The sequence below is a fragment of the Achromobacter sp. SIMBA_011 genome, assembly GCF_046535435.1.
Lineage (GTDB): Bacteria > Pseudomonadota > Gammaproteobacteria > Burkholderiales > Burkholderiaceae_B > Achromobacter > Achromobacter dolens.
Genome location: NZ_JAWRWN010000004.1, coordinates 338,717 through 394,981 on the forward strand (window position 1 = coordinate 338,717; position 56,265 = coordinate 394,981).

The following is a 56,265-nucleotide window of genomic DNA, read 5'->3' on the forward strand; positions in this document are numbered from 1 at the left end:
GCGCCGATCCGCAGGTGGCCGGACAGCGCCTGGCCGATCCCCGACAGCGTCTCGCGGGCGCTGTGCACCGTGCTTTCCATTTGCTCCGCGTGCACGAACAGGCGCTGGCCGTCCTCGGTCAACACGAAGCCGGCGCTGCGCGATTTCTCGAACAGCAGCGTGTCCAATTCGGCTTCCAGGGCGCGGATGCGCCGTGACACGGTGGTGTGCTCGACCCCGAGCTTGCGCGCCGCGGCGCTGACGCGCTGCGTCCGCGCGACCTCCAGGAAGTACCGCAGGCTGTCCCAATCCAGCACGTTATCCGCCCCTGATAAGGTTGTGCATTGATGCACAAGGAATGTGCATTTCTGGTGTTGCTTGTTGATTTTCACACATCTACACTGGGTCGGCAGCCCTGGGGGAATGCTCCGGGAGCCGCACGCCGCGAAGACGGCGCCATAACGCATAAAACTCAGGAGACAAATCCATGGAATTGCACGCACGCGGGCTGGCCGCAGGCTTGTGTCTGGGCGCAGCGCTGTTGGGGCAGGCGCACGCGGCGGATAAACCGCCGGTGAAGATCGGCATCCTGACCGATATGTCGGGCACCTACGCCGGCATGGGCGGGCCCGGTTCGGTGGCGGCGGCGCAATTGGCCATCGACGATTGCCTGGCCGCGGAATGCAAGGGCATGAAGATCGAGCTGGTGTCGGCCGACAACCAGAACAAGGCCGACGTGGGGGCGGCCAAGGCGCGCGAATGGTTCGACCGCGACGGCGTCACCGCCATCGCCGACCTGACCAATTCGGCCGTGGCGCTGGCGGTGCAGGGCATCGCGCGCGAAAAGAATAAGGTCGTGATGTTTTCCGGCCCGGCCACCACGGCGCTGACCAACAAGGAATGCTCGCCGGTCGGATTCCACTGGATGTTCGACACCTATTCGCAATCCGCCGGCGGCGCCAAGGCCACGGTCAGGGCGGGCGGCAAGTCCTGGTACTTCATCACCGTCGACTACGCCTTCGGCCATTCGCTCGAGGCCGACACGGCCAAGGCGGTCAAGGCGCTGGGCGGCACCGTTGCCGGCAGCGTGCGCCATCCGCTGAACGCGCCGGACTTCGCCTCCTACCTGCTGCAGGCGCAAAGCTCCAAGGCGCAGGTGGTGGCGCTGGCCAATGGCGGCCAGGACACCGTCAACGCCGTCAAGCAGGCGCGCGAGTTTGGCATCGTGGCCGGCGGCCAGCGCCTGGTGTCGCTGCTGATCTTCCTGTCCGACCTGCGCGCGCTGGGGCTGGAAAGCGCCCAGGGCCTGTCCTACGTGGACGGCTTCTACTGGGATTACGACGACGCCACGCGCCAGTGGTCGACCCGCTTCGAGAAGGCCTTCCGCGGCCTGAAACCGACCATGACGCAGGCCGGCGTGTATTCCAGCGTGCTGCACTACCTGCGTTCGGTGGCGGCCTCGGGCAGCACCGACGGCAAGGTGGTGGCCGACAAGATGCGCGCGTTGCCGATCAAGGATCCGATCATGCGCAACGCTTCGATCCGGCCCGACGGCCGCGTGATCCACGACATGTACCTGTACGAAGTGAAGAAACCGTCCGAGTCCAAGGGCGGCTGGGACTATTCCAAGCTGGTGGCCACCATCCCGGCGGCCGAGGCCTTCCAGCCGCTGGCCGATTCGGCCTGCCCGCTGGTGCAAAAGTAAGGCGTGGCGCGCCGTCCGGGCTCGCCCGGCGCGCGCGCGCGAGATCCAAGAACGCGGATTCCATCCGCATCGACAATGCAGTGTGAGGAGCATCAAATGAGTGAAGTCCCCCGCGTTCCGCTATTGATCGGCGGCAAGCTCGTGCAGTCCAAGACCACCGAATGGCGCGACGTGATCAACCCCGCCACCCAGGAAGTCGTGGCCAAGGTGCCGTTCGCCACGCGCGCGGAACTGGACGAGGCCATCGCCAATTCCAAGGAAGCCTTCAAGACCTGGCGCAACAGCGGCCAGGGCGCGCGTATGCGCGTCATGCTGAAGTTCCAGGAGCTGCTGCGCGCCAACACCGCCAAGCTGGCCGAGATGATCACCCGCGAGCATGGCAAGACGCTGCCCGACGCCGAGGGCGAAGTCGGCCGCGGCCTCGAAGTGGTCGAGCACGCCTGCTCGATCGCCAACCTGCAACTGGGCGAGTACGCCGAGAACGCCGCCTCGGGCATCGACGTCTACACGCTGATCCAGCCGCTGGGCGTGTGCGCGGGCATCACCGCATTCAACTTCCCGGTGATGCTGCCGTGCTTCATGTTCCCGATCGCGGTGGCCTGCGGCAATACCTTCGTGCTCAAGCCGTCCGAGCAGGACCCCAGCTCGTCGCTGTTCCTGGCGCAACTGGCGCTGGAAGCCGGCCTGCCGCCGGGCGTGCTGAACGTGGTGCATGGCGGTCCGGAAACGGCCAACGGGCTGTGCGAGCATCCCGACATCAAGGCCGTGTCGTTCATTGGTTCGACCCGCGTCGGCACCGAGATCTACAACCGTGCTTCGGCGGCCGGCAAGCGTTGCCAGTCGATGATGGGCGCCAAGAACCACTGCGTGATCCTGCCGGACGCCGATCCGGAAGTCGCGCTGAACCAATTGCTGGGTGCCGCGTTCGGCGCCGCCGGCCAGCGCTGCATGGCCTCGTCGGTGGCTGTGCTGGTGGGCGAGGCCCGCAACTGGCTGCCTGATTTCGTCGAGCGCGCCAAGAAGCTCAAGGTCAACTCGGGCATGGACCGCGCCGCCGACCTGGGCCCGCTGGTCTCGCCGAACGCCAAGAAGCGCGTCGAAAGCCTGATCCAGAAGGGCGTGGACGAAGGCGCCAAGCTGCTGCTGGACGGCCGCAACCTGAAGGTCTCCGGCTTCGAGCAGGGCAACTTCGTCGGCCCGACCGTGTTCGACGGCGTGACCGAGAACATGACCATCTACACCGAGGAAATCTTCGGCCCGGTGCTGTGCGTGGTCGGCGCGGAAACGCTGGAAGAGGCGGTGGAATTCATCAACCGCAATCCCAACGGCAACGGCGTTGCCCTGTTCACGCAGGACGGCGGCGCGGCGCGTTACTTCCAGAACAACATCGACGTCGGCCAGGTCGGCATCAACGTGCCGATCCCGGTGCCGGTGGCGTGGTTCAGCTTCACCGGTTCGCGCGGATCCAAGCTGGGCGACCTGGGCCCCAACGGCAAGCAGGCGGTGCAGTTCTGGACCCAGACCAAGACCGTCACGGCGCGCTGGTCGGCCCACGCCAAGACCGTGAACACCACGATCTCGATGCGCTGAAAAAGGGACGCCTTGTCCTAAGCTTATATTAATAAGTCATATGACAAGGCGTCCTTATTACTTATAATTGGCCCGTCTATCAGGGGCCAATTCATGAACCTGCAGCAATTTCGTTTTGTGCGCGAAACCATCCGGCGCGACTTCAACCTGACCGAAGCCGCCCGGATGCTCTATACCTCACAGCCGGGCGTGTCCAAGGCCATCATCGAGTTCGAGGATGAACTCGGGATCAAGATCTTCGAACGCCACGGCAAGCGCATCAAGGGGCTGACCAAGCCCGGCCTGGCCGTGTCGCAGGTGATCGACCGCATCATGCGCGAGGTCGACAATCTGAAGAAGGTCAGCGACGAATTCGCCCGCCGCGACGAAGGCGGCCTGGTGATCGCCTGCACCCACACCCAGGCGCGTTACCTGCTGCCGCGCGTGATTCCGGCGTTCCGCAAGCAGTTCCCCAAGGTGCACCTGTCGCTGGCCGAAGGCAGCCCGGCGCAGTTGGCCGAGATGGTGCTGCACGAGCAGGCCGACCTGGCGCTGGCGACCGAGTCGCTGGCCCTGACGCCGGGCCTGGCGACATTGCCCGTGTATGCCTGGGAGCACACCGTGGTGGTGCGGCCCGATCATCCGCTGGCCGAGCTGACGTCCAGCGCCGCCAAGCGCCTGTCGCTGGCGCAACTGGCGGAATACCCCATCGTGACCTATGACCGCGCCTTCACTGGCCGCAGCACGATCGACGAGGTCTTCGCCAACCAGGGGATCCATCCGGACATCGTCCTGGAAGCCATCGACGCCGACGTGATCAAGACCTACGTCGACGTCGGGCTGGGCATCGGCATCATCGCCGGCGTGGCCTATGACCCGCGGCGCGATTCCAGCCTGGTGGGCCTGCCGGTCGGCCACCTGTTCGGCACACACACCACCCGCGTCGGGGTAAAGGCCGGAGTGTTCCTGCGCGATTACGTCTATACCTTCCTGGAAATGCTGGCGCCTTCCCTGACGCGCGCGGTCGTGACCGAGGCCGTGCAGGGAACGCCGAAGTAGGCTGGGCCATGACGAGCGCCGTGGAAGTCGGACGAGAAGAAGCGGTTCCCTTGGTGGGGAGCCGCTTTTTTTTCATGGAAGCGGGGGCGGGGAAGGGCGCGGACAAGGTGTCTCGCTATCCCTTTTCATAAGCTCATAAAAAATATTAAATAAGAACCGATCTCATTTGGGTTGACTAAAAAATAGGAATCATTATCATTACATACAGTCTCAACGACCCAGTGAGGTTAAACATGACGGCAGGATTGAGTGCAGTGGTGGTGGGCGCCGACAGGCTCGGCAACATTCCGGATCTGCTCAAAGGACACAACATCTCGATCACGCACCACATCAGTGGTCGTGATCCCTCGCATCAGAAGAAGACGCTGCAATTGCCCTCGGGCACCCAACTGGTCATCTTGCTGACCGATTTCCTCGGCCACAACGTCATGAAGACCTTCCGCAATGCCGCGCAGCGTGGTGGCATCCGTGTCGTGGCTTGTCGCCGTTCGGTATGCAGCATGCAGCAGGCCTTGCAGCAATGCGGCCTGTGCAGCCGGGGCGCCGCGGTCCACTGACCCTGCCATGCCACGCCGCCGCCAACACTGAAAACTGGGGAGGCCGAAAAGGCCCGCGGCTCAAGGCCGCGAAGAGGAATGCAAAACGCCGCCAGACTGTAAAGTCCGGCGGCGTTTTGCTGTCTGTGTCGGATTGCGTCGGCCCATCGCGCCGTTTGGAGGATAGCCGCGTCGCGGCCGGCGCGTCACACTACAAGCGCGGTCAGTTGGCCGCGCGGGCGCTGGCCACCAGGCTGTTGTCCAGGCGACGGGCGCCGTTGTAGCGCTTGCTCCAATAGGCCATGGTCATGTTTTCGACCCGCACCACGCCGCCAGCGCTGGGCGAGTGCACGAAGCGGTCGTCGCCCAGGTAGATGCCGACGTGCGAGTAGCGGCGACCCAGGGTGTTGAAGAAGACCAGGTCGCCGGCCTTGAGCTCGTTCTTGGCGACCGAAATGCCTTGCTGTGCGATTTCGGCGGCGTTGCGGGGCAGCTTCAGGCCCAGCGAGCGTTCGGCGGTGTAAGCGACCAGGCCGCTGCAGTCGAAACCGGTATCGGGGGAGTTGCCGCCGAAGCGGTAGCGGATGCCCAGGTAGTTCAGGGCTTCGCTGACCATCGCGTTGTCGCTGTTGACTTCGCTGTGGTTGCGTTGGCGTTCGCGCTTGAACTTCTGCACCACCAGCATGCCGATGGGATCATCGGCGGTGGCGACCCATTCCGTCTCGTAGGGATCGATCTCGGACGTATAGGCGGTGGATTTTTGAGAGGTGTTTGCACAACCCGCCAGACCCGCGACGCACGCCGCCAGCGCCAGCAAACGCAGACCGCGGTTTGCCTGGCCAGAGGATGAATTCAGTCGCGCGCTTTTGGAGTGTCGATGCATTCGCCTGGGGAAGGTCGCCGCCTGTTTCGCAATTTTCGGGCAATAAAGCGTCAAAAACGCTAAAAAACACCTGAATAGCCGAAATCAAGCAGCCAACCAACAGATATGTTGTCTACAACTTCGCGGGGATTCTACCAAACTTTTAAGACTGGTTCGTTACTGTAACCAGCCCGGCGCCCGTGAGGCGTAGACGCGTGGCAGAATTTTTTGACCTGCGGCAAGCCTCGTGCAAGGTTTGCCCACCAGAATGACCAAAGGATTCGAAAAGAAAGCAATCAGCCATACGGCGTATGCACAATAACAGGAGACAAAAATGCAAAAAACCCGGGATTTCCATTACCGCTCGGTGCACGACCGCGACGCCTTCTGGCGCGAGCAGGCCGGCCGGGTGCACTGGGATACGCCGTTCGAGTCGGTCCTGGATTTTTCCCGGCCGCCTTTCGCCAAGTGGTTCGTGGGCGGGACGACCAACCTCTGTTACAACGCCGTGGACCGCTGGTTGCCGACCCAGGCCGACAAGCCGGCCCTGATCTGGGTCTCCACCGAAGTCGAGCGCGAGCGCATCTACACCCGCCAGGACGTCTATGACGAAGTGAACGCGGCCGCCGCGATGCTGCAGGATCTGGGCGTGGGACGCGGCGATCGCGTATTGCTCTATATGCCGATGGTGCCCGAGGCGGTCTTCACCATGCTCGCCTGCGCCCGCATCGGCGCGGTGCATTCGGTGGTGTTCGGCGGTTTCGCCTCGGTCAACCTGGCACAGCGTATCGACGATGCCGCGCCCAAGGTGGTGGTGTGCACCGACGGCGGCTCGCGCGGCGGCAAGGTGGTGCCCTACAAGCCGCTGCTGGACCGGGCGCTGGCGCTGTGCAAGACGCCGCCGGCCTCGGTGGTGGTGTTCGACCGTGGCCTGGCGCCGTTCGAGCCGGTCGCCGGCCGCGACCTGGACTACGCCACCCTGCGCGCTGCGCAGCGCGGCGTCCACGTGCCGGTGACCTGGCTGGAGTCGTCCGAACCCAGCTATATCCTGTACACGTCCGGCACCACCGGCAAGCCCAAGGGCGTGCAGCGCGACACCGGCGGCTATGCGGTGGCGCTGGCGTCGTCGATGGAATATCTGTTCGACGGCAAGGCCGGCGACACGTTCTTCTGCACCAGCGACATCGGCTGGGTGGTGGGGCATTCCTACATTGTGTATGGCCCGCTGATTGGCGGGCAGGCGACCGTGCTGTACGAAGGCACACCGGTGCGCCCCGACGGCGCCATCCTGTGGAAGCTGGTGGAGCAGTTCGGCGTCAACACGCTGTTTTCGGCGCCGACGGCGGTGCGGGTGCTCAAGCGCCAGGACCCGGCCTTGCTGCGCAAGCATGACCTGTCCTCGCTGCGGGCGGTGTACCTGGCGGGCGAGCCGCTCGATGAGCCCACCGCGCAATGGATTTCCGAGGGCCTGGGCAAGCCCATCATCGACAACTATTGGCAGACCGAGTCCGGCTGGCCCATTCTGTCGGCGCAGCCGGGCGTGGAAAAGGTGCCGACGCGCTTCGGCAGTCCATCGTTCCCGGTCTATGGTTTTGATGCGCGCATCGTCAGCGAGTCCAGCGGCGAGGACCTCGGACCCGACCAGAAGGGCGTGGTCGCCATTGTGCCGCCGTTGCCGCCGGGCGCCATGTCGACCATCTGGGGCGACGACGAGCGCTTCGTCCAGACCTATTTCACGTCGATCCCGGGGCGCCAGGTGTATTCGACCTTCGATTGGGGGCTGGTCGACGCGGATGGGTATTGGTTCATCCTGGGACGCACCGACGACGTGATCAACGTGGCCGGCCACCGCCTGGGCACGCGCGAGATCGAGGAGTCGGTCAACAGCCATAGCGGCATCGCCGAGTGCGCGGTGGTGGGCGTGGCGGACGCGCTCAAGGGGCAGGCGGCGATGGCCTTCGCCGTGCTGAAGAATCCCGCGGCGGCGGAGACGGCGGAGGGCGCAAAGCAACTGGAAGCGGATATCATGCGGCTGGTGGAAGATCAGCTGGGCGCGGTGGCGCGACCGGCCCGCATCCGGTTCGTGGGCGCGTTGCCCAAGACCCGCTCGGGCAAGGTGTTGCGCCGCGCCATTGTCGCGGTATGCGAAGGCCGTGATCCCGGCGACCTGACCACGATCGAAGATCCCACCGCCCTCGAACAGATCAAGGAGTCGCTGCAATGAATACCAAACCCGTGCTGACCGCCGAAGACGTCAAGAAGATCCTGGCCGCGGCCGAAGCACACGCCCAGCAGAACAAGTGGGCCGTCACCATCGCCGTATCCGACGACGGCGGTCACCTGCTCGGCATGCTGCGACTGGACGACGCCGCGCCCATTTCCTCGCACATTGCGCCGGCCAAGGCCAAGACCGCGGCCCTGGGCCGCCGTGAGTCGCGCGTCTACGAAGAGATCATCAACAACGGCCGCTATTCCTTCCTGTCGGCGCCGCTGATCGAAGGCATGCTGGAAGGCGGCGTGCCGATCGTGGCCAACGGCCAGGTGGTGGGCGCGGTCGGCGTGTCGGGCGTGAAGTCCACCGAAGACGCCCAGATCGCCCAGGCTGGCATCGCCGCGCTGGGTCTGTGAGCCAGGAAACGCCGCGGCAGGCGCCCGATGGCGCCGCCGTCTCCGCCGGCGGGGCGGCGGACAGGAGTCCGCTGAACCCCGGCGTGGCCAAGCGCGAAGTCTGGGCCTGGGCCATGTACGACTTCGCCAATTCCGGCTACACCACCGTGATCCTCACGGCGGTGTTCAGCACCTATTTCGTCGGCGTGGTCGGCGGCCGCGCGCCGTGGGCCACGCTGGCCTGGACCGCGGCGCTGTCGCTGTCCTATCTGCTCATCATGCTGACGATGCCCACGCTGGGCGCGCGCGCCGACGCGCGCGCCGGCAAGCGGCGCCTGCTGTACAGCAGCACGATCGGCTGCGTGGCCGCCACGCTGGTGCTGACCCAGGCGGGGCCGGGCGATGTATGGCTGGCGCTGGCCGCCATCGTCGTCTCCAACTATTGCTACTGCGTCGGCGAGTCCGTGGTGGCGGCATTCCTGCCCGAGTTGGCCAAGCCGTCGGCGCTGGGCCGGGTGTCGGGCTGGGGCTGGAGCTTCGGCTACTGCGGCGGCATGCTCACCCTGGGCCTGTCGCTGGTGGTGGTGAAACTGGCCGAGGCCGACGGCCTCGACGCCGAACACTTCGTGCCGCGCGTCATCCTGGTGACCTGCGCGGTGTTCGCGCTGGCGGCGCTGCCGTCGTTCTTCCTGTTGCGCGAGCGCGCGCGGCCTTCCGGCGAACCGCAAGCGGCGCTGGCGATGCTCAAGCGCCTGGCCTACGCCTGGCGCGAAACCGGCCAGCATTTTCCCGAGTTCCGCCGCCTGCTGATGTGCATCGCCTGCTATCAGGCCGGCATTTCGGTGGTGATCACGCTTGCCGCGGTGTATGCCTCGGAGGTCATGGGTTTCACCACGCCGCAGATCATGCTGTTGGTGTTCACCGTGAACATCGGCGCCGCGGCCGGCGCGTTCTCGTTCGGCTATGTGCAGGACCGCATCGGCCACAAGCCGGCGCTGGCGATCACGCTGTGCGGCTGGATCCTGATGGTGCTGGTGGCCTACGCCGCGGTGACGGCGCCGGTGTTCTGGGTGGCCGCGACGCTGGCCGGCCTGTGCATGGGCACGACGCAGAGCGCGGGCCGCGCCATGACCGGCGCGCTGGCGCCGGCCGGACGCCTGGCCGAATTCTTTTCGCTGTGGACGTTCGCGGTGCAACTGGCCGCGGTCATCGGCCCGCTGACCTACGGACTGGTGACCTGGGCCACGCATGGCAACCACCGCCTGGCCATCCTGGTCACCGGGCTGTTCTTTGTCGGCGGCCTGATCCTGCTGTCGCGCGTGGACATGGCGCGCGGCCTGGCGCGCCGCGCCGCATGACGGCGCGGGCGTTCGCCGCAACTGATATTCTTATGAAGTCCCGGACAATCGCTGCGCCTGATGGCGGCGCGATGTCCGGCGGGTTGCGTATTGCGCTGTCAGTTGTCGATGCCGTTGCCGCCATGTTTGGCGCGCGTTCCCGCGGGATACGGGCTTATGGCCCGTATTTTGCGTAAGGTGCCCGTAAGAGCGCGGCGATACGGTTGCGAGTGGGCAGTCAGATAAAAACGGCATCAACAACAGAATCACAGATTGGAGACAAGATCATGTCGAATGCTATTGAGTCCGTACTGGTGGAAACCCGGGTGTTCCCGCCGCCGGAGCGCGCGGCGCAGGGCGCCGCGATTCCCAGCATGGACGCCTACAACGCGTTGTGCGCGCAGGTCGAAAAGGATTTCGACGGTTTCTGGGCCGGCCAGGCCCGCGACAACCTGCAGTGGACCAAGCCGTTCACCGAGGTGCTGGACGAATCCAACGCGCCGTTCTACCGCTGGTTCGGCGACGGCGAACTGAACGTTTCGGCCAACTGCCTGGACGTGCACCTGACCAACGGCAACGCCGACAAGACCGCCATCATCTTCGAGTCCGATGACGGCAAGGTCGTCAAGGTCACCTACCGCGAACTGCTGGCGCGCGTGTGCCGCTTCGCCAACGGCATCGCCAAGCTGGGCTACAAGAAGGGCGACCGCGCCATCATCTACATGCCCATGTCGATCGAGGCCGTGGTGGCGATGCAGGCCTGCGCCCGCCTGGGCGTGACGCATTCGGTGGTGTTCGGCGGCTTCTCGGCCAAGAGCCTGCAGGAGCGCATCGTCGACGTCGGCGCCTCGCTGGTCATCACCGCCGACGAGCAGGTGCGCGGCGGCAAGACCATTCCGCTCAAGCCGGCGGTGGAAGACGCCATTGCCATGGGCGGCTGCGAAGCCGTCAAGCGCGTCATCGTCTATCGCCGCACCGGCGGCAAGGTGGCCTGGAACGAAGGCCGCGATCTCTGGATGCACGACGTCGAGGCCGGCCAGGCCGACACCTGCGAGCCGGTGCCGGTCAATGCCGAGCATCCGCTGTTCATCCTGTACACCTCCGGTTCCACCGGCAAGCCCAAGGGCGTGCAGCACTCGTCCGCCGGCTACCTGCTGTGGGCGCTGCTGACCGTCAAGTGGACCTTCGACGCGCGCAAGGACGACGTCTACTGGTGCACGGCCGACGTGGGCTGGGTCACCGGCCATACCTACATCACCTACGGTCCGCTGGCCGCGGGCCTGACGCAGGTGGTGTTCGAGGGCGTGCCGACGTTCCCCAACGCCGGCCGCTTCTGGGACATGATCGCGCGCCACAAGGTCACCACCTTCTACACCGCGCCGACCGCGATCCGTTCGCTGATCAAGGCCGCCGAGGCCGCGCCCGAGACCCATCCGTCCAAATACGACCTGGATAGCCTGCGCATCATCGGCACGGTGGGCGAGCCCATCAACCCCGAAGCCTGGATCTGGTATCACAAGAACGTCGGCCGCGAGCGCTGCCCCATCGTCGACACCTGGTGGCAGACCGAGACCGGCGGCCACATGATCACGCCGCTGCCGGGCGCCACGCCGACCAAGCCGGGCTCGTGCACCCTGCCGCTGCCGGGCATCGCCGCCGCCATCGTCGATGAGACCGGCGGCGACGTCGACCAGGGCAACGGTGGCTTCCTGGTGATCAAGCGTCCGTGGCCGGCGATGATCCGCAACATCTGGGGCGACCCGGAGCGCTTCAAGAAGAGCTACTTCCCGTCGGAACTGCGCGGTTATTACCTGGCCGGCGACGGCGCGCAGCGCGATGCGGACGGCTACTTCTGGATCATGGGCCGCATCGACGACGTGCTCAACGTGTCGGGCCACCGCCTGGGCACGATGGAAGTGGAATCCGCGCTGGTCGCGCACGAACTGGTGGCCGAGGCCGCCGTGGTCGGCCGTCCCGACGACACCACCGGCGAAGCCGTGGTGGCTTTCGTGGTGCTCAAGAGCGCCCGTCCCGAAGGCGCAGAGGCGCAGGCCATCGCCAAGACGCTGCGCGACTGGGTGGCCAAGGAAATCGGCCCGATCGCCAAGCCCAAGGACATCCGCTTCGGCGACAACCTGCCCAAGACCCGCTCCGGCAAGATCATGCGCCGCCTGCTGCGCGTGGTCGCCAAGGGCGAGGAAGTGACGCAGGACGTGTCGACGCTGGAAAACCCCGCCATCCTGGAACAACTGTCCAAGCCGCTGTGACGCGGCGCGCGCCGTCCGTCATGCGGACGGCGCGGACGGTTCCCCGCGCGACGGGAGCATAATGCGAGATGCCCATGCCGGTTTGCCGGCATGGGCATCGTCGTTTTTTCCTTCGCCACTTTCACTGGAGACGCCGCCGTGAGCCGCAGCAGTTTCGATCGCGCAGGGCTGGCCCTGATGTTCAGCACCATCCTCGTGTGGGCGGGGAGCTGGATCGCGATGAAGCTGATCGTGCCGTACATCGGTCCGTTCGATTTCGTGGCGCTGCGCTACGTGACCGGCGCGCTGGTGCTGTTTGCGCTGGCTGCCGCCACCCGGCGGCCGTTGGGCCTGCCGTCGTGGAAGCTGACCTTGCTGATCGGCCTGACCCAGACCGCCGGTTTCCAGGGCTTCGTGCAGACTGCGCTGGTATCCGGCGGCGTCGGCAAGGTGTCGTTGATGGCCTATACCATGCCGTTCTGGGTGGTGCTGTTCGCGTGGGGCCTGCTGGGCGAGCGGCCGACGGCCCGCCACGGCGTCGGCATCGGCCTGGCCGCGATCGGACTGGTGCTGTTCATCGAACCCTGGCACGGCGTGGGCGAAATGCGGCCGGTGCTGCTGGGGTTGGGCAGCGGCCTGTGCTGGGGCGTGGGCACGGTGCTGTCCAAGCGCATGTTCGAGCGTCACGCGCCCGACGTGATGACCTTCACGGCCTGGCAGATGCTGTTCGGCGGACTGGTGATGACGCCGGTGGCGTGGCTGGCGCCGCAGATCCCGGCGCAGTGGGGCTGGCAACTGTGGACCGGCATGGTCTATATCGTCCTGATCGCCACGGCCGCCGGCTGGCTGCTGTGGCTGCAGGTGGTGCGGCGGGTTCCGGCTTCGATTGCCGGCCTTTCCAGCCTGGGCGTGCCGGTGGTGGCGATGCTGATGGCGTGGGCGGTGCTGTCCGAGCGTCCGTCGCCGGTCGAGCTGGGCGGCATGGCCCTGATCCTTGCCGGCATTTTTGTCGTTAGTCGCGCGGCGCCTGCCGCGCGCGCGGGCTGATCGGCCCGTTAACCGGATTCCGTTTTCCTTCAAGGAAGCTTCATGATCGATTTGCGCAGTGATACCGTCACCCGGCCGTCTCCGGCCATGTTGCAGGCCATGGTCAGCGCGCCGCTGGGCGACGATGTGATGGGCGATGACCCCACGGTCATTCAGTTGCAGCAGGCAGTTGCCGAGCGCGCGGGCAAGGTCGCGGGCCTGTTCTTTCCGTCGGGCACGCAGAGCAATCTGGCCGGCCTGATGGCCCATTGCGAACGCGGCGACGAGTACCTGGTGGGCCAGCAGGCCCATACCTACAAGTACGAGGGCGGCGGCGCGGCGGTGCTGGCCAGCATCCAGCCCCAGCCCATCGAGCACGCCGAGGATGGCTCTCTGCCGCTGGAGAAGCTCGCTGCCGCGCTCAAGCCCGAAGGCGATCCGCACTTCGCCCGCACCCGGCTGCTGGCGTTGGAGAACACCTTCCATGGCAAGCTGATTCCGGCGGATTACGTGCGCGCGGCGACCGACTGGGCCCGCGGCCATGGCCTCGCCACACACCTGGACGGGGCCCGCGTGTTCAACGCCGCCGTCGCCAGCGGCAAGCCGCTGGCCGAGATGTGCCAGCCATTCGATTCTGTGTCGATCTGCTTTTCCAAGGGGCTGGGGGCGCCGGTCGGTTCGGTGCTGGTGGGCAGCGCCGAACTGATCGCCCGCGCGCGCCGCTGGCGCAAGGTGCTGGGCGGCGGCCTGCGCCAGTCGGGCGTGCTGGCTGCGGCCTGCCTGTACGCGCTGGAACATAACGTCGAACGCCTGGCGCAGGATCACGCCAACGCACGCCTGCTGGCCGACGGCCTGCGCGGCATCACCGGCGTGCGGGTCCTGAGCCAGGACACCAACATGGTGTTCGCGGAATTCGAGCCGGCGCGTTGCGATGCGCTGACCGCCGCGCTGGCTGCCGATGGCATCCTGATGCGCGCGGTCTACGGCGGGCCGACGCGCCTGGTGACGCATCTGGATGTGTCGAGCGCGGACGTGCGCCGGGTGATCGAGGCCGTCGCTCGCCATCTGCGATGACCGATAGCGTAAGGCGGGCTGGCCCGCAAGGGACCGCCCATGCCGGCATGCCTCCCGCCACGTCGGGTCAGTCGCCGGCGCGCAGCACCTGCGCCAGCACGGAGAACAGCTCGTCGATCTGCGCGAGCTCGATGACCAGCGGGGGCGACAGCAGCATGGTGTCGCCGGCCGCGCGGATCAGGCAGCCGCGTTCCAGGCAGGCCTGGTGCACGGCATAGCCGCGCTGGCCCGGCTTGCCCGCGAGCGGCGCCAGTTCGATCGCGGCCAGCAGGCCGATGTTGCGGATGTCCACCACGTGCGGCAGGCCCTTGAGGCCGTGGGCCGCATCCTCCCAATAGCGCCATAGGTCGCGGCTGCGCTGGAACAGGCCGTCGCGGCGGCAGATGTCCAGCATTGCCAGCCCGGCCGCGCAGGCCACCGGGTGGCCCGAGTAGGTGTAGCCGTGGGCCAGCTCGATGGCGTTCTCCGGGCCTTGCATGAAGGCGTCGTAGACATGCTGGCGCACCAGCGTCGCGCCCATCGGAATGGCGCCGTTGGTCAGCCCCTTGGCGCTGGTGATGAGGTCGGGCGTGACGCCGAAATGCGCCGAGGCGAAGGCGCCGTCGACGCGGCCGAAGGCGCAGATCACTTCGTCGAAGATCAACAGGATGCCGTGCCGGTCGCAGATCTCGCGCAGCTTCTGCAGGTAACCGCGCGGCGGCACCAGCACGCCGGTGGATCCGGCCACCGGTTCGACGATGACAGCGGCGATGGTGGAGGCGTCGTGCAGCGACACGATGCGCTCGAGCGCATCGGCCAGGTGCGCGCCCCAGTCCGGCTGGCCGCGGCTGTAGGCCATCCGCTCGCGGTCGTAGGTATGCGGCAGATGGTCCACATAGGGCAGCAGGTTGCCGAACGGCTTGCGATGGCCGCCGATGCCCGAGACCGACAGGCCGCCGAACCCCACGCCGTGATACGAGCGTTCGCGGCCGATCAGGCGCACGCGTTGGCCTTCGCCGCGCGCGCGGTGGTAGCCCAGCGCAATCTTGAGGGCGGTATCGACGGCCTCGGATCCGGAGTTGGAAAAAAACACGTTGGAGAAACCGGCGGGCGCCTCTACGCACAGCTTTTCGGCCAATTCGAACGCCAGCGGATGGCTCATCTGAAACGACGGCGCGTAGTCCAGCTCATAGGCGGTGCGGGCGATGGCCTCGACGATTTCGGGCCGGCGATGGCCGGCGTTGACGCACCACAGGCCCGCGATGCCGTCCAGCACGCGGCGGCCGTCGGGCCGGATGTAGTGCATGCCCTCGGCCGCGCTGAAAAGCACCGGATCGCGCTTGTAGCGACGGTTGGCGGTGAAGGGCATCCAATAGGCGTCGGCGTTGAGGGGAGAGGACAGATGAGGCGTGGGCGAGGGCATGGGCTTGCTGCTTCAAGGAAGTTCAGGTGCGACCATTTTGTATTAATAATAAGAAAAATACAATTTAGGGGGCAGAAAAGACGGAACGGCGGTTCGGGAATGCAGGTTCAGGATTGCCGCAGTGAGGTCGAAAGGTGTTCGCGCATGAGTTGCGAGGCCTTTTCCTGGTCGCCGGCTTCCAGCGCGGCGATGATGCGCAGGTGTTCGTTGCTGGAGTCCACGAAGCGCGCTTCGCGGTGGAACGCGGCGTGTTCTTCCAGGCGGCGCAATTGATTCTGCTGTTGTACGGCCTGCAGGATGTAGCGGTTGCCGGAGCAGCGCGCGAGCATTTCGTGGAACGCGGCGTTCAGGCCGAAGAACTCAGCGGCCGAGATCCCGGCGTCGTCGCGCTGGATCAGCGCCTCGTGCGCGGCGCGCATGCGCTCCAGGGCATTACGGTCGAGCCGGAACGTTGGCTCCAGCAGGCCGGCGCATTCGATCGTCATGCGGAAGCGGTAGCTTTCGTCGAGCGCCTCGCGGTTCTCCAGCGAGGGCGCGAATTGCCAGCCGTGGCCCTTGCGCTTTTCCAGCAGGCCGTCGGCCGACAACTGCAGCAGGGCCTTGGCCAGCACGCTGCGCGGCGCGGGATAGCGCTGCAGCAGCTCGCGCTCGGTGAACTGGTCGGGCAGCACGCGGGTGGCGCGGTCGGCGATCAGGCGGCGGTAGAGTTCGTCCTGGGTCGGACCCGCGCCGGCGATGGCGGGCGAGGCCTGGGCGACGTTTTCGGCCACGGTGTAGCCGCTGTTGGGACGATGCGTGATCAGCCCCTGGGTAGCCAGCAGCCGCAGCGCGCCGCGCACCGGGGTACGTGATACCTCATAGCTCGCCGCCAGCGCTTCCTCGGACAAGTGGGCGCCAGGCGCGTAGCGCCGCGCCACGATGTCCTGCGCGATCAGGCGCGCCAGGTCGACTTGCAGCGCAGTGGGGCGGGCGGGAGCGGCAGGAGGCATGGAGGAGCGCGGGAACGGCGGTGCTGCAATGGTAACGGACAGACGCGGCCTCAGCCATGATGCGCGCGACTGTCGCCCGGCGCCTGGTCGCGGTCCCGCATGCCATAGTCGCGCAGCACCTGCGCGACGCGCAGGCGATAGTTGGCGAACACGCCGCCCCGTCCCGCTTCCTGGGCGCGGCGATGCGATTCCAGCGAGCGCCAGCGCCTGACCGCGTCCTCGTCGCGCCAGAACGACAGCGACAGCAGTTTGCCTGGGGTCGTCAGGCTCTGGAAACGTTCGACCGAAAGGAAGCCGTCTATGGTCTTCAGTTCATCGATCAGGCCCGCGGCGATGTGCAGATAGGGCGCGGCATTGCCGTCGGCGGGCTCGACTTCGAATATCACGGCGATCATGGGGTGGGCTCCTCGGTGAAATCAAATTGGGGAATGCGCGCGTTGGGCAGGGGGCGGTAGCGAAAGCGCGCCGCCAGGGCGGCGCCATCGATGCCGGCCTTCAGCAGGTGAACGAGCGCGCCGGCCGCATCGCGCCGTGCCGCGTCGCGGCCCGGGCAGGCATGACTCTGTGCGCCGAAAGTCCAGTGCGCATCGGGTTGCGCCATGGCGGCCGCGGCCAGCACCAGCAGCACGGTCTCGTCGGCCTCGATGCGCTGGCCGTCCAGGTCAATCGGGCCGGCCAGGAAGCGGCGGGTGTTGTGGATGGGCGGGTCGTGCCGCAGCGTCGCATCGACCATTTCCCAGGCCTGCGCCCGCGTCAGGTCCGCGCCGGCTCCCAGGCGCGCGGCGCGCAGCAGCGCATTGCCGAGCAGGCCGGCGCCGGCTTCGCAGGCCTGGAACAGCAGGCCCGCCAGGTTGGCGGCCAGCAGCATCGGATCCAGGCCGGCCTCTGCGCCCAGGACGCGCAATTCGCGCAAGGCCGGGCTGGCGGCGGGGTCGTCCAAATGGGCGCGCAGGCGCGCCAGCAGGCGCTCGGCCGCCGCGTGTCCGGCCGCCGTCCGGTCCTCGGCGGCGGAGGGCGGCAGGGCTGCGAGGAACGCGCCGATATCGTGTGCGCATTCCGCGGCCACGGCGCCAGACAGGCCGATGGCACAGGCTTGCGCAAAAACCGGGGCGGCGTGCAGGCAGCGGTCGACGCCGCTGGCCGAGCGTGCGTCCAGGTCCAGCCGTTGCCAGTCGGGCGCGGGGGCCAGCGGCGCCTGTCGCGCCAGGAAGCCGCTGAACAATGTCTTGAGACGGCGCTGCCGCGGACCATCGTTCATCCGCAGGAAGCGGCCGAACAGCAGGCCGGCGGGACCCGCGGCGATTCCCTTGGGCACTGGCTCGGCGAGGGGGCGCACACGGGCGGCGGGATGGCGCATGATGTCGCGGATCAGCCTTGGATCGCTGGCCACCCATAGGCCCAGCCGAGTGTCCCGGTAGAGGGGGCGATCGCGGGCCAGCGCGGCGTAATAGGGATAGGGATCGACGTGCGTGACCGCCTGCAGCGGATCGGTAGGAAAGGGCGTGGACATGGGCGGCGCGGCTGGCTCGGGGACCGCCAGTATCACCGCGTCGCGCCAGCGACGATTCGGCCCGGGTCGAACTATGCCTGCGCGGTGTCCGCCAGCAGCGCGGCATAGCCGGCGCGCGAGTCCGGCCATTGCAGCGCCAGGCCGCTGGCCCGCAGACGGGCGTTGCTGAGCTTCTTGCTGCCGACCCCATTGGGCGCGGGGCCGTCGCCAGGCGCCGGGGCGCCGATCATCCGCGCCAGCTCGGCATAGAGTTCATGCAGCGGCAGGGGCGTGTCGTCGCAGCCGATGTAGACTGGCAACGCATCGGGCAGCAGCGCCACGTGCGCGATGGCGGCCGCGGCGTCGTCGATGTGGATGCGGTTGGCCCAGTGCGGCGGTTCGAGCGGCGCGCTGGCCTTGCCCGTCCGCAGCCGTTCGATCAGTTGCAGGCGGCCGGGGCCGTAGAGGCCGGCGAAGCGCAGGGTGGTGTGCGGGATCGCGCGCGCGGCCAGCGCCGCTTCCGCCTCGAGCAGGATGCGGCCGTTGAAGCCTTGCGGCGCGGGCGGCGTGTCTTCATCGACCCAGTCGCCGCGATGTTCGCCATACACCGCGCTGGACGATACGAACACGACGCGCTCGACCTGGCGCGTGTCGAGCGCATCCAGCACGTGGTTCAGGCCGTCGACGAACACGGCGCGATAGGCGGCGGGATCGCGCGCGCCGGCCGTGGCGACGTGGATCACGCGGGTGATGCCGGCCGGCAGCGCCGGCAGGCTATCCGGTTGGCTGATGTCGCCTGCCAGCCAGCGGATGCCGCTGGCGTCGTCGGCCGGCGGGTGGCGGCGCAATGCGTAGACCGTGTCGCCGCGCGCCAGCAGTCGGCGCGCGGCGCGTTGGCCGAGATCGCCGCAGCCGATGAAAAGCACGCGTTCAGCCATGGCCGCCGACGCCTGCTACATGCCGCTGTAGACCGGGCCCTCGCCGCCCTGCGGCGCCACCCAGACGATGTTCTGGGTCGGGTCCTTGATGTCGCAGGTCTTGCAGTGCACGCAGTTCTGCGCGTTGATCTGCAGGCGGTCCTCGCCATGGTCGTCCTTGACGAACTCGTAGACGCCAGCAGGGCAGTAGCGCGATTCCGGACCGCCGTACTTGGCGAGGTTGACCTGCACCGGCACCGAGGGATCCTTCAGCGTCAGGTGCACGGGCTCGTTCTCGTCGTGGTTGGTGTTGGAGATGAACACCGAGCTGAGCTTGTCGAAGGTCAGCTTGCCGTCGGGCTTGGGGTAATCGATGCGGGCGCACTGCGAGGCCGGCTGAAGGCAGGCGTGATCGGGCTTGCTGTGGCGCAGGGTCCACGGCATCTTGCCCTTGAACACCAGTTGCTCGATGCCGGTCATCAGCGTGGCCACCGTGCGGCCCTTCTTGAACCACTGCTTGAAGTTGCGCGCCTTGTTCAGCTCGGTGTGCAGCCACGAATTCTTGAAGGCCTCGGGATACGCGGCCAGTTCGTCGTGGCGGCGGTCGGCCACCAACGCGTCGAACGCGGCCTCGGCGGCCAGCTTGCCGGACTTGATGGCGGCATGGCTGCCCTTGATGCGCGAGGCGTTCAGGAAGCCGGCCTCACAGCCGACCAGCACGCCGCCGGGGAAGGTCAGCTTGGGCAGCGACAGCAGGCCGCCCGCCGTGATGGCGCGCGCGCCATAGGCGATGCGCTTGCCGCCTTCGAAGGTGCCGCGGATGGCGGGGTGGGTCTTGTAGCGCTGGAATTCGTCGAACGGCGACAGCCAGGGGTTGGCGTAGTCCAGGCCGACGATCATGCCCACCGCCACCAGGTTGTTGTCCAGGTGGTAGAGGAACGAGCCGCCGTAGGTGTCGGAATCCAGTGGCCAGCCGGCGGTGTGGATCACCAGGCCGGGCTTGGACTGAGCCGGATCGACTTCCCACATTTCCTTGATGCCGATGCCGTAGGCCTGCGGGTCGCGGCCATCGTCGAGCTTGTAGCGTTCGATCAATTGGCGGCCGAGCTGGCCGCGCGCGCCTTCGGCGAACACCGTGTAGCGCGCGTGCAGTTCCATGCCGGGCTGGTAGTGGGCGGTATGGCTGCCGTCGCGGGCCACGCCCATGTCGCCGGTGGCCACGCCGCGCACCGCGCCGTTCTCGTCGTACAGCACTTCGACCGCCGCGAAGCCGGGGAAGATCTCGACGCCCAGCGCCTCGGCCTGCTCGCCCAGCCACTTGACCACGTCGCCCAGGCGGACGATGTAGTTGCCTTCATTGTGGAAACAGGGCGGCAGCAGCCAATTGGGGGTGGCGCGCGCGCCGTTCTCGGACAGGAACAGGAATTTGTCCTGCGTCACGGGCACATTGAGCGGGGCGCCCTTGTCTTTCCAGTCGGGAATCAGTTCGGTCAGCGCCAGCGGATCCATCACCGCCCCGGAAAGGATGTGGGCGCCCAGTTCGGCGCCTTTTTCCAGGACGCAGACGCCGATTTCCTGATTCTTTTCAGCGGCTAGCTGCTTCAGACGGATAGCGGTGGCCAGGCCGGCGGGACCCCCGCCAACCACGACCACGTCATATTCCATCGACTCGCGTTCAGACATTGCAAAGCTCCCCGTATGTATTCCATATATGGCTGGAAGTATTATCGGCGATTGTATTGCAGGCGGAGACCTTGCACGTCTTCGCATTTCCATCAGACATCAGGAGCAATTGGTGAACCCGGACACTCTGTCTGCGCGGATTCTGGCGGTGGGCGACACCCACCAAGTGGATTTGCCTTTGCGTTGGGGCGATTCCGACGCCTTGAACCATCTCAACAACACGCTGTATTTCCGCCTCATGGAAGAGGCGCGCATGCAGATCCTCTATGACGCGGGCTTCGAATTGCCGGCCGATGACGGCGCCATCCTGGCGCATGCATCCTGTGATTTCCTGCGCCCGTTGACCTATCCGGCGACGGTGCGGGTGACGCACAAGGTGACGCGCATCGGTCGTTCCAGCGCGGAATTCGAGCTGCTGCTCGAGAAGGTCGGCGATGACGCGGGTCCCTATGCCCGCGGCCGCAACGTGCTGGTGTGGATGGATTACGTGGCCAATACGTCCGCTCCGTGGCCGCCCGAAGTGCTGGCGAAAATGGCCACGCAGTTCCAGCCGGCCGCCTAGGCGCGGGGGCGGTGGCGGTCCGACTTCGATGCGGCGTTTGAAACGACGCCCGCATTTGCCGGCCATGCCGTTAAAATCCAGGACAGAACCACAATACGAATGACAGGGCGCGCCACCCTCGGCGCCGCGAACCAGCAGGCATCGGGCCCGGCCGCGATGCCGCCGGACCGCGAAACCGGCAGCCGCGCCCCAAGTAAAAACAGGGTCCACCCAGGATCGCCGGCCTCCTTCTCGGGGCAAGCGGTCCGGCAAGGCGGGCGGATCCTCTTCAGTTCGACCTTAACTAGGAGTTGGAGCGATGGACAAGGTTTTTGCAAGCGCCCAGGAGGCGCTGGCAGGCATCGTCAAGGACGGCCAGATGATCGCCGTCGGCGGTTTCGGCCTTTGCGGCATTCCCGAGGCCCTGATCGCCGCGCTGCGCGATTCGGGCGTGAAGGATCTCACTTGCATCAGCAATAACGCGGGCGTCGACGGCTTCGGCCTGGGCCAGTTGCTCAACACGCGCCAGGTCCGCAAGATGATCGCGTCGTACGTGGGCGAGAACAAGGAATTCGAACGCCAGTTCCTGTCGGGCGAACTCGAGCTCGAATTCACGCCGCAGGGCACGCTGGCCGAGAAGCTGCGCGCCGGCGGCGCCGGCATTCCGGCGTTCTTCACCCGCACCGGCGTGGGCACCATCGTCGCCGATGGCAAGGAAATCCGCGAATTCGACGGCCAGCAATACGTGATGGAACGCTCGCTGGTGCCGGACGTGTCGCTGGTCAAGGCGCACATCGCCGACCGCAGCGGCAACCTGGTGTTCCGCAAGACGGCGCGCAATTTCAATCCGAACGTGGCGATGGCCGGCAAGTTCACGGTGGTCGAGGTCGAGCAGATCGTCGACACCGGCAGCCTGGACCCTGACCAGATCCACCTGCCCGGCATCTATGTGCACCGGATCGTGCTGAACGCCAATCCGGAAAAGCGCATCGAACAACGCACCACTCGCCCGGCCTAAGGAGAACACGACATGGCATGGTCCCGCGATGAAATGGCGGCGCGCGCCGCGCGCGAGCTGCAAGACGGTTTTTACGTGAACCTGGGTATCGGCCTGCCGACCCTGGTGGCCAATCACGTTCCCAAGGGCGTCGAGGTCTGGTTGCAATCCGAAAACGGGCTGCTGGGCATCGGCCCGTTCCCGACCGACGCCGAGGTCGATGCCGATCTCATCAACGCTGGCAAGCAGACCGTCACGACGCTGCCCGGCTCGTCGATCTTCTCGTCGGCCGACTCGTTCGCGATGATCCGCGGCGGCAAGATCAACCTGGCCATCCTGGGCGCGATGCAGGTGTCCGAAAAGGGCGACCTGGCCAACTGGATGATCCCGGGCAAGATGGTCAAGGGCATGGGCGGCGCGATGGACCTGGTGGCCGGTGTCGGCCGCGTGGTCGTGCTGATGGAACACGTGGCCAAGAAGAAGGACGGCACCGAGGACATCAAGCTGCTGCCCGAATGCAACCTGCCGCTGACGGGCGTGGGCGTGGTCGACCTGATCATCACCGACCTGGGCGTGATGGAAGTCACCGACCACGGCCTGAAGCTGCTGGAAACGGCGCCGGGCGTGACGGTGGACGAGATCCAGTCCAAGACGGCCGCCAAGATGGATGTGTCGGCGGTCAAGTAATCCGCCGCCAAGGCATCATGAATAACGCCCCGCAAGGGGCGTTATTCATTGAGGGCCACGCCAGGCGTGGCGGGCAGGGCGCCCCGGGGCGTGGCGTTCAGGCCGCTTCGCGCAGCAGCATGCCGACGTGCGGGATGCCATCCTCGATGTATTCCTCGGTCACCGGCACGAAGCCGTGCCCGCCGTAATAGCCGCGCAACCGGGCCTGCGCGCCCAGGTAGACCGGCTGGCCCGGCCACAGTCGCGCCACTTCGCCCTTGGCGCGGCGCATCAGTTCGTGGCCCAGGCCCGTGCCGCGCGCCGCTGGCGCCGTGATGACGCGGCCAATGATCGCCTGGCCGTCGTTCAGCGCGGGTTCGAGCAGGCGGCAATAGGCCAGCAGCGCGCCGTTTTCCCAGGCCATCAGGTGTTCCGTCTGTCCCTGCAGGTCCTTGCCGTCCATGTCCAGGAAGACGCAATCCTGTTCCACCACGAAGACCTCCGAGCGCAGGCGCAGGATCGCGTAGAGCTCGGCCAGGGTCAGTTCGGCGTGGGGCTTGCAGGTCCAGAGAGGCATTTGAAAAGTCCGAAATGCGGGGAAGAAGGGCTGGGATCAAGCGTACATCAAACCGGCCCCGTTTCTTTTGAAGCACTGTTACATAAATTCACGGGTATACCCTTAGTATGAAAATGAATTTTCTTATCTAAAATTTGCGTGTAAACAGATTTACACAAACCTTCGCTACGTTTCCCCCCTCTTTCTCGATGAACAAGGCCGCACTCACGATCGCTGATCGGATCGCCCGGGCCCAGCCCGCGCTGAGCCGCACGCAGCACAAGATGGCCGAGTACGTCCTGGCGCACCAGTTCCGCGTCGCCACGATGACCATCGACGAATTCGCGACGGCGGCGGGCGTGTCGGTCGCCACCGCCAACCGTTTCGCGCGCGCCCTGGACCTGCCCGGTTACCCGCAATTCCGCGCCGAACTGGCACGCGGTTTCGAGGCGGCGCTGGAGCCGGTCGAAAAATTGCGCACCGAACTCGCGCACTCGGCCAGCGCGGTGCAGATCTTTGCCGCGACCCTCGAAGAAGACATCCGCAACGCCCAGCGCAACCTGCAGAGCCTGGATGCCGCCGCCTGTGAGCAGGCGGTCGATGCCATCCTGGCCGCCGACCGCGTCTTCATCATCGGGTTTGGCGCCAGCGGCTTCCTGGCCGGCATGCTGCAGCGTGGCCTGTGCATGCACCTGCATTCGGTCGAATCGCTGGCCGGCCCGGGCGGCGTATCGCACGCGGCGCGTCAGATGTCGCGCATGACCAGCAAGGATCTGGTCATCGCCATCGGCTTTCCGCGCTATCTGGCAGACACCGTGACCCTGGCGGGCGCCGCCAAGCAGGCCGGCGTGCCGGTGCTGGTGCTGACCGACAAGCCCACCTCGCCGCTGGCGCCGACCGCGTCGGTGGTGCTGTACGCGGTGTCCACGCGCCAACTGATTCCCAATTCCGAAACCGCCGCGCTGGGCCTGATCGAAGCCCTTTCGGCGGCGGTGGCCTATCGGGCCAAGAATTCCGTCGCGGCCGCCGCTGGGGTGACCCAGTCCGTGATGCCGTGGCTCATCCATGGAGTAGGTAAACGATGATTCAACCCGTGATCGCGATTCACGGTGGCGCCGGCGCGATGTCCCGCGCGGCCATGTCGCCCGAGAAAGAGCAGGAATACCTGAGCGCCCTCGAATCCATCCTGACGGCCGGCCAGGCTGTGCTGGCCCGTGGCGGCAGCGCGCTGGACGCCGTCACCGAAGCCGTGCGCCTCCTGGAAGATTGCCCGCTGTTCAACGCCGGCCATGGCGCCGTGTTCACCAGCGCCGGTACCCATGAGCTGGACGCCGCCATCATGGACGGCGCCACGCTGCGTTCGGGCGCCATCGCCAATGTCAACTGCGTGCGCAACCCGGTGTTCGCCGCGCGCAAGGTCATGGAAACCAGCAAGCACGTGTTCTTCGTGGGCGAGGGCGCCGAAGCCTTCGCCAAGGACGCCGGCCTGGAAATCGTCGACCCCTCGTATTTCTCCACCGAGGCGCGCCGCGAGCAATTGCTGCGCGTGCAGCGCGAAACGCCGGAAGCGGCGGTGCTGGACCACGACGGCCAGGCCATGGTCGCGCGCGGCCAGCCGGCGCCGGCCGATCCGCTCGATTCCGACAAGAAGTTCGGCACCGTGGGCGCCGTGGCCGTGGACGCGCAGGGCAACCTGGCCGCGGCCACCTCCACCGGCGGCATCACCAACAAGCAGGTCGGCCGCGTCGGCGACGCGCCGCTGATCGGCGCCGGCACCTACGCCAGCAACAAGACCTGCGCCGTGTCCACCACGGGCACGGGCGAGATGTTCATCCGCATGGTCGCCGCCTATGACGTGGCGGCCCAGATGGAATATTGCGGCGCCTCGCTGGAAACGGCGGCGGACCGCGTCGTGATGGAAAAACTGCCCACCATCGGCGGCAAGGGCGGCCTGGTGGCCGTTGACGCCCAGGGCAATGTGGCCTTGCCGTTCAACACGGAAGGCATGTACCGCGGTTACGCCCGCGTCGGTGAGAAGCCGGTCACCGCCATCTATCGCTGAGCGGCGACGGGCTTCGTTTTTGTCAGTTTTAGGGATTACTAGAGATATGGTTGATCGCGCAAACAGCCTGGCGCTGCCGGATAACCGCGTGGTCCAGGTCGACGACCTGACGGTGCGCTTCGTGGGTTCGGAGCGCACGGTCGAAGCCGTGCGCAACCTGTCGTTCCATGTGGACCGGGGCGAGACCCTGGCCATCGTGGGCGAATCGGGGTCGGGCAAGTCGGTGACGTCGCTGGCGCTGATGCGCCTGGTGGAGCACGGCGGCGGCCGCATCGCCCAGGGCAGCATGGCCCTGCGCCGGCGCAACGGCTCCGTGATCGACCTGGTCAACGCCAATCAGCGCGCCATGCGCAACGTGCGCGGCGCCGACATGGCCATGATCTTCCAGGAGCCGATGACGTCACTGAACCCGGTGTTCACGGCCGGCGACCAGATCGCCGAGTCGATCCGCGAGCACCAGGGCATGGACGCCGCGGCCGCGCGCGCCGAAGCCCTGCGCATGCTGGAACAGGTGCGCATTCCGGAAGCCAAGTCGGTGCTGGACCGCTACCCGCACCAGTTGTCGGGCGGCATGCGCCAGCGCGTCATGATCGCCATGGCGCTGGCCTGCAAGCCGGCGCTGCTGATCGCCGACGAGCCCACCACCGCGCTGGACGTCACCATCCAGGCGCAGATCCTGCAACTGATCCGCCAGTTGCAGGAAGAAATGCACATGGGCGTGGTGTTCATCACCCACGACATGGGCGTGGTCGCCGAAGTGGCCGACCGCGTGCTGGTTATGTACCGCGGCGACAAGGTCGAGGAAGGCCCGTCGGCGTCGGTGTTCGCCACGCCCCAGCATGCCTATACCAAGGCGCTGCTGTCGGCCGTGCCGAAGCTGGGCGCGATGCAGGGCACCGACCTGCCGGCGCGTTTCCCGCTGCTGCAGGTGGACGGCAAGGCGCAGCCGGTGGCCGAACCCGGCGCCACCAGCACCCAGGAAGTGCCGGCCGCGCGCCGCGAGCCGATCCTGAGCGTGCGCGACCTGGTGACGCGCTTCGACCTGCGCGGCGGCATCCTGAGCCGCGTGCAGCGCCGCGTGCACGCCGTGGAGAAGGTCAGCTTCGACCTGTACCCCGGCGAGACGCTGTCGCTGGTGGGCGAATCCGGTTGCGGCAAATCCACCACCGGCCGCTCGCTGCTGCGCCTGGTGGACAGCCAGGGCGGCGAGATCCGCTTCGGCGGGCGCGACATCGTGCGCCTGAAGACTTCCGAACTGCAAGCCTTGCGCCGCGACATCCAGTTCGTGTTCCAGGATCCGTTCGCCTCGCTTGATCCGCGCGTCACCGTCGGTTTCTCGATCATGGAACCGCTGCTGGTGCACGGCGTGGCCAAGGGCAAAGAGGCCGAACAGCGCGTGGCAGAACTGCTCGAGCGCGTCGGCCTGCCGCCCGAAATGGCGCAGCGCTACCCGCATGAATTCTCCGGCGGCCAGCGCCAGCGCATCTGTATCGCGCGCGCCCTGGCCCTGAACCCCAAGGTCGTGATCGCGGACGAATCGGTGTCGGCGCTGGATGTGTCGATCCAGGCGCAGATCGTCAATCTGCTGATCGACCTGCAGCGCGACATGGGCATTTCGTTCCTGTTCATTTCTCACGACATGGCCGTGGTCGAGCGCGTCAGCCATCGCGTGGCGGTCATGTACCTGGGGCAGATTGTCGAGATCGGTCCGCGCCGGGCCATCTTTGAGAACCCGCAGCACCCCTATACCAAGAAGCTCATGGCCGCCGTGCCGATCGCCGATCCGGCGCGCCGCCACATGAAACGCACCTTGCTGTCCGATGAAATTCCCAGCCCGATCCGCAAGCTCGGCGACGAGCCGGTGGTGCAACCGCTGGTGCAGGTAGGAACCGATCACTTTGTCGCCCGCCACGCGGTCGGCGGAGCGTATTGAGTCAGTTGTCGTACTTGTTTTTCTTCCACCAAACCCCCTAATTCCGCACAGGAACCAGGAGTTGCAATGATGAAAGTTCTGCGCCCCACCAAGCTGATGGCCGCCGCCGCGGTGGCCTTCGGCGTGCTCACCTCGCCGCTGGCGCATGCTGCCAAAGACGTGACGTTTGCCGTCTCCATCGCGCTGGAAACGCTCGACCCGTACAACACCAACAGCACGCTGAACCAGGCGGCCGGCAAGGCCTACTACGAAGGCCTGTTCGAGTTCGACAAGGACCTGAAGGTCCAGAAGGTCCTGGCCACCGACTACACCGTCAGCGAAGACGGCCTGGTGTACACCTTCAAGCTGCGCGATGGCGTCAAGTTCCATGACGGCACCCCGTTCAACGCCGAAGCCGTCAAGATCAACTTCGACCGTCCGGCCAACCCGGAAAACCGCCTGTCGCGCTACATCCAGTTCAGCGTCATCGAGAAGACCGAAGTGGTCGATCCGCTGACCGTCAAGATCACCCTGAAGAAGCCGTTCTCGGCCTTCATCAACGCGCTGGCCCACCCGGCCGCCATGATGATCTCGCCGGCCGCCCTGGCCAAGTACGGCAAGGAAATCGGCTTCCACCCGGTCGGCACCGGCCCGTTCGAATTCGTCGAATGGAAGCCCGCCGAATACCTGAAGGTCAAGAAGTTCGACGGCTACTGGAAGAAGGGCTACCCGAAGGTCGACACCCTGACCTTCCGCACCGTGACCGACAACAACACCCGCGCCGCCGTGGTGCAGACGGGCGAAGCGCAATTCGCCTTCCCGGTGCCGTTCGAGCAGGCCGCCGTGCTGTCCAAGAACGACAAGCTGGACGTGGTTGACCACAAGAACTCGATCATGGCCCGCTACCTGTCGATGAACGTGCAGCAAAAGCCGTTCGACAACGTCAAGGTGCGTGAAGCCATCAACTACGCCATCAACAAGGAAGCCCTGGCCAAGGTCGCTTTCTCGGGCTACGCCACCGTCGTCGACGGCGTCGTGCCGACCGGCGTCGACTTCGCCCACAAGACCGGCCCGTGGCCGTACGACATCAAGAAGGCCAAGGCCCTGCTGGCCGAAGCCGGCTACCCCAATGGCTTCGAAAGCCAGCTCTGGTCCGCCTACAACGACGGCACCTCGGTGAAGGTGGTGCAGTTCCTGCAGCAGCAACTGGCGCAAGTCGGCATCAAGGTGTCGGTGGAAGTGCTGGAATCGGGCCAGCGCGTGCAGCGCGTGCAACAGGTGCAAAAGCCTGAAGACGCCAAGGTCCGCATGTACTACGCCGGCTGGTCGTCCTCGACCGGCGAAGCCGACTGGGGCCTGCGTCCGCTGCTGACCACCGCCGCGTTCCCGCCGGTGCTCAACAACGTGTCGTACTACTCGAACAAGTCGGTTGACGACGGCATCCAGCAGGCCCTGGCGACGACCGACCGCGCCAAGAAGACCGAGATCTACAAGACCGTTCAGGAAACCATCTGGAAGGACGCCCCGTGGGCCTTCCTGGTGACCCAGAACAACCTGTACGTCAAGTCGAAGAACCTGTCGGGCGTGTACGTGGAACCGGACACCTCGTTCTGGTTCGGCGACATCGACCTGAAGCAGTAAACCGGCGGTAACTCACGGGGCCGTTCGGCCCCTTGCAAGGCCACATACGGCGGGGACGCGGTGTCCCCGCCGATGTTGCAGGAATTTCAATGCTGACCTACATCGTCAAACGTCTTTTGGGCATGATCCCCACGCTGCTGCTGGTGGCCGTGGTCGTGTTCCTGTTTGTGCACATGCTGCCGGGCGACCCGGCGCGACTGGCCGCGGGCCAGGAGGCCGACCAGCAGACCGTCGAACTGGTGCGCAAGGAACTGGGGCTGGATCTGCCCCTGCCGCAGCAGTTCGTGCGCTACTTCAGCCACATGCTGCAAGGCGACCTCGGCACTTCGCTGCGCACCAAGCGTCCCGTCTCGACCGAAATCGCCGATCGCTTCATGCCCACGCTGTGGCTGACGATCGCCAGCATGGTCTGGTCCGTCACCTTCGGCATGATCATCGGCATCGTGTCGGCCGTGTGGCGCAATCGCTGGCCCGACCGCCTCGGCATGACGCTGGCGGTGTCCGGCATCTCGTTCCCCGCGTTCGCGCTGGGCATGATGCTGATGCAGATCTTTTCCGTGAACCTGGGCTGGCTGCCGACCGTGGGCGCCTCCAGTTGGAAACACTACATTCTTCCGTCCATCACGCTGGGCGCGGCGGTGGCCGCGGTGATGGCGCGCTTTACCCGCGCTTCCTTCGTCGAAGTGGTGCAGGAAGACTTCGTGCGCACAGCCCGGGCCAAGGGCCTGAGCGAGCGTCGCGTGGTCATCAAGCACGCGCTGCGCAACGCGCTGATTCCGGTCGTCACCATGATGGGCCTGCAGTTCGGCTTCCTCCTGGGCGGCTCGATCGTGGTCGAGACGGTGTTCAACTGGCCCGGCCTCGGCCGCCTGCTGGTCGACGCCGTGACCCAACGCGACTATCCGGTGATCCAGGGCCTGGTGCTGCTGTTCTCGCTGGAATTCATCCTGATCAACCTGATTGTCGACGTGCTCTATGGCGTCATCAATCCCAGCATCCGTTACAAGTGAGGCGGCCATGAGCAATACGACACCCGCCGCAACCGTTGCCGCCGCCGTGCCCAAGAACGACGTGCGCACGCCCGCCACCGAGTTCTGGCGCAAGTTCAAGAAGCAGAAGCTGGCCGTGGGCGCCGGCGTCTTCGTCCTGCTGCTGGTCGTGGTGGCGATCCTGGCCCCCTGGATCGTGCCGTTCGACCCGGAGAACTTCTTCGACTACGACGCGCTCAACGCCGGTCCGTCCTGGACGCACTGGCTGGGCGTGGATTCGCTGGGCCGCGACATTTTCAGCCGCATCATCATGGGCGCGCGTATCTCGCTGGCCGCGGGCTTTTTGTCCGTCGCCATGGGCGCCATCGTCGGCACCTTCATGGGCCTGATGGCCGGCTACTACGAAGGTTGGTGGGAACGCATCACGATGCGCGTCTCCGACGTGCTGCTGGCGTTCCCCGGCATGCTGCTGGCCATCGGCGTGGTCGCTATCCTGGGCTCGAGCATGGTCAACGTGATCGTGGCCGTGGCCGTGTTCAGCGTGCCGGCGTTCGCCCGCCTGGTGCGCGGCAACACGCTGTCGATCAAGCAGATGACCTACGTCGAGGCGGTCAAGAGCGTGGGCGCGTCCGACTGGACCATCATCATGCGCCACATCCTGCCCGGCACGATCTCGCCGATCGTGGTGTACGGCACGATGCGCATCGGCACCTCGATCATCACTGCGGCCAGCCTGTCGTTCCTGGGCATGGGCGCATCGCCCCCCACGCCGGAGTGGGGCGCGATGCTGAACGAGGCGCGCGCCGACATGGTGATCGCCCCGCACGTGGCGATCTTCCCGGCGCTGGCGATCTTCCTGACCGTGCTGGCGTTCAACCTGCTGGGCGACGGTCTGCGCGACGCGCTCGATCCCAAGATCGACCGCAAGTAACCGCCAAGCGGATGATGGCCGCCGCGTCGGTCGCCCCTCGGGGCTCGGCGCGTGTCATCGGTCCCCTTGCCGCCGCCCGCGTCCGGGCGCCCGCCTCGCGGCGCGCGCCACGGCCGCGCGGGACGGCGGCATTTTGCATTCTGGAGCGTGGCGACACGCAGCGACAAGCATGGACAAACAAGCGCTGGACCAACCCCGCATCGGCAAGCTGCAAGCCGGCGCGCTCGATTCGATCTGCGACGTGGGCGACATCACCGTTGGCCACAGCACGCTGGACGACGGCGCGCTGCAGACCGGCGTGACCGTGGTGCGCCCGCATGGCGGCAACCTGTTCCTGGACAAGGTGCCGGCCGCCGCCACGGTGCTGAACGGCTTTGGCAAGAGCACCGGCCTGGTCCAGGTGCAGGAACTTGGCGTGCTGGAAACGCCGATCGCGCTGACCAACACCTTCGGCGTGGGCACCGTGGCCAACGCCCAGATCCGCGCGGCGGTGGCGGCCACGCCCGAGATCGGCCGCGGCATGTCGACGGTCAATCCGCTGGTGTTCGAGTGCAACGACGGCTATCTGAATGACATCCAGGCCATGGCGGTGCAGGAATCGCACTACGTCCAGGCGCTGGCCGCCGCGGACAAGCGCATGGCACAGGGCGCGGTCGGCGCGGGCCGTGGCATGTCGTGCTTTTCCTTCAAGGGCGGCATCGGCTCGGCCTCGCGCGTGGCCGCGATCCAGCCTGGCCTGCGCTACACGGTCGGCGCGCTGGTGCTGGCCAATTTCGGCCGCCTGCCCAACCTGACCGTGGCCGGCCGGCCCTTCGGCCGGCGGCTGGCGGACCAGTTGGACCGAGGCCTGGCGCAGGCGGGCGAGAACGCCGCCATCGTGCCGGAAAAGGGCTCCATCATCCTGCTGGTGGCGACCGACGCGCCGCTGGACGCGCGCCAGTTGCGCCGCCTGTCGCTGCGCGCCGGCGCCGGCCTGGCCCGCACCGGCTCGGTGTTCGGCCATGGCAGCGGCGACATCGCGCTGGCGTTCTCCACCGCCTACACCGTGCCGCAACAGGCCGAGCGGCCGATGCCGGCCATCGCCATGCTGCACGAGACCCGCATCGATCCGCTGTTCGAGGCGGCGGCCGAGGCCTGCGAGCAGGCCATCATCGCCGCGCTGTGGCAGGCCGACGGCGTGTTGGGCCGCGATGGCCATCACCGCGCCGCCATCCGCGACGCCGCGCCCGACTGGCGCCAATGGCTGGCGGACACCGAATTCTGAATCCTACGAAGGCACTCTCCATGAAGATCCTGATTTCCACCGATATCGAAGGCGTCGCCGGCGTCTTCCACGCCGAACAAGTCCGCGCGGGCAACGGCGAATACGAGCGCGCCCGCGCCTGGATGACCGCCGAGGCCAACGCGGCCGTGCAGGGCGCCATCGCCGGCGGCGCCGAAGAGGTCCTGGTCAATGATTCGCACGGCGGCTTCCGCAACCTGCTGCCGGACGGCATCGACGAACGCGCCCGCCTGGTGCTGGGCAAGCCGCGCTACCTGGGCATGATGGGCGGCCTGGAAGAGGGCTGCGACGCCGTCTTCATGATCGGCTACCATTCGCGCTCGCAGGGGCGCGGCATCCTCGCGCACACCATCAACAGCTTCGCTTTCTCGCGCGTCTTCATCAATGGCATGGAGCTGGGCGAGGCCGGCCTGTACGGCGCGCTGGCCGGTGAAATGGGCGTGCCCGTCATCCTGGCCACCGGCGACGACGTGTTCATCGCCGAGACCACCGACCTGTTCCCCGGCGCGCAGTGGGTGCAGACCAAGGTGGCGCACGGCCAGGGCAGCGGCGTGACGCTGTCGCCGGCGGCCTCGCGCCGCGCGATCGCCGCCGCTGCCGAGACGGCCGTGCGCAACTTGAAGGGAACGCCCCCCACGCCGCGCCCGCAAGGCGGGCTTGCTGCCCCTCAAGGGGACGTTTCCACCTCTGGGCGGCCCAGCGGTGGAAAGGCAATTCCGTTCCGCATCCCCGCCCCTATAGAATGCCGGTTGCAGACGCAGTCGTCGGCCCTGGCCGACCTGTTCTGCATGTGGCCCACGCTGGAGCGCGTGGACGGCGTGACGCTGCGGTTCACCACGGACAGCATGCAGGCCGCCATCCGCACGCTGAACAGCCTGGCCGCCATGTCCTTCATGTTGCGCTAAGGAAACCCATGTCCAGCACCGACACCCGTATCGCCCAACTGCGGCAGGCCATGCGCCGCCGCGGCCTGTCCGCCTATATCGTGCCGTCCTCGGATCCGCACCTGTCCGAATACCTGCCGGCGCGCTGGCAGGGCCGGCGCTGGCTGTCGGGCTTCACGGGGTCGGTGGGCACGCTGGTGGTGACCGCCGATTTCGCCGGCCTGTGGGTCGACAGCCGCTACTGGGTGCAGGCCGAGGCGCAACTGGCCGGCACCGGCGTGCAACTGATGAAGATCGCCGTCGCCACCACGCCGGGCCATGTGGACTGGCTGGCCGCCAACACCCGCGCCGGCGATGTCATCGGCGTCGATGGGCAGGTGCTGGGCCTGGCCGCGTTCCGCGCGCTGTCGGTGGCCGCCGCCACGTCCGGCGCCACGCTGGAGATCCGCGCCGACCTGCTGGACGATATCTGGGCCGACCGGGCCGGCCTGCCGCCGGCCGCTATCTACGAACACGTGGCGCCGCAGGCCTGCGTCACGCGCGCCGACAAGCTGGCCCAGGTGCGCGCCGCCATGCGCGCCCATGGCGCCGACGTGCATTTCATCAGCACGCTCGACGACATCGCCTGGCTCTTCAACCTGCGCGGCGCCGATGTCGACTACAACCCGGTGTTCGTCGGCCATGCGCTGCTTGGCCTGGACCACGCCACGCTGTTCGTGGCCGACGGCAAGATCGACGCCGCGCTGCGCGCCACGCTGGCCGCCGATGGCGTCGAAGTGGCCGATTACGCCCAGGCCGCCGACGCGCTGGCCTCGCTCGAACCCGACCAGAAGCTGCTGATCGATCCGGCGCGCGTCACCTGTGGCGTGTTCCACGCGATGGACCCCGCCGTGCCCCGTGTCGAGGCCATCAATCCGTCCACGCTGCTCAAGTCGCGCAAGACCGACGCTGAACTGGCCAATGTGCGCCAGGCCATGGCGCAGGACGGGGCGGCGCTGTGCGAATTCTTCGCCTGGTTCGAGGGCGCGCTGGGCAACGAGCGCATCACCGAGCTGACCATCGACGAACAGATCACCGCCGCCCGCGCGCGCCGGCCGGACTACGTCTGCCCCAGCTTCGCCACCATCGCCGGCTTCAACGCCAACGGCGCCATGCCGCACTATCGCGCCACGGCCGAATCGCACGCCACCATCGAAGGCGACGGCCTGCTGCTGATCGACTCCGGCGGCCAGTACCTGGGCGGCACCACCGACATCACCCGCGTGGTCGCGGTAGGCACGCCCAGCGCCGACCAGAAGGTCGATTTCACGCTGGTGCTCAAGGGCATGATCGCGCTGTCGCGCGCCTCGTTCCCGCGCGGCACGCCGTCGCCGATGCTGGACGCCATCGCGCGCGCCCCGATCTGGGAAGGCGGCGCCGAATACGGCCACGGCACCGGCCACGGCGTGGGCTACTTCCTGAACGTGCACGAAGGCCCGCAGGTCATCTCGTATCGCGCGGTTCCCGGTCCGCACACGGCCATGGAGCCGGGCATGATCACGTCCAACGAACCGGGCATCTATCGTCCTGGCCGCTGGGGCGTGCGCATCGAGAACCTGGTGGCCAACCGCGCCTGGCTGACGTCCGAGCTGGGCGAGTTCCTGTGTTTCGAGACGCTGACGCTGTGCCCGATCGACACGCGCTGCATCGAACCGTCGCTGCTGCGCGCGGATGAAATCGCGTGGCTCAACGACTATCACAAGACCGTGTTCGAGCGCCTGTCGCCGCTGGTCGAGGGCGAAGCGCTGGCCTGGCTGGAACGCCGCACCGCGGCGATCTGACGGTCGCGTCCTGCAATGACAAAAGGCCCCGTCGGGGCCTTTTGTCATTGCGCTTGCGGCGTTGCGCCTTCGCGCGGCGCTCAGGCCGACGCGCTCTCCGGCGGCGTCTCGCGGCGGCGGTAGAGCAACCGGGCGCCAAGGTAGCAGCTCAGCGCCAGCAGCACGCTGTAGATCAGCACCGACACCACCGAGGTCGTGTATGACGCGGCTGTGCGTATCAACTGGCTCCAGGTCATGGACCAGATGATCAAAAGCGCCAGACCGATTCCCAGCACCTGGGTCAGCCAGAACGCGAAAGTGCCGTGGGCGATGGCGCGGCCCATGCCTGCCGCGCCCAGTGCTTGCGGCAGGCTGCGCAGGCAGACCCATGCGGCCAGCGCCAGCAGCAAAGCGGGCAGTATCCAATAGCCGATCGCGTATTCCAGCATGCCGGCCGATCCCGCATCGGGCATGAAGTACAGGCCGATCACCAGCGCGACGTGCAATTGCCACAGCAGCAGCGTCAGCGCGGCGATCCACGCGGCGTGGCGCCGCTGCAGGAACGGCGCCTGCGCTGCTACGGGGGTGACGCTCCAGGCCGCGATGCGCACCGCCAGCCAACTGCCCAGGATGGTGAGCAGGATGGCGCACAGCTTGGGCGGCAGGGCCATCAGGAGCATGCGGCGGACGCCGTAATAGCCGAAGGCCTCGTCCACCCATTCCTTGTGCCTCACGATGAGCGTGTAGAAACCGTGCTGCAGCAACGCCAGCCCGGTCGAGATCAGCACGAACAGCACCAGCGAGACCGCCAGCAGCACGGCCACCATCCTGCCCGGGCGGTCGACTTCGCCCGCGTTGTGCCGGCGCAGCCAGCGCTGCGTGGCTCCCCAGGTGGTCAGGCCGACCAGGATGCAGCCGGCGACGATGTTCACGACCGTGCTCGCCAGCATGTCGGGCCGGGCAAACGCCTCGCGCGTCAGCGCGGCCAGCGGTCCGGCGCTTATCAGGTAGAGCTGGACCAGGATGGCGCCCAGCAACTGCAGGCCGACGGCGGCGGTGGTCAGGCGCCTGGCCAGCGCGTTCGGGTGTGCGGTCGGAAGGTTCATCGCAGGGGCCTCGGGACAAGAAAATCGGGGACGACCATAGCATGATGGCCACCGTCACGGCATTTCGGTCTTGCGCGCGAGTGCAGCCAAATGTTACGCCTGGCCGCTAGGGGAAAACCCAGACAAGTTCCGCCTCCCGGCTATAATCCAAATTTCCCGCACGCGCCCGCTCGTCCCGGGCGCTTATTACGATGACCAAATACGTATTTGTCACCGGCGGAGTGGTGTCTTCCCTGGGCAAGGGCATCGCCGCTGCGTCGCTCGCCGCCATCCTCGAGTCGCGTGGTCTGCAGGTCACCATGCTCAAGCTCGACCCCTACATCAACGTCGATCCGGGCACCATGAGCCCGTTCCAGCATGGTGAAGTGTTCGTCACGGAAGACGGCGCCGAGACCGACCTGGACCTGGGCCACTACGAGCGTTTCGTCTCCGCCCGCATGCACAAGGTGAACAACTTCACCACCGGGCAGATCTACGAATCGGTGCTGCGCAAGGAGCGCCGGGGCGACTACCTGGGCAAGACCGTCCAGGTCATTCCGCACATCACCAACGAGATCCAGGACTTCATCGCCCGTGGCGCGGACGCCGCCTGGAACGGCAACACCGACGTCGCCATCGTCGAGATCGGCGGCACCGTGGGCGACATCGAATCGCTGCCCTTCCTGGAAGCCGCGCGCCAGATGAGCCTGCGCATGGGCCGCAACAATGCCGCCTTCGTGCACCTGACGCTGGTGCCGTTCATCGCGTCCGCCGGCGAACTCAAGACCAAGCCCACCCAGCACTCGGTGCAGAAGCTGCGCGAAATCGGCATCTACCCGAACGCGCTGCTGTGCCGCGCCGACCGTCCCATCCCGGACGACGAGCGCGCCAAGATCTCGATGTTTTCCAACGTCCCCCTGGATGCCGTCATCTCGGTGTGGGACGCCGACTCGATCTACAAAATCCCGGCCATGCTGCACAAGCAGGGCGTGGACAATATCGTCTGCGAAGCGCTGGGCCTGACCCCGCCGCCGGCCGACCTGTCCATGTGGGACAACCTGGTCGAGGCGCTCGAACACCCCGAACACCAGCTCACCATCGGCATGGTCGGCAAGTACGTCGACCTGACCGAGTCGTACAAGTCGCTGACCGAAGCCCTGGTGCACGCCGGCATCCACACGCGCTCGAAGATCAACATCGAGTACATCGATTCCGAAGACATCGAAACCCGCGGCACCGACCAGCTCAAGCACCTGGACGCCATCCTGGTGCCGGGCGGCTTCGGCAAGCGCGGCACCGAGGGCAAGATCGCCGCCATCCGCTACGCCCGTGAAAACGGCGTGCCGTACCTGGGCATCTGCCTGGGCATGCAACTGGCCGTGATCGAATTCGCGCGCCACGTGGCCGGCCTGGGCGGCGCCAACAGCACCGAGTTCGATCCGTCGGCGCCGCATCCCGTGGTGGCCCTGATCACCGAATGGATGGACCGCGAAGGCAAGGTAGAGAAGCGCGACAACTCGTCCGACCTCGGCGGCACCATGCGCAAGGGCGCGCAGCGCGTGCCGATCAAGCCGGGCACCCGCGCCCAGTCGATCTACGGCGACGAAGTCAACGAACGCCATCGCCACCGCTACGAAGTCAACAACGTCTACGTGCCGCGCCTTGAAGAGGCCGGCATGGTGATCAGCGCGCGCACCCCGACGGAGAACCTGCCGGAAATCATGGAACTGCCCGACCACCCCTGGTTCGTCGGCGTCCAGTTCCACCCGGAGTTCACGTCCACCCCGCGTGACGGCCACCCGCTGTTCTCCAGCTACATCCGCGCCGCCATCGAGCAGAAGGCTCGCCGCGGCCAGGGGGCGTAATGGCGGTCGGCGGCACCGAGCCGCGCATCTGCGCCGCCCGGGCCGCCGGCCCCGTTCCCGCCGTCGCTCCTGGCGGACAATGCGCCGCGGCCTCGCGCCGCGGCGCTGCTTTCGGATACAACCACTTAGCATCGGACAGGCACGGCCCCGCCGTGTTGCGCGACACTGCCCGTGTCTCGCTGTCCGGCGCCGCGACCCCATCAATGCAACTGTCCTGAAGGAACCCCATGAGTGCCTATCTCATCGCCGACGTCACAGTGACCAAGCCCGCGCAGTACGAGGATTACAAGCGTCTGTCCACGCTCGCCATGCGCGCGTACGATGCCAAGATCCTGGTGCGCGGCGGCGAATCCCGGCACCTCGAGGGGCGTGAGCCCGGCCGCACCGTCGTCATGGAGTTTCCGTCCATGGCCGCGGCCCAGGCCTTCTACGACTCCTGGCAGTACCGACGCGCCCGCAATGCCCGTGAAGGCGCGGCCGTGATGAATATGTTTATCGTTCAGGGAATGTAAAGTCATGAGTGCAATCGTCGATATCATCGGCCGCGAGATTCTGGATTCGCGCGGCAACCCGACCGTCGAATGTGACGTGTTGCTGGAATCCGGCGCCATGGGCCGCGCGGCCGTGCCGTCGGGCGCGTCCACCGGCGCCCGCGAAGCCATCGAGCTGCGCGACGGCGACAAGGGCCGCTATCTCGGCAAGGGCGTGCTGCGCGCCGTCGAGAACCTCAATACCGAAATCTCGGAAGCGCTGATGGGCCTGGACGCCCAGGAGCAGACCTTCGTCGATCGCACCCTGATCGAACTGGACGGCACCGAGTCCAAGGAACGCCTGGGCGCCAACGCCATCCTGGCCGCCTCCATGGCCGTGGCGCGCGCCGCCGCCGACGAGTCCGGCCTGTCGCTGTACCGCTACTTCGGCGGCAGCGGCCCCATGAGCATGCCCGTGCCGATGATGAACGTCATCAACGGCGGCGCGCACGCCAACAACACCCTCGACCTGCAGGAACTGATGATCCTGCCGGTGGGCGCGGGCAGCTTCCGCGAAGCCCTGCGCTGGGGCGCCGAAGTCTTCCACATGCTCAAGAAGCTGATCCACGGCCAGGGCATGTCCACCGCGGTGGGCGACGAGGGCGGTTTCGCCCCCAACGTGGCCAGCCACGAAGCCGCGATCCAGTTGATCCTGAAGGCCATCACCGAAGCCGGCTACGAGCCGGGCACGCAGATCGCCCTGGGCCTGGACTGCGCCAGCTCCGAGTTCTACCGCGACGGCAAGTACACCCTGGCCGGCGAAGGAGGCATCTCGCTGTCCTCGCAGGAATTCACCAACCTGCTGGCGACCTGGTGCGACAAGTACCCGATCATCTCGATCGAAGACGGCATGGCCGAAAACGACTGGGAAGGCTGGAAGCTGCTGACCGACCAGCTCGGCAAGAAGGTGCAACTGGTGGGCGACGACCTGTTCGTCACCAACACCAAGATCCTGCGCGAAGGCATTCAGAAGGGCGTGGCCAACTCGATCCTCATCAAGATCAACCAGATCGGCACCCTGACCGAGACCTTCGCCGCCATCGAAATGGCCAAGCGCGCCGGCTACACCGCCGTCGTCTCGCACCGTTCGGGCGAAACCGAGGATTCGACCATCGCCGACATCGCCGTGGCCACCAACGCCATGCAGATCAAGACCGGCTCGCTGTCGCGTTCGGACCGCATGGCCAAGTACAACCAGTTGCTGCGCATCGAGGAAGAACTGGCCGAAGTCGCGTCGTACCCCGGCCTGGAAGCCTTCTACAACTTGCGTTAATGTAAGCGGGCCGCGGCACGCGCCGCGGCCTTGTTAGCGCCACGACTGCTGAGGGTTCCCGCGTATGCGCCTGTTGTTCCTGGTGCTGTTCGTGCTGGTAGGGCTGATCCAGTACCCGCTCTGGCTGGGTAAGGGCGGCTGGTTCAAGGTCTGGGACCTGCAACGCCAGGTGGCGGCGCAGCGCGAGACCAACGAAGGCCTGCGCGCGCGCAACGCGGCCCTGGAGGCCGAAGTCCGCGACCTGGAAAACGGGTCGGGCGCCATCGAGGAACGGGCCCGCGGTGAACTGGGCATGATGCGCGACGGCGAAGTCTTCGTGCACATCCTGCCGCAGAACACCCAGCCGCCCGCGGGCGGCGCGTCGCTGGCCACCGAGGCCGCCACCCGCCCGGCCGCTCCGGTGCGTGCGAGCGCGCCGGCCACGCCCGCCAGGCCGGCCCCGGCCGCCACTTCCGCCACGCGGCCGGCCAATGCCCGGCCCGCCAACGGCACCGCCACTCCCCAACGCTGATCCGCCACGCGTCCGGGCAATGCCCGGACCCGCCAACGGTCCCGTCATACTCCAGTGCTGATGTCCGCGCCACCCGGTCCGTTCACGGGCAGTGGAGGCCGCGGCACGCCCCGGCCACCATGCCGGGCGGATACGGCTGGGCGCCGCGCCAGTCCACGGGATGGCTGTGCATTTCCACCTCGAGTTCCATCCCGATCGGCGCGAGACCGATAGCCCGCGCCGCGGCCGCGTAGCTGCCGTCGGCCCCGGCCAATGCCGCCAGCAGTGGGCGCAATGGCGGCAGCAGGGGACGGTACAGATAGGTCAGCCGCAGCCTGAGCGTATTGGCTCGGAAGATGCTGCGGCTGTCCGGCAAATCGGGCCGGCGCGCGTATTGCAGCGCCTGGTAGGCGTTGTCGATGGCCGGCAGGCCGGCGGGCGCGTCGGTGCGCAGCCCCGGCCGGGCATGATCGCGGAAGGCCTGGGCATCGGGCCGCAGGATCTCGATACGCCATGGGGACGCGCCCACTTGCCCGGCGATGCGCGCCTGGGCGTGGGCCTGGCGGTGGCGGGCGCCGGCTTGGCCGCCGGCGCCGGCGTGCAGCGGCAGCAGGGCCTGCTGGAATGCCGCGCGGATGTGGACCGGATCGCCGTGGGTCGTGGCGCCGGCGCGGGCCGCCTGCAACAACGCCAGGTGGACAATCTGGCGTGTCAGTTGCCAGCGGACGGCCTCGACCGTGCCCAGCGCCAGCAGCAGCATCAGGGCGGCGATCAGGGTGAACTCGAGCGCGGCAGCGCCACGCTGCAGCGGGCGCGCGGCGCGGGAGCGCGAGGCGACAAAAAAGGCGGTCATGGCCGGCCAGTGTGGCGCGGGCATGACCGCCTGTCGATTCGTACAAGCCGAGGCAGGGGCCCCGGCGCGGTTCAATGCACGGTGGGCGGCGCGTCGCCGTTGGCCGGCTGACTGCCGGTGAACAGCGCGGCGCAATCGACCGCGTCGAAGACGTAGGGCTTGCCGCAGAAATCGCAGGCCACGTCGACCTGGCCGCGTTCGGCCAGGATGTCGTCGACTTCGGCCTGGCCCAGCGAGCGCAGCATGTTGGCCACGCGTTCGCGGGTGCACGGGCAGTGCCAGCGCACCGGCAGCGGATCGAACGCCACCAGCGTTTCTTCCCAGAACAGGCGGTGGATCAGGGTGTCGATCTCGGTGGTCAGCAGTTCGTCGCGCTTGAGCGTGGTGGCCAGCGCCGTGGCGCGGTCCCAGGTCTCGGTGGCAGCCTGCTCGCTGAGCGTCGTCGTGTCCGAGCCGCCGTGGTGGGGCAGGCGCTGGATCAGCATGCCGGCGGCATGGTCGGCGTCGGCGGCCAGCCAGAGACGGGTGTCGAGCTGCTCGGAGGCCTTCATGTAGTGCTGCAGGGCTTCGGCGACGGTTTCGCCTTCCAGCGGCACAATGCCCTGGTAGGCCTGCTGGCCGGGCACCTTGTGCTGGGGGTCCAACACCACAATGAAGCGGCCATTGCCGCCCGGGTTCAGCAGACTTTGCATGTCGCCATCGGTTGGCACGTCATGGCCTTCGCGCACCTTGACGGTGGCGCGCAGGCTGAGGTCGGAGCGGCATTCCACCACCAGCAGGGCGATCGGGCCGTCGCCCTGGATCTGCAGCACCAGCGAGCCATCGAACTTGATGTTGGCGGCCAGCAGGGTGGAGGCCGCCACCAATTCGCCCAGCAGGTGGGTGATGGCGGGCGGGTAGTCGTGGTTGGCCTGGACGGCCTTCCAGGTATCCGTGAGGCGGACCGCTTGGACGCGGACGCTACGGTCTTCGAGGAGGTATTTCTTGAGCTGATCGGTCATGGAAGAATGTTAGCCGATCGGACGGCCGATTCCCCCTGTCGGCGGCAGGGGTGTCGGCGGTTGCCGGGGCGTCCCCGGCGGCGGGCTCAGGCCAGACGTTTCAGGGCCGTCTTGTAGTGTTGGCCGCGCGCCACGTAATGGGCGGTGTTCTTGTGCAGGTTGGCGATTTCCTCGTCCGACAGTTCGCGCACGATCTTGCCGATGCCGATGACCAGGGAATTGTCCGGAATCACCCGGTCTTCCGGGATGATGGCGCCGGCGCCGATCAGGCAGTTGCGGCCGATCACGGCATTGTTCAGCACGATGGCCTGCATGCCCACCAGCGCGCCTTCGTGGATGGTGCAGCCATGCAGCATGGCCTGGTGGCCCACGGTGACGTTCGGGCCGATGCTCATGGGACAGCCGGTATCCACGTGCAGCACGCTGCCTTCCTGGATATTGGTGCCCTGGCGGATCAGGATGGCGTCGTTGTCGCCGCGGATCGAGACGTGTGACCAGATGCTGACGCCGGCCTCCAGCGTGACGTTGCCGATGATGTCGGCGCTGTCGGCCACGTAGGCGGCCGAATCGATGCGGGGAATGAGGTCGTCGAGCTGGTAAATGGGCATGCCCTGTCTCCGGGTGCGGCGGCGGATCTCTGCGGACCCGCCCGCGTCATTGGGGCCTGGACGCCCGCGCGCGTTCTTCTTCGCGCTGGCGCAGGATGCGACGCTGGATTTTACCGGTGGTGGTCATGGGCAATTCTTCGACGAATTCGATTTCCTTCGGGTACTCGTAGGGCGCCAGGCGCTCGCGCACGTGTTCCTGCAGGTTCTCGATGATGTCGCCGCGGTCGCGCTGGGCGAATTCCGGCGTCAGCACCACATAGGCCTTGACCACCGTGCCGCGCTCGGCGTCCGGCTTGGGCACCACCGCGGCATTGGCCACGGCCGGGTGCCCGACCAGGCAGCTTTCGATCTCGCCGGGGCCGATGCGGTAACCGGACGACTTGAACACGTCGTCGGCGCGGCCGGCGTACCAGAGATAGCCGTCAGCGTCGATCCGGGCCAGGTCGCCCGTCAGGCACCAGTCGCCTTTGAACTTGGCCTGGGTGGCGGCTTCGTCGCGCCAGTAGCCCAGGAACAGGACCGGGTCGGGAAAACCGTGGATGTCGTAGCGATTCACGGCGATCTCGCCGGTTTCGCCAGCCGCCACCGGCTGGCCGGCGTCGTCCAGCACCGCGACCCGATGGCCGGGGTAGGGCCGGCCCATGCTGCCCGGTTTGGCCGGCCAGCGCTTCTGGCTGTTGCCGACCACGTAGTTCATCTCGGTCTGGCCGAACATCTCGTTGGGTGTCACGCCCAGCGCCGACTGGCACCATTCGAATACGGTCTCGCCGACGCTTTCGCCGGCGCTCATGATGGACCGCAGCGCCAACTGGTATTGACTGCGAGGCTCGGGCACCGCCTTCATCATCATCTTCAGCGCGGTCGGGAACAGGAAGGTGTTGGTGACCTGGTAGCGTTCCAGCAGCTCGAAGGCGCGCTCGACGGAGAAACGGCCGCGGGTGCCGACAATGGGATGACCGAAATACAGCGTCGGCAGCAGCGCGTCCATCATGCCGCCGGTCCAGGCCCAGTCGGCGGGCGACCAGAATACGTCGGCGGGCCGCGGAAACCAGTCCTGGGAAGCGACGAAACCCGGCAGGTTGCCGATCAGCGCGCTGTGCGGCAGCAGGGCGCCCTTGGGGGCGCCGGTGGTGCCGGAGGTATAGAGCAGGATGGCCGGATCCGACGAACGCGTCGGCACCGGCTTGAATTCACTGGGTTGGCGCGCCAGCAGGCTGCGCCAGGGCAGGACGCGCTCGTCGGCGAAACCGATGCCGATGATCTGTTGCAGGTTGGGGCAATTGTCGCTGACGGCCAGCAGGTTGGCGCTGGAAGCATGGTCGACGATGGCGACGCGGGTTTCCGAATCGCACAGGCGGCTCTGCAGGGCTTCGGGGCCGAACAGCGCCGACAGCGGCAGCACCACCGCGCCCACGCTGTAGATGGCCATGTGGGCCACCACGGTCTCCGGGCGTTGCCCCAAAACCACACCGACCCGGTCGCCGCGGCCCACGCCCATCTTGACCAAGCCATTGGCCAACTGATTGGCGGCCTCGGCCAGCCGCGCATAGGTCCAGACCTCGCGGTTGCCGGCTTCATCTTCGTAGTAGATGGCGATGCGCCGCGCATCCGGACTACTGGATGCCCAGCGGTGGCAGCACGCTTCCGCTATGTTGAACTGGGTGGGAACCAGCCAGCGGAATGTTTGGTAGAGCACCTGATATTGGTCGTTCATGGCCCTATGTTGTGAGCATGTTGCAGCGTGAACGGGTCAGTTTTTGCCCGTTGCCCCAATTGCAAGCATGACCTAGAGGGCCGTGAACTGCAATATCCGCGTTGCGTAACGGGGACGTATAAGGGTTATCACGGGTGTTTGCCCTGGCGGCGCAGCGCCGACGGCAGCGCCGGCAGGGACAGCGAACGGGGTTTGCGCGGCGTCGGGTCGGCCTGGCGCTCGGCCTGGATCGCGGCCCAGTCCAGCAACTGCAACTGGCCGTCATGGGTCTCGGCCAGGGCCGACAGGCTTTCCACCCAGTCGCCGTCGTTGCAGTACAGGATGCCGCCCACGTCGCGCAGCTCGGCCTTGTGGATGTGGCCGCACACCACCCCGTCCAGGCCGCGGCGGCGGGCCTCGCCGGCCAGCGCTTCCTCGAAGTCGGTGATGAACGACACCGCGTTCTTGACCTTGTGCTTGAGGTACTGCGACAGTGACCAGTAATGCAGTCCCAGGCGGTGGCGCAGGCGGTTGAAATGATGGTTGATCCACAGCGCCAGTTGGTAGAGGCCGTCGCCCAGGTGCGCCAGCCAGCGGCTGTGCTGGATCACGCCGTCGAACTGGTCGCCGTGCAGCACCAGCAGGCGCAGGCCCTTGGCCGTCACGTGCACGTCTTCGTCCAGGATCTCGATGTCGCCAAAGGCGTAGCCGGCGAATTCGCGCGCGAATTCGTCATGGTTGCCGGGGATGAACACCACCCGGGTGCCGTTGCGGGCCTTGCGCAGGATGCGCTGGATCACGTCGTTATGGGCCCTGGGCCAGTGCCAGTGCTTTCGCAGTTGCCAACCGTCGACGATGTCGCCGACCAGGTACAGGGTGTCGGAATCGTTATGCTCGAGGAAATCCAGCAGGAATTCCGCCTTGCACCCGGCGGTGCCCAGGTGAATGTCGGAAATCCAGAGAGCGCGCCAGTGCGTGGGGCGGATTTCGTTCACGGTGCTGTCCATGGGGGCTGTCGTCATGCCTGGGAATGAAACCACCCCGCGATGACCGTGACATGAAAAAAAAGTGACGCTGTTGTGACGGCCGCCTCCGTTTCGGCGGCGGCGGCCGTCAAACAGGCGGGATCAGCCGCGCAGATGGCCCAGCATGTCGTGCACGTCGTGGGCCATGATGGCCAACACGCAGACCAGGCCCAGGTAGGCGCAGGTATAGGTCAGCTTGCTTTCCAGCGTGGTGCCGTAATAGGCCTGGTTCTCGGGCAGCGTCGGGTCGTACTTGAAGGCCCGCAGCACGTTCGGAAAGGCCAGCACCGCCACCAGGATCAGGATCGGGCTGGGACGCCAGAAGAACAGGGCCACCAGCACCGGCACGCCCACCAGCCAGATGCGCGGCGACAGCACCGCGGTGATGCGGCCGCCGTCGAAAGGCGACAGCGGGATCAGGTTGAACAGGTTGATGAAAAAGCCCGCGTACGACAGCGCCAGCAGCAGGTCGCTGCCGGTGCTGCGCGCCGCGAAATAGCAGGCCAGCGACGCCACCGTGCCGGCCAGCGGCCCGCCCAGGCCCACATAGGCCTCGGTGTCGGCATCGTGCGGCATGTCCTTGAGCTGGATCCAGGCGCCGACGAACGGGATGAAGACGGGCGCACCCACGTCCAGCCCGCGCTGGCGCGCCGCGATGTAGTGGCCCAGTTCATGCACCAGCAGCAACAGCACGAAGCCGGCCGCGTAACGCCAGCCGAAGACGAAGGCGTAGACGGCCACCGACAGCAGCATGGTGCCGCCGGTGGCGAACAGCTTGCCGAATTTCAGGTATTTGATACCGGAAAACAGCAGCAGGAGCAGCTTCATTGCTCAGGGTTGCTGCTGTTCGGCCTTCTTGCCGCGGAAACGCTTCCACAGCCCGCCGCCCAGCGCCGCGGCGGCCAGGATGCCGACCTTGGCAAACTTGGCCAGGAACGCCGCGATCACGGCGAACAGGCCCAGCTTCTTGGCGGCGACGCCCGCGACCAGCGCGGCCAGCCCGTATTCGGCGACCTTGTCGGTGGACGAGTTGAAGTCGGCGTAGCGCTTGCCCTCGACGTACTTCAGGTTGTCCAGCAGCGTCAGCACCGCGGTCTTGTCCTTCGGCACCAGGTTCTTCTGCGTGATCAGGTCCAGCGTGATGTAGCCGTCGCGGCCCAGCGCATAGGTGTTGTAGTTGACGGTGGGGTTGTCGTTGGCCGTCTCGCCCTTGTGCTTGACGGCGACCGACCAGACCAGGCGCTGGGTGTTGCTGTCGTACTTCGGCGCCTCGACCCAGCCGTCCATCACCAGTTCGGGAAAGCCGCGCTTCTTGCGTTCGACATTGGATTCCTCGGTGCCGTCGCGCAGGCTGTCCAGCAGCTCGTTGACGTTCCAGTTCTTGGCGTCATCGTCCTTGATGTAGCCGGCCTTGTCGAAGTTGATGGTGATGACCCAGTCGTCATCGTCGCTCTTGGGCATGACCACGCCCAAGAGCGAGGGGTCCTTGCCATTGCCGTAGGCTGCCATCAGGCGGTCGGCCTGGAGGCGCGGCACGAAGAACATGGATTCCGGCAGGTGCACCACGGCCTGGTCGCCCAGCTTCACATCCGCCGGGCCTTCCTGGGCGGCCGCGTAGGCCGCTTTCATCGCGGCTTCGATCTCCTGTTGCGCGGCGGCATTCTGGGCCGAGGCGCCGAACGGCAGGAACAGGAGGGCGCTGGCGGCGGCCAGCGACAGGCGGGAAAGGAATGCGCGCATGATTAGTTATTGGAGCGTCTATGAAAGGGGCCCCATTGTCTTTGCGCGCGACTTTCAACTTTCTGAAAGGCGGCGCCTAATTCGCCGCATGATTTTGCCAGTTGTAAGCAGGTATGTTCAGCGTGTGGTCAGGCACCTGACTCAATGCTTGCTCACCGGGTTTTCTTGCGCTGCGGCGCATTGCGCAGGCGCGTGCCTAGCAGGCGGTCATGCAGAAACTGGCCGTCGGGATCGAACCACGACCAGACGAAGATCGTGAACGGCGCGGCCACGATGAACATGTCCATCGACGGCCAGCCGGTGGCGCTGGCGGCGGCCCAGACCACGGCGGCGCCGGCCAGCACCAGGGGCCAGGCCAGCACATAGCGCAGGATCAGGCGGGCAGTGGAGGGCGGATTGCCGTCGCGATCGACCAGGCGGATGTTCCAGGTCTTCATCGGCAGCGTCTGGCCGCGGCGGCGCCAGCACAGCACGAAGTAGGCGCCAATGGCCACGAACAGCCAGGCCTGGCGGGCGGCCCGCAGTTCCAGCGCGTTCTTGCTCTGGGTCAGGGTATCCATGAGGTATCCCGCCAGGAAAACCACGCCGAACAGCAGCACGGCTTCGTACATCATGCAGGCGAACCGGCGCAGCCGGTTGGGGGTCTGGTCGAGGGAGGCGTCGGTCATGGGCCGGTATTATCCGACAAAGCCACCGCCCGGTGGGTTGACGATTTCCCGGTGCCGGCCATAAAAAAAACCCGCCGGTAAGGGCGGGTCTATAAAAGGGGCTATGCAGCCCCCAAGGGGAAATCGTTCAGGCCCGAAGGCCTGGGTCCTGCTCAGGCGGCGGAGTGCGCGTTCTTGGCGCTCGTCTTGCCAGCCAGGGCACGGACGCCGTGGGCCAGCTTACGCAGGCCCGCGGCCAACGCACGCATCGGGTGCGGGCGGAACTGTTCTTCAATGGCCTGGAGCATCAGTTGACGCTCGAGTTCGTCGGTCAGGCGGATGGTGTTGTTCGGGTTGATCACAATAGCCTCCACGGGCTTGCACTGTTGTTTAGCTACTAGGGATAACCCGAATTATAGGGTTAACCCTGAAACTGTGCAAGCACCTGGTGCGCATTGGCAACACCCTGGTGCTGATGATGCCCCAAATCGGCGCTGCGGGGCACCATAAGCAAAGATACGGGCGCGATGTTGCGGCGCTTTTACAACGCGCGGGCCGTGGAAAAAGGATGACGCCCCGGGGAAGAACCGCCCCGGGGGTGGCGGGGATGACGTCAGGCGTCGCGGTAGCCGGCCGCGACCAGTTCGAAGCCGAACAGGCGGCAGTCCAGCGCGCCGTTGTGCAGCGGCACACGGCGCCTGGGCTTGAGGCGCATCTGGTTGGGCAGGGTCAGGTCGCTGGTGATGATGTGCAGTTGCCAGCCGGCGAAATTGCGCTTCAGGCACGCGGCCCAGTCGCGCCACAGGTCGGCATCCTGTTCGGTGGCCATGCGCTCGCCGTAGGGCGGGTTGGTGACGATCCAGCCATGATCCGCCGGCGCCTGTATTTCACGGGCGTCGCCCACTTCGAAGCGGATGGTGTCGGCGGTGAGCCAGGCGCGCTCGGCGTTATTGCGGGCGAATTCGACCGCCTGTGGATCGAGGTCGTAGCCCACCAGCGGCGCGTCCAACTGCGGCAGGATGCGCGAACGCGCGTCGTCCTTCAGGTCGCGCCAGCGGTAGGCGTCGTGGCCGCGCAGGCGCTCGAAGCCGAACGGGCGCGAGATGCCGGGGGGCACGCCCAGGGCGATCCAGGCGGCTTCGATCAGGATGGTGCCCGAGCCGCAGAAAGGATCCAGCAACGGCGCGGCCGGGTCCCAGCCCGCCAGCGCCAGCATGCCGGCGGCAAGGTTCTCGCGCAGCGGCGCATCGCCCTTGTCCAGGCGCCAGCCGCGCTTGAACAGCGATTCACCCGAGGTGTCCAGGTACAGGGTGGCGGTGTGGCCGGTCAGGAACAGGTGTACGCGCGCGTCGGGGCGGACGGTGTCGATGCTGGGGCGTTCGCCTTCCAGCTCGCGCAGGCGGTCGCAGATGCCGTCCTTGGCGCGCAGGTTGCAGTACTGCAGGCTTTGCACCGGACTCTTGATCGCCGAGGTGTCCACGCGCAGAGTCTGTTCGGCGCCGAACCAGCGCTCCCAGGGCGTGTCGCGGGCCAGATCCAGGATGTCGTCTTCGTGCGAGATCTCGGCGTGCGCGACCTGCACCAGGATGCGGGTCGCCAGGCGCGAATACAGGTTGGCGCGCTGCACGCCCGCCCAATCGGCCGTGAAGGAACAGCCGGCGCGCCCGGCTTCGGCATCTTCGTAACCCAGGGCCTGCATCTCGGCCGTCAGTGCTTCCTCCAGGCCTTGGGGGCAGGGGGCGAACACCTTGAAGCGTTCGGCCTGGCGCGGTTCGCGCGGACGGCGTTCGCGCACCTCGACGGTCGGGGCGCGACGATGTGGCGCGTCGGCGCCGTGCGCCGGGCCGGCGTCGACCGGCGCCTCGTCGTCGTAATCGGGTTCCGGCGCGAATTCGGGCGCGGGGCCGTCGTCTTCGAACGGATCGTAGAAGCGGCCAGCGGGCGTGGCGGGGGCGACGTACTTGTCGTCCAGGCGCGGGGCGCGCTGCGGCGTACGGCCCGGTCGCGGCGCCGGCGCGGCATCGCGGCGCGGGCGGTCTCCGCGCGGGCCATCGCCACGGCGCGGGCCGTCGCCGCGTTCACGATCGTCCGGCCGGCGCGCGGCGCGGGCGGCGGCCTGGCGCTGCTGGTAGCCCTCGGGGTCCTTCTGACGCTCGATGTTGTCCTTGGCGCGCTCGTTCTGGGCGACCAGGCGGGCGCGGGCGCCGGTGCGCACCCGCTTGGGGGCGGCTTCGGCGTGCGCGTCGCGCGCGGTTTTCTTGATCGTCAGCGTCTTGCGCGGGCGGTCCTGGTCATCAGCGGACATACGAATCCTGGCGAATGTGCAAAGGGTAGGGGGAATCAGAAGGGTTTGACGACGACCAGCGCCACCACCACCAAGAGCAGCAAGACGGGAACTTCGTTGAACCAGCGATAGAACTTGTGCGAACGGGTGTTCTTGCCCTGTTCGAATTTACGCAGCATGACGCCACAGGCGTGATGGTAGCCGATGACGAGCAGGACGAAAAAGAGCTTGGCGTGCATCCAGCCGTTGCCGGGGCCGACGCCGATGCCGTAACCCAGGTACAGCCACATGCCGAGCGCGACGGCGACGACCGCCAGGATGGTGGTGAAGCGGTAGAGGCGGCGCGCCATGCCGAGCAGGGTGACCTGCACGGCCGAATCCGATTGCTGGGCCAGGTTCACGAAGATGCGGGGCAGGTAGAACAGGCCGGCGAACCAGGAGGCGATGAAGACGATGTGGAAGGTTTTTACCCAGAGCATGGACATGATGGGGGGCGGTCTTTGGTTTCTTGGGGAAGGGGGATTGTAATTGCTGAGGGCTGGGGGTTCTTCGTAGGTCGCCCGTCGCGGCGGCGGTTTGGGGGGCGGGCGCCCACGATTGCGGTCCGGAGCGTTCGCTCCGGACTGCCCCTGCCTCAACCTCGTGGCCGCCGTTCGGCGGCTGCCTTCGGTTTCCGTCGGGCGCATCGAGGTTGCCCGCCCCCCAAACCGCCGCCGCGACGGGCTACGGGCTTCGAGAAATGATGCGCTGCCAGGCCGGTGGGGTTATGGAGAGGTTTGCGGGGCCCGTCAAGGCCGGCCGCGCGGGCGGCCGGTCCTGACTTACGCGGTGGTTTGCGTCGGGACGGGGGGCGCTGCGCGGTGGTGGACAGGTGCTTGCTTGGCGCGCAGCCGCGAGGAAGGGAGAAGAGCGGCCCCGGACGGTTTTGCCGTGATGGGGCCGTGGGGAGTGCAGCTTGTCGCTTCAGATCTGCGCTTGTCGCTTCGGATCAGATCCGCGCGTGTCGCCTCAGATCACATACAGATCGACGTACTCGTGGACCGGCATCGCTTCCAGCTTTTTCTGGTCCAGCGAGGCTTCCAGGATGCGGGCCTGTTGGCGGGCGGGGAAGATGCGGGCCAGGTTGGTGCGGAATTTCGCTTCCAGCAGGGGGATGCCGTCGGCGCGGCGGCGCTTGTGGCCGATGGGGTATTCGCAGACGACCTCGTCGAGCTGGGTGCCGTCGGTGAACCGGACGGTGAGGGCGTTGGCGATGGAGCGCTTGTCGGGGTCGTGGTAGTCGCGGGTGTAGGCCGGGTCCTCGACGCAGGTGATCTTGTCGCGCAAGGAGTCGATGCGCGGGTCGGCGGCGACGTCGTCCTCGTAGTCGGCGGCGGTGAGGCGGCCGAACAGGAGCGGCACGGCGACCATGTACTGGATGCAGTGGTCGCGGTCGGCGGGGTTGTTCAGCGGGCCCTTCTTGTCGATGATGCGGATGCACGCCTCGTGGGTGCGGATAGTGATGCTGGCGATGTCGTCGGTGGACTTGCCCAGGGACTTGAGGCGGTCGTGGATCTGCATGGCGCATTCGACCGCGGTCTGCGAGTGGAACTCGGCCGGGAACGAAATCTTGAACAGCACGTTTTCCATGACGTAGCTGCCATAGGGACGCTGGAACCTGAACGGCTGGCCCTTGAACAGCACGTCGTAGAAGCCCCAGGTCTTGGCGGACAGCACCGAGGGGTAGCCCATCTCGCCGGTGCGGGCGATCAGCGCCAGGCGCACGGCGCGGCTGGTGGCGTCGCCGGCGGCCCAGCTCTTGCGGCTGCCGGTGTTGGGGGCGTGGCGGTAGGTGCGCAGGCTCTGGCCGTCGACCCAGGCCAGCGAGACGGCGTTGATGACTTCGTCGCGGGTGAGGCCCAGCATCTGCGCCACGACGGCGGTGGACGCCACCTTGACCAGCACCACGTGGTCCAGGCCGACCTTGTTGAAGGAGTTTTCCAGCGCGATGCAGCCCTGGATCTCGTGCGCCTTGATCATGCCGGTCAGCACGGCGCGCATGGTCAGCGGCGGCTTGCCGGCGGCGACGGCGGTGCGCGACAGCCAGTCGGCGGTGGCCAGGATGCCGCCGAGGTTGTCGGACGGGTGGCCCCATTCGGCGGCCAGCCAGGTGTCGTTGAAATCGAGCCAGCGGATCATCGCGCCGATGTTGAACGCGGCCTGCACGGGATCGAGTTGGAATTGGGTGCCGGGCACCTTGGCGCCGTGCGGGACGATGGTGCCGGGAACGACGGGGCCCAGCAGCTTGCGGCACGCCGGGTATTCCAGCGCTTCCAGGCCGCAGCCCAGGGTGTCGATCAGGCAGTTGCGAGCGGTCTCGTAGGCCAGGCCGCTCTGGATTTCATAGTTGAGGACGTAGTCCGCGATATCGACCAGGACCTGGTCGGGCTCGGGACGGACGTTGGAGATCGGGGCAGACATTGGGTACCTCTCCTGAGTGGATACAGGCGGCACTGGGCCCGCGCGGCGCGGGGGAAGGCGTCGGCAGGCCCATGTCGTCGTCCTACTTGCGCTTGTCGAGCGGCACGAACTTCTGGTCTTCCGGTCCGACGTAGTTGGCGGTCGGGCGGATGATCTTGTTGTCCACGCGCTGCTCGATGATGTGGGCCGACCAGCCCGCGGTGCGCGCGATCACGAACAGCGGGGTGAACATGGCGGTGGGCACGCCCATCATGTGGTAGCTGACGGCCGAGAACCAGTCCAGGTTGGGGAACATCTTCTTGATGTCCCACATGACCGTCTCGAGGCGTTCGGCGATGTCGAACATCTTGGTGCTGCCGGCCTTCTTGGACAGCTTCTTGGCCACTTCCTTGATGACCTTGTTGCGCGGGTCGGACACGGTGTAGACCGGGTGGCCGAAGCCGATGATGACTTCCTTGGCCTCGACGCGGCGGCGGATGTCGGCCTCGGCTTCGTCCGGCGTCTCGTAGCGCTTCTGCACGTCGAAGGCGACCTCGTTGGCGCCGCCGTGCTTGGGGCCGCGCAGCGCGCCGATGGCGCCGGTGATCGCCGAGTACATGTCCGAACCGGTGCCGGCGATGACGCGGGCGGTGAAGGTGGAGGCGTTGAACTCGTGCTCGGCGTACAGGTTCAGCGAGATGTGCATCGCCTTGACCCACTCGTCGCTCGGCTTCTCGCCGTGCAGCAGGTGCAGGAAGTGGCCGCCGATGCTGTCATCGTCGGTCTGCACGTCGATCACGCGGCCGTTGTGGCTGTAGTGGTACCAGTACAGCAGGGCCGAGCCCAGGTTGGCCATCAGGCGGTCGGCGATGTCGCGCGCGCCGGGCAGGTTGTGGTCGTCCTTCTCGGGAAGCACGCAGCCCAGCACCGAGACGGCCGTGCGCATCACGTCCATCGGGTGGCTCGCGGCCGGCAGGGCCTCGAGCGCATCCTGCAGTTGCACGGGCAGGCCGCGCAGCGAACGCAGCTTCTGCTTGTAGGCCGCCAGTTCGGCCTTGTTGGGCAGCTTGCCATGCACCAGCAGGTGGGCGATTTCCTCGAACTCGCTGGTGTGGGCGATGTCCAGGATGTCGTAGCCGCGGTAGTGCAGGTCGTTGCCGCTGCGGCCGACCGTGCACAGCGCGGTGTTGCCGGCGACCACGCCGGACAGCGCGACCGATTTCTTGGGCTTGAAGCCGGCCTTTTCTTCCGGCTTGGCGGCCGGGGCGGCGTCCGCGGTGGTATCCGTTTTGGCAGCCTGCTTCTTGGGAGCCGTGCTCATGTCTCTACTCCTTTCCTTTCGCGGTGGTCGATGCAATGGGGAAGCGGGGCGCCGCGGGGTCGCCGTGGCGCCGGATGCGGTGGCGCGCGTCAGGCCTTGCCTTTCTGGAACAGGGCGTCCAGGCGCGATTCGAATTCGTGGTAGCCGATGCGGTCGTACAGTTCCTCGCGCGTCTGCATCAGGTCGACCACGTTCTTCTGGTGGCCGTCGCGGCGGATGGCGGTGTAGACGGCCTCGGCGGCCTTGTTCATGGCGCGGAAGGCCGACAGCGGGTAGAGCACCATGCCCACGCCCACGCTCTTGAGTTCTTCCACCGAGAACAGCGGCGTCTTGCCGAATTCGGTGATGTTGGCCAGCACCGGCACCTTGACCGCCTTGACGAAGCGGTCGTAGGTCGGCAGGTCGTAGGCGGCTTCGGCGAAGATGGCGTCGGCGCCGGCTTCGACGCAGGCCAGGGCGCGCTCGATGGCGGCGTCCACGCCGTGCGAGGCAATGGCGTCGGTGCGCGCGATCAGGTAGAAGTCGCTGTCGGTGCGGGCGTCGGCCGCGGCCTTGACGCGGTCGGCCATCTCTTCGGTGCTGACGATTTCCTTGCCCGGGCGATGGCCGCAGCGCTTGGCGCCGACCTGGTCTTCGATGTGGCAGGCGGCGGCGCCGAACTTGATCAGGCTCTTGACGGTGCGGGCGATGTTGAACGCCGACGGGCCGAAGCCGGTGTCGATGTCGACCAGCAGCGGCACGTCGCAGACGTCGGTGATGCGGCGCACGTCCGTCAGCACGTCGTCCATGGTGTTGATGCCCAGGTCGGGCAGGCCCAGCGAGCCCGCCGCCACGCCGCCGCCCGACAGATAAATGGCGCGGTAGCCGGCGCGCTTGGCCAGCAGGGCGTGGTTGGCATTGATGGCGCCGATGATCTGCAGCGGGCTTTCTTCGGCGAGCGCGCGGCGGAACAGGGCGCCGGCGGATTCGGGTCTGGACATGGGGAGTCTCCGTTATAGGGGCCGGGTGTCGTGACGTTGCCCCGGCTGGGATGGCTGGGTCTGCGCGCCCGCGGCGTGTGGCCGTGCCGGACATCGGGTTCCGGCGCCTGGCCACGACCTTACCGCGGTCGCGGAACGAAAATCTGTCCCCTTCGCGACAATTCATTGCGCGGGCGCAAAGAGACAGGTTTGCGTTCCGCGGGCGGCGCATCCGTTGACGCGCCGTCCGCTTGCGAATTGGGCCCGCGTCAACGGGCCCAATTCTGCTTGCTGGCTGCTTACTTCAGCAGGTCCTTGACGCCGTCGCGCTCTTCGAGGAGCTCTTTCAGCGTGAAGTCCAGGCGCTCACGCGAGAAGGCGTCGATTTCCAGGCCTTCGACGCGCTTGTATTCGCCGTTTTCGGTGGTCACCGGCACGCCGTAGATGATGCCTTCGGGGATGCCGTAGGAGCCATCCGACGGGATGCCCATCGTGACCCACTTGCCGTTGCTGCCCAGGACCCAGTCACGGACGTGGTCGATGGCGGCGTTGGCGGCCGAGGCGGCCGACGACAGGCCACGGGCCTCGATGATGGCGGCGCCACGCTTGCCCACGGTGGGGATGAAGGTGTCGCGGTTCCAGGCGTCGTCGTTGATCAGCTTGGCCAGCGATTCGCCGCCGACGGTGGCGAAGCGGTAGTCGGGGTACATGGTGGGCGAGTGGTTGCCCCACACGACCAGCTTCTCGATGTCGGCCACGGCCTTGCCCGACTTGGCGGCCAGTTGCGACAGGGCGCGGTTGTGGTCCAGGCGCAGCATGGCGGTGAAGTTCTTGGCGGGCAGGTCCGGCGCCGACTTCATGGCGATGTAGGCGTTGGTGTTGGCCGGGTTGCCGACCACCAGGACCTTGACGTTGCGGCTGGCGACGTCGTTCAGGGCCTTGCCCTGGGCCGTGAAGATCTGGGCGTTGACCGACAGCAGGTCCTTGCGTTCCATGCCGGGGCCGCGCGGGCGGGCGCCGACCAGCAGGGCCACGTCCGCGTCCTTGAATGCCGTGCGCGGGTCGCTGTGGGCGGTGACATCCTGCAGCAGCGGGAAGGCGCAGTCATCCAGTTCCATGATGACGCCCTTCAGGGCCTTTTGCGCTTTCTCGTCGGGGATTTCGAGCAGTTGCAGAATGACGGGCTGATCTTTGCCCAGCATTTCGCCCGAGGCGATGCGGAACAGCAGTGCGTAACCGATTTGGCCGGCGGCGCCGGTGACGGCGACACGCAAGGCAGGCTTAGACATGGACGTTCTCCGTAATGGTGTGGCGAGAAAATAATCTCACCAATCAGTGTAATCCGTTGAACGGCGAAGACGGCCCGCGCGCGAGGGGGCGGATGTGTCGCCGGACAGCCAGGAATCCTAGAACTAATTTACGGGTGCGTCAATTGATCTTATATCTTATATAAGACATAAGACGTTGGACAGCGTCACCCCCGATATGCCACAATAGAGCGTTTGTTCGAATGCGCCGCAGCACCGCCGGCTGCGCGCCTGTATCAGGCCAGAATACCGGCACCGCAGCAGCGCACGCGAATGGAAACCGCATCGTTTGCGCTGCCTTCCATTCTCCGGATGAACATGACACTTCCAAGACGATCCATGGCAGACCCCCGGCCCGAAACTCCCCTACGCACTCGCGCCGCCCGTCCGACGGGCGAGGGGGCC

General features: G+C 66.7%; 52 protein-coding genes (2 of these 52 only partly in view). 27 read left to right on the forward strand and 25 right to left on the reverse strand.

From position 1 onward, the window contains the following. A protein-coding gene (locus tag SB816_RS17295) for a LysR family transcriptional regulator (RefSeq protein ID WP_054501538.1) crosses the window boundary here: on the reverse strand, positions 1–296 show its 5' portion. 625 nt of this gene lie to the left of the window's left edge; the window shows 296 of its 921 coding nt (coding positions 1–296); it begins with the start codon at positions 294–296; its stop codon lies off the left edge, out of view. 170 nt (positions 297–466) lie between these two features. Between SB816_RS17295 and SB816_RS17300 the strand changes: the two genes are divergently transcribed. The 4 genes from SB816_RS17300 (at position 467) to SB816_RS17315 (ending at position 4,869) form a co-directional block, all read left to right on the forward strand. Beyond that, on the forward strand, positions 467–1,684 hold the full coding sequence (locus SB816_RS17300; RefSeq protein WP_054501537.1) for an ABC transporter substrate-binding protein: 1,218 nt from the start codon (positions 467–469) through the stop codon (positions 1,682–1,684). Positions 1,685–1,780: 96 nt separating this feature from the next. Continuing rightward, positions 1,781–3,274 (forward strand): CoA-acylating methylmalonate-semialdehyde dehydrogenase, encoded by a 1,494-nt coding sequence (locus SB816_RS17305; protein ID WP_049072202.1) that lies wholly within the window; start codon positions 1,781–1,783, stop codon positions 3,272–3,274. A 93-nt stretch (positions 3,275–3,367) separates the two neighbouring features. Then, a complete protein-coding gene (locus tag SB816_RS17310) occupies positions 3,368–4,312 on the forward strand; it encodes a CysB family HTH-type transcriptional regulator (protein ID WP_006389315.1) in 945 nt (314 codons plus the stop codon). A 233-nt stretch (positions 4,313–4,545) separates the two neighbouring features. Continuing rightward, positions 4,546–4,869, forward strand: coding sequence for a DUF2325 domain-containing protein (locus SB816_RS17315; RefSeq protein ID WP_035361296.1), 324 nt, complete (start codon positions 4,546–4,548; stop codon positions 4,867–4,869). A 202-nt stretch (positions 4,870–5,071) separates the two neighbouring features. Here the strand turns inward: SB816_RS17315 and SB816_RS17320 are convergent, their stop codons facing one another. Beyond that, complete coding sequence (locus SB816_RS17320) at positions 5,072–5,731, reverse strand: C40 family peptidase (protein WP_054501536.1); 660 nt, start codon at positions 5,729–5,731, stop codon at positions 5,072–5,074. Between the two features lie 313 nt (positions 5,732–6,044). Between SB816_RS17320 and SB816_RS17325 the strand changes: the two genes are divergently transcribed. The 6 genes from SB816_RS17325 to ltaE all read left to right on the forward strand — a co-directional run bounded on the left by SB816_RS17325 (position 6,045) and on the right by ltaE (position 14,000). After that, positions 6,045–7,934 carry a propionate--CoA ligase gene (locus SB816_RS17325; RefSeq protein WP_144654968.1) on the forward strand — a complete coding sequence of 630 codons (1,890 nt, stop codon included), beginning with the start codon at positions 6,045–6,047 and terminating at the stop codon, positions 7,932–7,934. Further along, entirely contained in the window at positions 7,931–8,338 is a 408-nt protein-coding gene (locus tag SB816_RS17330; RefSeq protein WP_054501534.1) for a heme-binding protein, read from the forward strand. Before SB816_RS17325 ends, SB816_RS17330 begins: the two co-directional genes overlap by 4 nt. Continuing rightward, a complete protein-coding gene (locus SB816_RS17335) occupies positions 8,335–9,675 on the forward strand; it encodes an MFS transporter (RefSeq protein ID WP_054501533.1) in 1,341 nt (446 codons plus the stop codon). Before SB816_RS17330 ends, SB816_RS17335 begins: the two co-directional genes overlap by 4 nt. Positions 9,676–9,941: 266 nt before the next feature. Continuing rightward, complete coding sequence (acs, locus tag SB816_RS17340) at positions 9,942–11,921, forward strand: acetate--CoA ligase (protein ID WP_054501532.1); 1,980 nt, start codon at positions 9,942–9,944, stop codon at positions 11,919–11,921. Positions 11,922–12,059: 138 nt separating this feature from the next. Beyond that, positions 12,060–12,947, forward strand: a complete 888-nt coding sequence (locus SB816_RS17345; RefSeq protein WP_116792770.1) for a DMT family transporter — start codon at positions 12,060–12,062, stop codon at positions 12,945–12,947. Positions 12,948–12,989: 42 nt separating this feature from the next. After that, positions 12,990–14,000 (forward strand): low-specificity L-threonine aldolase, encoded by a 1,011-nt coding sequence (ltaE, locus tag SB816_RS17350; RefSeq protein ID WP_054501531.1) that lies wholly within the window; start codon positions 12,990–12,992, stop codon positions 13,998–14,000. A gap of 67 nt (positions 14,001–14,067) precedes the next feature. Here ltaE and SB816_RS17355 read toward each other — a convergent pair whose 3' ends face one another. From SB816_RS17355 to SB816_RS17380, 6 genes are all read right to left on the reverse strand, one after another. Beyond that, on the reverse strand, positions 14,068–15,402 hold the full coding sequence (locus SB816_RS17355; protein ID WP_144654970.1) for an aspartate aminotransferase family protein: 1,335 nt from the start codon (positions 15,400–15,402) through the stop codon (positions 14,068–14,070). Positions 15,403–15,509: 107 nt separating this feature from the next. Further along, positions 15,510–16,391: a GntR family transcriptional regulator gene (locus SB816_RS17360; RefSeq protein ID WP_144654971.1), complete on the reverse strand. Its 882-nt coding sequence runs from the start codon at positions 16,389–16,391 to the stop codon at positions 15,510–15,512. 50 nt (positions 16,392–16,441) lie between these two features. Next, positions 16,442–16,786 (reverse strand): antibiotic biosynthesis monooxygenase family protein, encoded by a 345-nt coding sequence (locus SB816_RS17365; protein WP_144654972.1) that lies wholly within the window; start codon positions 16,784–16,786, stop codon positions 16,442–16,444. Next, positions 16,783–17,901, reverse strand: a complete 1,119-nt coding sequence (locus SB816_RS17370; RefSeq protein ID WP_410547324.1) for a cytochrome — start codon at positions 17,899–17,901, stop codon at positions 16,783–16,785. The genes SB816_RS17365 and SB816_RS17370 overlap by 4 nt, the downstream gene beginning before the upstream one ends. A gap of 71 nt (positions 17,902–17,972) precedes the next feature. After that, a complete protein-coding gene (locus SB816_RS17375) occupies positions 17,973–18,818 on the reverse strand; it encodes an NAD-dependent epimerase/dehydratase family protein (protein ID WP_064524431.1) in 846 nt (281 codons plus the stop codon). Positions 18,819–18,833: 15 nt separating this feature from the next. After that, positions 18,834–20,480 carry an electron transfer flavoprotein-ubiquinone oxidoreductase gene (locus SB816_RS17380; protein ID WP_054416785.1) on the reverse strand — a complete coding sequence of 549 codons (1,647 nt, stop codon included), beginning with the start codon at positions 20,478–20,480 and terminating at the stop codon, positions 18,834–18,836. Between the two features lie 112 nt (positions 20,481–20,592). Here SB816_RS17380 and SB816_RS17385 point away from each other — a divergent pair, with 112 nt between their 5' ends. The 3 genes from SB816_RS17385 (at position 20,593) to SB816_RS17395 (ending at position 22,705) form a co-directional block, all read left to right on the forward strand. Beyond that, positions 20,593–21,042, forward strand: a complete 450-nt coding sequence (locus SB816_RS17385; RefSeq protein ID WP_054501525.1) for an acyl-CoA thioesterase — start codon at positions 20,593–20,595, stop codon at positions 21,040–21,042. 298 nt (positions 21,043–21,340) lie between these two features. Beyond that, complete coding sequence (locus SB816_RS17390; protein WP_054501524.1) at positions 21,341–22,039, forward strand: CoA transferase subunit A; 699 nt, start codon at positions 21,341–21,343, stop codon at positions 22,037–22,039. Between the two features lie 12 nt (positions 22,040–22,051). After that, the gene (locus SB816_RS17395; protein WP_410547325.1) at positions 22,052–22,705 is read left to right on the forward strand and encodes a CoA transferase subunit B; all 654 of its coding nucleotides are present in this window, start codon (positions 22,052–22,054) and stop codon (positions 22,703–22,705) included. 97 nt (positions 22,706–22,802) lie between these two features. Here the strand turns inward: SB816_RS17395 and SB816_RS17400 are convergent, their stop codons facing one another. Beyond that, positions 22,803–23,261: a GNAT family N-acetyltransferase gene (locus SB816_RS17400; RefSeq protein WP_410547326.1), complete on the reverse strand. Its 459-nt coding sequence runs from the start codon at positions 23,259–23,261 to the stop codon at positions 22,803–22,805. A 188-nt stretch (positions 23,262–23,449) separates the two neighbouring features. Between SB816_RS17400 and SB816_RS17405 the strand changes: the two genes are divergently transcribed. From SB816_RS17405 to SB816_RS17445, 9 genes are all read left to right on the forward strand, one after another. Then, a complete protein-coding gene (locus SB816_RS17405; RefSeq protein WP_054501521.1) occupies positions 23,450–24,325 on the forward strand; it encodes a MurR/RpiR family transcriptional regulator in 876 nt (291 codons plus the stop codon). Further along, a complete protein-coding gene (locus SB816_RS17410) occupies positions 24,322–25,302 on the forward strand; it encodes an isoaspartyl peptidase/L-asparaginase family protein (RefSeq protein WP_410547327.1) in 981 nt (326 codons plus the stop codon). Before SB816_RS17405 ends, SB816_RS17410 begins: the two co-directional genes overlap by 4 nt. A 46-nt stretch (positions 25,303–25,348) precedes the next feature. Then, a complete protein-coding gene (locus SB816_RS17415) occupies positions 25,349–27,235 on the forward strand; it encodes a dipeptide ABC transporter ATP-binding protein (RefSeq protein ID WP_064524437.1) in 1,887 nt (628 codons plus the stop codon). Positions 27,236–27,301: 66 nt separating this feature from the next. Beyond that, positions 27,302–28,855 (forward strand): glutathione ABC transporter substrate-binding protein GsiB, encoded by a 1,554-nt coding sequence (gene gsiB / locus SB816_RS17420; RefSeq protein ID WP_064524439.1) that lies wholly within the window; start codon positions 27,302–27,304, stop codon positions 28,853–28,855. Positions 28,856–28,944: 89 nt separating this feature from the next. Next, positions 28,945–29,865 carry a glutathione ABC transporter permease GsiC gene (gsiC, locus tag SB816_RS17425; protein ID WP_006389337.1) on the forward strand — a complete coding sequence of 307 codons (921 nt, stop codon included), beginning with the start codon at positions 28,945–28,947 and terminating at the stop codon, positions 29,863–29,865. Positions 29,866–29,872: 7 nt separating this feature from the next. Then, positions 29,873–30,775 (forward strand): glutathione ABC transporter permease GsiD, encoded by a 903-nt coding sequence (gene gsiD, locus SB816_RS17430; protein WP_054501517.1) that lies wholly within the window; start codon positions 29,873–29,875, stop codon positions 30,773–30,775. Positions 30,776–30,944: 169 nt separating this feature from the next. Then, entirely contained in the window at positions 30,945–32,039 is a 1,095-nt protein-coding gene (locus tag SB816_RS17435) for a P1 family peptidase (RefSeq protein ID WP_144654975.1), read from the forward strand. Positions 32,040–32,059: 20 nt separating this feature from the next. After that, positions 32,060–32,962 (forward strand): M55 family metallopeptidase, encoded by a 903-nt coding sequence (locus SB816_RS17440; RefSeq protein ID WP_410547328.1) that lies wholly within the window; start codon positions 32,060–32,062, stop codon positions 32,960–32,962. Positions 32,963–32,970: 8 nt separating this feature from the next. Further along, the gene (locus SB816_RS17445) at positions 32,971–34,761 is read left to right on the forward strand and encodes an aminopeptidase P family protein (protein WP_410547329.1); all 1,791 of its coding nucleotides are present in this window, start codon (positions 32,971–32,973) and stop codon (positions 34,759–34,761) included. Positions 34,762–34,841: 80 nt separating this feature from the next. On the opposite strand, the gene SB816_RS17450 is transcribed toward SB816_RS17445, so the two are convergent. Continuing rightward, positions 34,842–35,846 (reverse strand): hypothetical protein, encoded by a 1,005-nt coding sequence (locus SB816_RS17450; protein ID WP_054501513.1) that lies wholly within the window; start codon positions 35,844–35,846, stop codon positions 34,842–34,844. Positions 35,847–36,037: 191 nt separating this feature from the next. On the opposite strand from SB816_RS17450, the gene SB816_RS17455 reads away from it, so the two are divergent. From SB816_RS17455 to ftsB, 4 genes are all read left to right on the forward strand, one after another. Then, positions 36,038–37,690, forward strand: coding sequence for a CTP synthase (locus tag SB816_RS17455; RefSeq protein ID WP_054501512.1), 1,653 nt, complete (start codon positions 36,038–36,040; stop codon positions 37,688–37,690). Between the two features lie 227 nt (positions 37,691–37,917). Next, on the forward strand, positions 37,918–38,202 hold the full coding sequence (locus tag SB816_RS17460) for a DUF1330 domain-containing protein (protein ID WP_006389344.1): 285 nt from the start codon (positions 37,918–37,920) through the stop codon (positions 38,200–38,202). 4 nt (positions 38,203–38,206) lie between these two features. Next, positions 38,207–39,493, forward strand: coding sequence for a phosphopyruvate hydratase (eno, locus tag SB816_RS17465; protein WP_006389345.1), 1,287 nt, complete (start codon positions 38,207–38,209; stop codon positions 39,491–39,493). 64 nt (positions 39,494–39,557) lie between these two features. Beyond that, positions 39,558–40,004, forward strand: coding sequence for a cell division protein FtsB (ftsB, locus tag SB816_RS17470; RefSeq protein WP_064524447.1), 447 nt, complete (start codon positions 39,558–39,560; stop codon positions 40,002–40,004). A gap of 82 nt (positions 40,005–40,086) precedes the next feature. Here the strand turns inward: ftsB and SB816_RS17475 are convergent, their stop codons facing one another. The 15 genes from SB816_RS17475 to SB816_RS17545 form a co-directional block, all read right to left on the reverse strand. Next, entirely contained in the window at positions 40,087–40,860 is a 774-nt protein-coding gene (locus SB816_RS17475; RefSeq protein WP_410547330.1) for a TadE/TadG family type IV pilus assembly protein, read from the reverse strand. A 47-nt stretch (positions 40,861–40,907) separates the two neighbouring features. After that, complete coding sequence (hslO, locus tag SB816_RS17480) at positions 40,908–41,837, reverse strand: Hsp33 family molecular chaperone HslO (RefSeq protein WP_054501510.1); 930 nt, start codon at positions 41,835–41,837, stop codon at positions 40,908–40,910. An 86-nt stretch (positions 41,838–41,923) separates the two neighbouring features. Then, complete coding sequence (locus tag SB816_RS17485; protein ID WP_054501509.1) at positions 41,924–42,445, reverse strand: gamma carbonic anhydrase family protein; 522 nt, start codon at positions 42,443–42,445, stop codon at positions 41,924–41,926. Between the two features lie 46 nt (positions 42,446–42,491). Then, positions 42,492–44,159, reverse strand: a complete 1,668-nt coding sequence (locus tag SB816_RS17490; RefSeq protein WP_064524449.1) for an acyl-CoA synthetase — start codon at positions 44,157–44,159, stop codon at positions 42,492–42,494. Between the two features lie 128 nt (positions 44,160–44,287). After that, entirely contained in the window at positions 44,288–45,160 is an 873-nt protein-coding gene (locus tag SB816_RS17495; RefSeq protein ID WP_144654979.1) for a UDP-2,3-diacylglucosamine diphosphatase, read from the reverse strand. A gap of 105 nt (positions 45,161–45,265) precedes the next feature. Continuing rightward, positions 45,266–45,991: a site-2 protease family protein gene (locus SB816_RS17500; RefSeq protein ID WP_054501507.1), complete on the reverse strand. Its 726-nt coding sequence runs from the start codon at positions 45,989–45,991 to the stop codon at positions 45,266–45,268. Between the two features lie 3 nt (positions 45,992–45,994). Then, positions 45,995–46,903 carry a DUF2167 domain-containing protein gene (locus tag SB816_RS17505; RefSeq protein WP_054501506.1) on the reverse strand — a complete coding sequence of 303 codons (909 nt, stop codon included), beginning with the start codon at positions 46,901–46,903 and terminating at the stop codon, positions 45,995–45,997. A 152-nt stretch (positions 46,904–47,055) separates the two neighbouring features. Next, positions 47,056–47,571 carry an RDD family protein gene (locus tag SB816_RS17510; RefSeq protein ID WP_410547331.1) on the reverse strand — a complete coding sequence of 172 codons (516 nt, stop codon included), beginning with the start codon at positions 47,569–47,571 and terminating at the stop codon, positions 47,056–47,058. A gap of 152 nt (positions 47,572–47,723) precedes the next feature. Further along, positions 47,724–47,912, reverse strand: a complete 189-nt coding sequence (locus SB816_RS17515; RefSeq protein ID WP_006393542.1) for a hypothetical protein — start codon at positions 47,910–47,912, stop codon at positions 47,724–47,726. Between the two features lie 251 nt (positions 47,913–48,163). Further along, positions 48,164–49,855, reverse strand: a complete 1,692-nt coding sequence (locus tag SB816_RS17520; protein WP_054501504.1) for a THUMP domain-containing protein — start codon at positions 49,853–49,855, stop codon at positions 48,164–48,166. A gap of 35 nt (positions 49,856–49,890) precedes the next feature. After that, a complete protein-coding gene (locus tag SB816_RS17525; RefSeq protein WP_006384749.1) occupies positions 49,891–50,319 on the reverse strand; it encodes a CopD family protein in 429 nt (142 codons plus the stop codon). 523 nt (positions 50,320–50,842) lie between these two features. Next, on the reverse strand, positions 50,843–52,294 hold the full coding sequence (locus tag SB816_RS17530; protein WP_054501502.1) for a bifunctional 2-methylcitrate dehydratase/aconitate hydratase: 1,452 nt from the start codon (positions 52,292–52,294) through the stop codon (positions 50,843–50,845). 82 nt (positions 52,295–52,376) lie between these two features. After that, complete coding sequence (gene prpC, locus SB816_RS17535) at positions 52,377–53,594, reverse strand: 2-methylcitrate synthase (RefSeq protein WP_064524451.1); 1,218 nt, start codon at positions 53,592–53,594, stop codon at positions 52,377–52,379. 89 nt (positions 53,595–53,683) lie between these two features. Further along, on the reverse strand, positions 53,684–54,574 hold the full coding sequence (gene prpB, locus SB816_RS17540; RefSeq protein WP_054501500.1) for a methylisocitrate lyase: 891 nt from the start codon (positions 54,572–54,574) through the stop codon (positions 53,684–53,686). 278 nt (positions 54,575–54,852) lie between these two features. Continuing rightward, positions 54,853–55,842: a malate dehydrogenase gene (locus tag SB816_RS17545; protein ID WP_410547332.1), complete on the reverse strand. Its 990-nt coding sequence runs from the start codon at positions 55,840–55,842 to the stop codon at positions 54,853–54,855. A 357-nt stretch (positions 55,843–56,199) separates the two neighbouring features. On the opposite strand from SB816_RS17545, the gene SB816_RS17550 reads away from it, so the two are divergent. Continuing rightward, positions 56,200–56,265 carry the beginning of a GntR family transcriptional regulator gene (locus SB816_RS17550; protein WP_035360087.1) on the forward strand. 714 nt of this gene lie beyond the right edge of the window, so the window shows 66 of its 780 coding nt (coding positions 1–66); its start codon is at positions 56,200–56,202; the stop codon falls past the right edge of the window.

Excerpts from the sequence above, each read along its gene's own strand:
- SB816_RS17300 (WP_054501537.1), top strand. The coding sequence starts at position 467 with ATGGAATTGCACGCACGCGGGCTGGCCGCAGGCTTGTGTCTGGGCGCA.
- SB816_RS17305 (WP_049072202.1), top strand. The coding sequence starts at position 1,781 with ATGAGTGAAGTCCCCCGCGTTCCGCTATTGATCGGCGGCAAGCTCGTG.
- SB816_RS17310 (WP_006389315.1), top strand. The coding sequence starts at position 3,368 with ATGAACCTGCAGCAATTTCGTTTTGTGCGCGAAACCATCCGGCGCGAC.
- SB816_RS17315 (WP_035361296.1), top strand. The coding sequence starts at position 4,546 with ATGACGGCAGGATTGAGTGCAGTGGTGGTGGGCGCCGACAGGCTCGGC.
- SB816_RS17320 (WP_054501536.1), bottom strand. The coding sequence starts at position 5,731 with ATGCATCGACACTCCAAAAGCGCGCGACTGAATTCATCCTCTGGCCAG.
- SB816_RS17325 (WP_144654968.1), top strand. The coding sequence starts at position 6,045 with ATGCAAAAAACCCGGGATTTCCATTACCGCTCGGTGCACGACCGCGAC.
- SB816_RS17330 (WP_054501534.1), top strand. The coding sequence starts at position 7,931 with ATGAATACCAAACCCGTGCTGACCGCCGAAGACGTCAAGAAGATCCTG.
- acs (WP_054501532.1), top strand. The coding sequence starts at position 9,942 with ATGTCGAATGCTATTGAGTCCGTACTGGTGGAAACCCGGGTGTTCCCG.
- ltaE (WP_054501531.1), top strand. The coding sequence starts at position 12,990 with ATGATCGATTTGCGCAGTGATACCGTCACCCGGCCGTCTCCGGCCATG.
- SB816_RS17355 (WP_144654970.1), bottom strand. The coding sequence starts at position 15,402 with ATGCCCTCGCCCACGCCTCATCTGTCCTCTCCCCTCAACGCCGACGCC.
- SB816_RS17360 (WP_144654971.1), bottom strand. The coding sequence starts at position 16,391 with ATGCCTCCTGCCGCTCCCGCCCGCCCCACTGCGCTGCAAGTCGACCTG.
- SB816_RS17365 (WP_144654972.1), bottom strand. The coding sequence starts at position 16,786 with ATGATCGCCGTGATATTCGAAGTCGAGCCCGCCGACGGCAATGCCGCG.
- SB816_RS17370 (WP_410547324.1), bottom strand. The coding sequence starts at position 17,901 with ATGTCCACGCCCTTTCCTACCGATCCGCTGCAGGCGGTCACGCACGTC.
- SB816_RS17375 (WP_064524431.1), bottom strand. The coding sequence starts at position 18,818 with ATGGCTGAACGCGTGCTTTTCATCGGCTGCGGCGATCTCGGCCAACGC.
- SB816_RS17380 (WP_054416785.1), bottom strand. The coding sequence starts at position 20,480 with ATGTCTGAACGCGAGTCGATGGAATATGACGTGGTCGTGGTTGGCGGG.
- SB816_RS17390 (WP_054501524.1), top strand. The coding sequence starts at position 21,341 with ATGGACAAGGTTTTTGCAAGCGCCCAGGAGGCGCTGGCAGGCATCGTC.
- SB816_RS17395 (WP_410547325.1), top strand. The coding sequence starts at position 22,052 with ATGGCATGGTCCCGCGATGAAATGGCGGCGCGCGCCGCGCGCGAGCTG.
- SB816_RS17400 (WP_410547326.1), bottom strand. The coding sequence starts at position 23,261 with ATGCCTCTCTGGACCTGCAAGCCCCACGCCGAACTGACCCTGGCCGAG.
- SB816_RS17405 (WP_054501521.1), top strand. The coding sequence starts at position 23,450 with ATGAACAAGGCCGCACTCACGATCGCTGATCGGATCGCCCGGGCCCAG.
- SB816_RS17410 (WP_410547327.1), top strand. The coding sequence starts at position 24,322 with ATGATTCAACCCGTGATCGCGATTCACGGTGGCGCCGGCGCGATGTCC.
- SB816_RS17415 (WP_064524437.1), top strand. The coding sequence starts at position 25,349 with ATGGTTGATCGCGCAAACAGCCTGGCGCTGCCGGATAACCGCGTGGTC.
- gsiB (WP_064524439.1), top strand. The coding sequence starts at position 27,302 with ATGATGAAAGTTCTGCGCCCCACCAAGCTGATGGCCGCCGCCGCGGTG.
- gsiC (WP_006389337.1), top strand. The coding sequence starts at position 28,945 with ATGCTGACCTACATCGTCAAACGTCTTTTGGGCATGATCCCCACGCTG.
- gsiD (WP_054501517.1), top strand. The coding sequence starts at position 29,873 with ATGAGCAATACGACACCCGCCGCAACCGTTGCCGCCGCCGTGCCCAAG.
- SB816_RS17435 (WP_144654975.1), top strand. The coding sequence starts at position 30,945 with ATGGACAAACAAGCGCTGGACCAACCCCGCATCGGCAAGCTGCAAGCC.
- SB816_RS17440 (WP_410547328.1), top strand. The coding sequence starts at position 32,060 with ATGAAGATCCTGATTTCCACCGATATCGAAGGCGTCGCCGGCGTCTTC.
- SB816_RS17445 (WP_410547329.1), top strand. The coding sequence starts at position 32,971 with ATGTCCAGCACCGACACCCGTATCGCCCAACTGCGGCAGGCCATGCGC.
- SB816_RS17450 (WP_054501513.1), bottom strand. The coding sequence starts at position 35,846 with ATGAACCTTCCGACCGCACACCCGAACGCGCTGGCCAGGCGCCTGACC.
- SB816_RS17455 (WP_054501512.1), top strand. The coding sequence starts at position 36,038 with ATGACCAAATACGTATTTGTCACCGGCGGAGTGGTGTCTTCCCTGGGC.
- SB816_RS17460 (WP_006389344.1), top strand. The coding sequence starts at position 37,918 with ATGAGTGCCTATCTCATCGCCGACGTCACAGTGACCAAGCCCGCGCAG.
- eno (WP_006389345.1), top strand. The coding sequence starts at position 38,207 with ATGAGTGCAATCGTCGATATCATCGGCCGCGAGATTCTGGATTCGCGC.
- ftsB (WP_064524447.1), top strand. The coding sequence starts at position 39,558 with ATGCGCCTGTTGTTCCTGGTGCTGTTCGTGCTGGTAGGGCTGATCCAG.
- SB816_RS17475 (WP_410547330.1), bottom strand. The coding sequence starts at position 40,860 with ATGCCCGCGCCACACTGGCCGGCCATGACCGCCTTTTTTGTCGCCTCG.
- hslO (WP_054501510.1), bottom strand. The coding sequence starts at position 41,837 with ATGACCGATCAGCTCAAGAAATACCTCCTCGAAGACCGTAGCGTCCGC.
- SB816_RS17485 (WP_054501509.1), bottom strand. The coding sequence starts at position 42,445 with ATGCCCATTTACCAGCTCGACGACCTCATTCCCCGCATCGATTCGGCC.
- SB816_RS17490 (WP_064524449.1), bottom strand. The coding sequence starts at position 44,159 with ATGAACGACCAATATCAGGTGCTCTACCAAACATTCCGCTGGCTGGTT.
- SB816_RS17495 (WP_144654979.1), bottom strand. The coding sequence starts at position 45,160 with ATGACGACAGCCCCCATGGACAGCACCGTGAACGAAATCCGCCCCACG.
- SB816_RS17500 (WP_054501507.1), bottom strand. The coding sequence starts at position 45,991 with ATGAAGCTGCTCCTGCTGCTGTTTTCCGGTATCAAATACCTGAAATTC.
- SB816_RS17505 (WP_054501506.1), bottom strand. The coding sequence starts at position 46,903 with ATGCGCGCATTCCTTTCCCGCCTGTCGCTGGCCGCCGCCAGCGCCCTC.
- SB816_RS17510 (WP_410547331.1), bottom strand. The coding sequence starts at position 47,571 with ATGACCGACGCCTCCCTCGACCAGACCCCCAACCGGCTGCGCCGGTTC.
- SB816_RS17520 (WP_054501504.1), bottom strand. The coding sequence starts at position 49,855 with ATGTCCGCTGATGACCAGGACCGCCCGCGCAAGACGCTGACGATCAAG.
- SB816_RS17525 (WP_006384749.1), bottom strand. The coding sequence starts at position 50,319 with ATGTCCATGCTCTGGGTAAAAACCTTCCACATCGTCTTCATCGCCTCC.
- SB816_RS17530 (WP_054501502.1), bottom strand. The coding sequence starts at position 52,294 with ATGTCTGCCCCGATCTCCAACGTCCGTCCCGAGCCCGACCAGGTCCTG.
- prpC (WP_064524451.1), bottom strand. The coding sequence starts at position 53,594 with ATGAGCACGGCTCCCAAGAAGCAGGCTGCCAAAACGGATACCACCGCG.
- prpB (WP_054501500.1), bottom strand. The coding sequence starts at position 54,574 with ATGTCCAGACCCGAATCCGCCGGCGCCCTGTTCCGCCGCGCGCTCGCC.
- SB816_RS17545 (WP_410547332.1), bottom strand. The coding sequence starts at position 55,842 with ATGTCTAAGCCTGCCTTGCGTGTCGCCGTCACCGGCGCCGCCGGCCAA.